At 72.5% G+C, this 56,830-nt stretch carries 52 protein-coding genes (1 of these 52 only partly in view); 30 read left to right on the top strand and 22 right to left on the bottom strand.

Annotation, left to right across the window (positions count from 1 at the left end; all coding sequences use genetic code 11):
• Positions 1–5: 5 nt before the first annotated feature.
• Positions 6–635 (bottom strand): hypothetical protein, encoded by a 630-nt coding sequence (locus ACPA54_RS00500; protein WP_423525604.1) that lies wholly within the window; start codon positions 633–635, stop codon positions 6–8.
• 720 nt (positions 636–1,355) lie between these two features.
• Between ACPA54_RS00500 and ACPA54_RS00495 the strand changes: the two genes are divergently transcribed.
• Positions 1,356–1,742, top strand: a complete 387-nt coding sequence (locus ACPA54_RS00495) for a VOC family protein (protein ID WP_423525602.1) — start codon at positions 1,356–1,358, stop codon at positions 1,740–1,742.
• Positions 1,743–2,005: 263 nt separating this feature from the next.
• Positions 2,006–3,031 (top strand): hypothetical protein, encoded by a 1,026-nt coding sequence (locus tag ACPA54_RS00490; protein ID WP_423525601.1) that lies wholly within the window; start codon positions 2,006–2,008, stop codon positions 3,029–3,031.
• Positions 3,032–3,168: 137 nt separating this feature from the next.
• Here the strand turns inward: ACPA54_RS00490 and ACPA54_RS00485 are convergent, their stop codons facing one another.
• Positions 3,169–4,083, bottom strand: a complete 915-nt coding sequence (locus ACPA54_RS00485; protein ID WP_423525599.1) for a tyrosine-protein phosphatase — start codon at positions 4,081–4,083, stop codon at positions 3,169–3,171.
• 270 nt (positions 4,084–4,353) lie between these two features.
• Between ACPA54_RS00485 and ACPA54_RS00480 the strand changes: the two genes are divergently transcribed.
• A complete protein-coding gene (locus ACPA54_RS00480) occupies positions 4,354–5,106 on the top strand; it encodes a hypothetical protein (RefSeq protein ID WP_423525597.1) in 753 nt (250 codons plus the stop codon).
• Here ACPA54_RS00480 and ACPA54_RS00475 read toward each other — a convergent pair.
• Positions 5,096–5,638 (bottom strand): hypothetical protein, encoded by a 543-nt coding sequence (locus tag ACPA54_RS00475; protein WP_423525595.1) that lies wholly within the window; start codon positions 5,636–5,638, stop codon positions 5,096–5,098. The genes ACPA54_RS00480 and ACPA54_RS00475 overlap by 11 nt on opposite strands.
• A 126-nt stretch (positions 5,639–5,764) precedes the next feature.
• On the opposite strand from ACPA54_RS00475, the gene ACPA54_RS00470 reads away from it, so the two are divergent.
• From ACPA54_RS00470 to ACPA54_RS00435, 8 genes are all read left to right on the top strand, one after another.
• Positions 5,765–6,028, top strand: coding sequence for a hypothetical protein (locus ACPA54_RS00470; protein ID WP_423525593.1), 264 nt, complete (start codon positions 5,765–5,767; stop codon positions 6,026–6,028).
• A gap of 176 nt (positions 6,029–6,204) precedes the next feature.
• Complete coding sequence (locus tag ACPA54_RS00465; RefSeq protein WP_423525591.1) at positions 6,205–9,024, top strand: hypothetical protein; 2,820 nt, start codon at positions 6,205–6,207, stop codon at positions 9,022–9,024.
• 37 nt (positions 9,025–9,061) lie between these two features.
• The gene (locus ACPA54_RS00460) at positions 9,062–10,162 is read left to right on the top strand and encodes a hypothetical protein (RefSeq protein ID WP_423525589.1); all 1,101 of its coding nucleotides are present in this window, start codon (positions 9,062–9,064) and stop codon (positions 10,160–10,162) included.
• A 214-nt stretch (positions 10,163–10,376) separates the two neighbouring features.
• Positions 10,377–10,772: a VOC family protein gene (locus ACPA54_RS00455; RefSeq protein ID WP_423525587.1), complete on the top strand. Its 396-nt coding sequence runs from the start codon at positions 10,377–10,379 to the stop codon at positions 10,770–10,772.
• Between the two features lie 200 nt (positions 10,773–10,972).
• A complete protein-coding gene (locus tag ACPA54_RS00450; RefSeq protein ID WP_423525585.1) occupies positions 10,973–12,043 on the top strand; it encodes an ATP-binding cassette domain-containing protein in 1,071 nt (356 codons plus the stop codon).
• Positions 12,040–12,906: an ABC transporter permease gene (locus ACPA54_RS00445; RefSeq protein ID WP_345676455.1), complete on the top strand. Its 867-nt coding sequence runs from the start codon at positions 12,040–12,042 to the stop codon at positions 12,904–12,906. The genes ACPA54_RS00450 and ACPA54_RS00445 overlap by 4 nt, the downstream gene beginning before the upstream one ends.
• Before the next feature lie 71 nt (positions 12,907–12,977).
• Positions 12,978–14,306, top strand: coding sequence for a metallophosphoesterase (locus tag ACPA54_RS00440; protein ID WP_423525582.1), 1,329 nt, complete (start codon positions 12,978–12,980; stop codon positions 14,304–14,306).
• Positions 14,307–14,831: 525 nt separating this feature from the next.
• Positions 14,832–15,572 carry an HAD family hydrolase gene (locus tag ACPA54_RS00435; protein ID WP_423525580.1) on the top strand — a complete coding sequence of 247 codons (741 nt, stop codon included), beginning with the start codon at positions 14,832–14,834 and terminating at the stop codon, positions 15,570–15,572.
• On the opposite strand, the gene ACPA54_RS00430 is transcribed toward ACPA54_RS00435, so the two are convergent.
• The 5 genes from ACPA54_RS00430 to ACPA54_RS00410 all read right to left on the bottom strand — a co-directional run bounded on the left by ACPA54_RS00430 (position 15,539) and on the right by ACPA54_RS00410 (position 19,504).
• Positions 15,539–16,360 (bottom strand): ATP-grasp domain-containing protein, encoded by an 822-nt coding sequence (locus ACPA54_RS00430; protein ID WP_423525579.1) that lies wholly within the window; start codon positions 16,358–16,360, stop codon positions 15,539–15,541. The genes ACPA54_RS00435 and ACPA54_RS00430 overlap by 34 nt on opposite strands.
• A complete protein-coding gene (locus ACPA54_RS00425) occupies positions 16,357–17,214 on the bottom strand; it encodes an ATP-grasp domain-containing protein (RefSeq protein ID WP_423525577.1) in 858 nt (285 codons plus the stop codon). The genes ACPA54_RS00430 and ACPA54_RS00425 overlap by 4 nt, the downstream gene beginning before the upstream one ends.
• A gap of 226 nt (positions 17,215–17,440) precedes the next feature.
• The gene (locus tag ACPA54_RS00420) at positions 17,441–17,872 is read right to left on the bottom strand and encodes a PPOX class F420-dependent oxidoreductase (RefSeq protein WP_345676460.1); all 432 of its coding nucleotides are present in this window, start codon (positions 17,870–17,872) and stop codon (positions 17,441–17,443) included.
• 139 nt (positions 17,873–18,011) lie between these two features.
• Positions 18,012–18,506 (bottom strand): chaplin, encoded by a 495-nt coding sequence (locus tag ACPA54_RS00415; RefSeq protein ID WP_423525574.1) that lies wholly within the window; start codon positions 18,504–18,506, stop codon positions 18,012–18,014.
• Positions 18,507–18,655: 149 nt separating this feature from the next.
• Positions 18,656–19,504, bottom strand: a complete 849-nt coding sequence (locus ACPA54_RS00410; protein WP_423525572.1) for a helix-turn-helix domain-containing protein — start codon at positions 19,502–19,504, stop codon at positions 18,656–18,658.
• Positions 19,505–19,652: 148 nt separating this feature from the next.
• Between ACPA54_RS00410 and ACPA54_RS00405 the strand changes: the two genes are divergently transcribed.
• Both ACPA54_RS00405 and ACPA54_RS00400 read left to right on the top strand, forming a co-directional pair.
• On the top strand, positions 19,653–20,267 hold the full coding sequence (locus ACPA54_RS00405; RefSeq protein WP_423525570.1) for an NADPH-dependent FMN reductase: 615 nt from the start codon (positions 19,653–19,655) through the stop codon (positions 20,265–20,267).
• Positions 20,268–20,293: 26 nt separating this feature from the next.
• Complete coding sequence (locus tag ACPA54_RS00400) at positions 20,294–20,632, top strand: hypothetical protein (RefSeq protein WP_423525569.1); 339 nt, start codon at positions 20,294–20,296, stop codon at positions 20,630–20,632.
• Here the strand turns inward: ACPA54_RS00400 and ACPA54_RS00395 are convergent.
• The 3 genes from ACPA54_RS00395 to ACPA54_RS00385 form a co-directional block, all read right to left on the bottom strand.
• Positions 20,601–21,050 carry a nuclear transport factor 2 family protein gene (locus tag ACPA54_RS00395; protein WP_423525567.1) on the bottom strand — a complete coding sequence of 150 codons (450 nt, stop codon included), beginning with the start codon at positions 21,048–21,050 and terminating at the stop codon, positions 20,601–20,603. The genes ACPA54_RS00400 and ACPA54_RS00395 overlap by 32 nt on opposite strands.
• A gap of 35 nt (positions 21,051–21,085) precedes the next feature.
• A complete protein-coding gene (locus ACPA54_RS00390; protein WP_423525565.1) occupies positions 21,086–21,586 on the bottom strand; it encodes a hypothetical protein in 501 nt (166 codons plus the stop codon).
• Between the two features lie 92 nt (positions 21,587–21,678).
• Positions 21,679–22,527 carry a hypothetical protein gene (locus ACPA54_RS00385; protein ID WP_423525564.1) on the bottom strand — a complete coding sequence of 283 codons (849 nt, stop codon included), beginning with the start codon at positions 22,525–22,527 and terminating at the stop codon, positions 21,679–21,681.
• Between the two features lie 287 nt (positions 22,528–22,814).
• Here ACPA54_RS00385 and ACPA54_RS00380 point away from each other — a divergent pair, with 287 nt between their 5' ends.
• On the top strand, positions 22,815–23,825 hold the full coding sequence (locus ACPA54_RS00380; RefSeq protein ID WP_423525562.1) for a cytochrome c oxidase assembly protein: 1,011 nt from the start codon (positions 22,815–22,817) through the stop codon (positions 23,823–23,825).
• Between the two features lie 66 nt (positions 23,826–23,891).
• On the opposite strand, the gene ACPA54_RS00375 is transcribed toward ACPA54_RS00380, so the two are convergent.
• Together ACPA54_RS00375 and ACPA54_RS00370 are read right to left on the bottom strand one after the other, a co-directional pair.
• Positions 23,892–24,428, bottom strand: a complete 537-nt coding sequence (locus ACPA54_RS00375; RefSeq protein WP_423525560.1) for a barstar family protein — start codon at positions 24,426–24,428, stop codon at positions 23,892–23,894.
• A gap of 286 nt (positions 24,429–24,714) precedes the next feature.
• On the bottom strand, positions 24,715–26,574 hold the full coding sequence (locus ACPA54_RS00370; protein ID WP_423525558.1) for an ABC transporter ATP-binding protein: 1,860 nt from the start codon (positions 26,572–26,574) through the stop codon (positions 24,715–24,717).
• A gap of 259 nt (positions 26,575–26,833) precedes the next feature.
• On the opposite strand from ACPA54_RS00370, the gene ACPA54_RS00365 reads away from it, so the two are divergent.
• From ACPA54_RS00365 to ACPA54_RS00355, 3 genes are read left to right on the top strand one after another with little or no spacing between them, the layout of a single operon-like run.
• Entirely contained in the window at positions 26,834–27,277 is a 444-nt protein-coding gene (locus ACPA54_RS00365; protein ID WP_423525556.1) for a GntR family transcriptional regulator, read from the top strand.
• Positions 27,274–28,203, top strand: coding sequence for an ABC transporter ATP-binding protein (locus ACPA54_RS00360; protein WP_423525554.1), 930 nt, complete (start codon positions 27,274–27,276; stop codon positions 28,201–28,203). Before ACPA54_RS00365 ends, ACPA54_RS00360 begins: the two co-directional genes overlap by 4 nt.
• Entirely contained in the window at positions 28,200–28,985 is a 786-nt protein-coding gene (locus ACPA54_RS00355) for a hypothetical protein (protein WP_423525552.1), read from the top strand. The genes ACPA54_RS00360 and ACPA54_RS00355 overlap by 4 nt, the downstream gene beginning before the upstream one ends.
• Here ACPA54_RS00355 and ACPA54_RS00350 read toward each other — a convergent pair.
• Entirely contained in the window at positions 28,965–29,366 is a 402-nt protein-coding gene (locus ACPA54_RS00350; protein ID WP_423525551.1) for a hypothetical protein, read from the bottom strand. The genes ACPA54_RS00355 and ACPA54_RS00350 overlap by 21 nt on opposite strands.
• A gap of 392 nt (positions 29,367–29,758) precedes the next feature.
• On the opposite strand from ACPA54_RS00350, the gene ACPA54_RS00345 reads away from it, so the two are divergent.
• Positions 29,759–31,393, top strand: coding sequence for an ABC-F family ATP-binding cassette domain-containing protein (locus ACPA54_RS00345; RefSeq protein ID WP_423525549.1), 1,635 nt, complete (start codon positions 29,759–29,761; stop codon positions 31,391–31,393).
• A 69-nt stretch (positions 31,394–31,462) separates the two neighbouring features.
• On the opposite strand, the gene pspAB is transcribed toward ACPA54_RS00345, so the two are convergent.
• The 3 genes from pspAB to ACPA54_RS00330 form a co-directional block, all read right to left on the bottom strand.
• Positions 31,463–32,068, bottom strand: coding sequence for a PspA-associated protein PspAB (gene pspAB, locus ACPA54_RS00340; protein ID WP_423525547.1), 606 nt, complete (start codon positions 32,066–32,068; stop codon positions 31,463–31,465).
• Between the two features lie 79 nt (positions 32,069–32,147).
• Complete coding sequence (htpX, locus tag ACPA54_RS00335) at positions 32,148–33,053, bottom strand: zinc metalloprotease HtpX (protein ID WP_423525545.1); 906 nt, start codon at positions 33,051–33,053, stop codon at positions 32,148–32,150.
• 124 nt (positions 33,054–33,177) lie between these two features.
• On the bottom strand, positions 33,178–33,909 hold the full coding sequence (locus tag ACPA54_RS00330; RefSeq protein WP_423525543.1) for a DUF4232 domain-containing protein: 732 nt from the start codon (positions 33,907–33,909) through the stop codon (positions 33,178–33,180).
• Between the two features lie 217 nt (positions 33,910–34,126).
• Between ACPA54_RS00330 and ACPA54_RS00325 the strand changes: the two genes are divergently transcribed.
• Positions 34,127–34,579: a hypothetical protein gene (locus tag ACPA54_RS00325; protein WP_423525541.1), complete on the top strand. Its 453-nt coding sequence runs from the start codon at positions 34,127–34,129 to the stop codon at positions 34,577–34,579.
• 191 nt (positions 34,580–34,770) lie between these two features.
• On the opposite strand, the gene ACPA54_RS00320 is transcribed toward ACPA54_RS00325, so the two are convergent.
• Complete coding sequence (locus ACPA54_RS00320) at positions 34,771–38,277, bottom strand: ATP-binding protein (RefSeq protein ID WP_423525539.1); 3,507 nt, start codon at positions 38,275–38,277, stop codon at positions 34,771–34,773.
• A 208-nt stretch (positions 38,278–38,485) separates the two neighbouring features.
• Between ACPA54_RS00320 and ACPA54_RS00315 the strand changes: the two genes are divergently transcribed.
• The 7 genes from ACPA54_RS00315 (at position 38,486) to ACPA54_RS00285 (ending at position 44,183) form a co-directional block, all read left to right on the top strand.
• Positions 38,486–39,187, top strand: a complete 702-nt coding sequence (locus ACPA54_RS00315; RefSeq protein ID WP_423525537.1) for a hemerythrin domain-containing protein — start codon at positions 38,486–38,488, stop codon at positions 39,185–39,187.
• Positions 39,188–39,330: 143 nt separating this feature from the next.
• Positions 39,331–39,990: a leucine efflux protein LeuE gene (gene leuE / locus ACPA54_RS00310; RefSeq protein ID WP_423525535.1), complete on the top strand. Its 660-nt coding sequence runs from the start codon at positions 39,331–39,333 to the stop codon at positions 39,988–39,990.
• A gap of 89 nt (positions 39,991–40,079) precedes the next feature.
• Positions 40,080–40,757 carry a ClpP family protease gene (locus ACPA54_RS00305; RefSeq protein ID WP_423525533.1) on the top strand — a complete coding sequence of 226 codons (678 nt, stop codon included), beginning with the start codon at positions 40,080–40,082 and terminating at the stop codon, positions 40,755–40,757.
• Positions 40,754–41,341: a ClpP family protease gene (locus ACPA54_RS00300; RefSeq protein ID WP_345676482.1), complete on the top strand. Its 588-nt coding sequence runs from the start codon at positions 40,754–40,756 to the stop codon at positions 41,339–41,341. Before ACPA54_RS00305 ends, ACPA54_RS00300 begins: the two co-directional genes overlap by 4 nt.
• Before the next feature lie 422 nt (positions 41,342–41,763).
• Positions 41,764–42,216 (top strand): helix-turn-helix domain-containing protein, encoded by a 453-nt coding sequence (locus ACPA54_RS00295; protein WP_423525531.1) that lies wholly within the window; start codon positions 41,764–41,766, stop codon positions 42,214–42,216.
• Between the two features lie 643 nt (positions 42,217–42,859).
• Complete coding sequence (gene yidD, locus ACPA54_RS00290; RefSeq protein WP_423525529.1) at positions 42,860–43,357, top strand: membrane protein insertion efficiency factor YidD; 498 nt, start codon at positions 42,860–42,862, stop codon at positions 43,355–43,357.
• Between the two features lie 55 nt (positions 43,358–43,412).
• Positions 43,413–44,183, top strand: a complete 771-nt coding sequence (locus ACPA54_RS00285) for an alpha/beta fold hydrolase (protein WP_423525527.1) — start codon at positions 43,413–43,415, stop codon at positions 44,181–44,183.
• Positions 44,184–44,244: 61 nt separating this feature from the next.
• Here the strand turns inward: ACPA54_RS00285 and ACPA54_RS00280 are convergent, their stop codons facing one another.
• Genes ACPA54_RS00280 through ACPA54_RS00270 form a run of 3 tightly spaced genes read right to left on the bottom strand, consistent with a single transcriptional unit; the run spans position 44,245 to position 49,815 of the window.
• Entirely contained in the window at positions 44,245–45,726 is a 1,482-nt protein-coding gene (locus ACPA54_RS00280; protein WP_423525525.1) for an MFS transporter, read from the bottom strand.
• Positions 45,723–47,975 (bottom strand): hydantoinase/oxoprolinase family protein, encoded by a 2,253-nt coding sequence (locus ACPA54_RS00275; protein WP_423525523.1) that lies wholly within the window; start codon positions 47,973–47,975, stop codon positions 45,723–45,725. The genes ACPA54_RS00280 and ACPA54_RS00275 overlap by 4 nt, the downstream gene beginning before the upstream one ends.
• Positions 47,968–49,815, bottom strand: coding sequence for a hydantoinase B/oxoprolinase family protein (locus ACPA54_RS00270; RefSeq protein WP_423525521.1), 1,848 nt, complete (start codon positions 49,813–49,815; stop codon positions 47,968–47,970). The genes ACPA54_RS00275 and ACPA54_RS00270 overlap by 8 nt, the downstream gene beginning before the upstream one ends.
• Positions 49,816–50,079: 264 nt before the next feature.
• Between ACPA54_RS00270 and ACPA54_RS00265 the strand changes: the two genes are divergently transcribed.
• Positions 50,080–51,042 carry a helix-turn-helix domain-containing protein gene (locus ACPA54_RS00265; protein ID WP_423525519.1) on the top strand — a complete coding sequence of 321 codons (963 nt, stop codon included), beginning with the start codon at positions 50,080–50,082 and terminating at the stop codon, positions 51,040–51,042.
• 87 nt (positions 51,043–51,129) lie between these two features.
• On the top strand, positions 51,130–52,563 hold the full coding sequence (locus ACPA54_RS00260; RefSeq protein WP_423525517.1) for an FtsW/RodA/SpoVE family cell cycle protein: 1,434 nt from the start codon (positions 51,130–51,132) through the stop codon (positions 52,561–52,563).
• Here ACPA54_RS00260 and ACPA54_RS00255 read toward each other — a convergent pair.
• Complete coding sequence (locus ACPA54_RS00255; protein WP_423525515.1) at positions 52,487–54,115, bottom strand: alpha/beta hydrolase fold domain-containing protein; 1,629 nt, start codon at positions 54,113–54,115, stop codon at positions 52,487–52,489. The genes ACPA54_RS00260 and ACPA54_RS00255 overlap by 77 nt on opposite strands.
• 117 nt (positions 54,116–54,232) lie before the next feature.
• Here ACPA54_RS00255 and ACPA54_RS00250 point away from each other — a divergent pair, with 117 nt between their 5' ends.
• On the top strand, positions 54,233–55,342 hold the full coding sequence (locus ACPA54_RS00250; protein ID WP_423525514.1) for an LLM class flavin-dependent oxidoreductase: 1,110 nt from the start codon (positions 54,233–54,235) through the stop codon (positions 55,340–55,342).
• Positions 55,343–55,383: 41 nt separating this feature from the next.
• A protein-coding gene (locus tag ACPA54_RS00245; protein ID WP_423525512.1) for an N-acyl-D-amino-acid deacylase family protein crosses the window boundary here: on the top strand, positions 55,384–56,830 show its 5' portion. It continues 230 nt past the right edge of the window; only the first 1,447 of its 1,677 coding nucleotides appear in the window; it begins with the start codon at positions 55,384–55,386; its stop codon lies off the right edge, out of view.

Genomic DNA, 56,830 nt, shown 5'->3' with positions numbered 1-56,830 from the left:
GCCCGTCAGGCCGGGGAAACCGGGACGTCGCCCGGCCCGCCGCTCGGCCCGGCGGCCGCGGTGCGGGATCCGGTGGGACGCGCCGGGGAGGCGGCGGCGGTCGGCGCCGGAGCGGCACAGACCGCACCGGGGGCGTCCACGCGGTGCCCGGAGCCGTTGACGGCCTCGCCGGAGGTGGACGCGGCCGACGAGGGGCCGACGGGTGCGGACGGCGCCTCGCGGTCCGCGGTGTCGTGAGGCAACTGCCGGGTGGAGAGGGCAGGTTGGGCGGACCCGACGCGCCGCGGTCCGTCGAAGGCGGCAACCGGCAGCTCTGCGGCCGTGTCCTGACCGACGCGGGATGCTTCGGGGGTTGCGGCCCCGGGCGGCGTCTCCGGAGCAGGGGCCGGCTCGGTGGAGCGGGCAGCCGCATCGTCGCGGACACCGCCCGATGCGTCCTCCGTCGGACGCAGGCTCGGCAGGTCGCCGACCAGCGCGTCCGTCGAGGGCGGGACCAGCGTGACCGCTTCGAGGCCCAAGTCGTCGAGTGCCGTGGAGACTTCCCGGCCGACTCCGCTCGCCGCGGGGGATCCGACGACCGTCGGCAGTTCTCCGGGGGAAGCGGCGAGAGCGGGGGGAGTGGCGAGCGCAGTCACGCGCTGCGGCACCGACACGGGCCTCGCGGCGGCGGTCGCGCCCGCTCCGACCGCCTTGGCGGGCGTCGGGGACGTGACAGCCGAGACAACCCCGGCGGGCGAGACGGGCGTGTGCGCCGAAGCGGTGGCTGCGTTCGACCGTTCGCTCGCCGTCGGACTCGTCCCGGACACGGCCGGCGCCTTCGCCGGATCCGCTCCGGGCTTGGCCGACGCGGACTTCGCAACCGCATCACCTGCGACAGGCTGCCCCGTCGTGGTCGGCACGCCCGGCACGGCTTCCGCCGCCTGCGCCCGATCCGACAGCACCCAGCCACACAGCACGATCCCCGCGGCGAACATCCCCGCCAGCACCGCCCGCCGCACCGCCGACGTGCTCGCAAGCACCCGGCAGGGCAAAGCAAGGGCGTTACGCAGCAAAGGAGATGGCCTCTTCCGGACGCGACGGTGAGCGGGCGTTCGTGGCGGTGAAGCGAGGATGCCATGGTCGGCAGGGGTGCCCGCAACCCCGACATCCGGATCCCGAAGCCCGGATCGCCCTGCCGCGCCCCCGGGTCAGGGCCCGGAAACCCGCTCACAGCAGCAGGCAACGCGCGTTGCTGGGCCGGTGGAGAAGAGGGTCAGATTGCGCGAGCGCGTAACCCCCGCCGGTCGCACGGCCGCTCGCCGAAGAGCGCCGAAATCTACAATCCCGAGCACGGCCCGCCCCGCGACCATCGAGGCATGCGCACACAACTGCACCCCAAACTCCTGGTCGCGGACGCCGACAAGGCGATCGCCTTCTACACCCAGGCGCTCGGAGCCACGCTCAACCATCGCGCCGCCGAAGACGACGGCATCGTGAACCACGCGGAACTCGTCCTCGAATCAATCGTCTTCGCCCTGGCACAGCAGGTGCCCGAGTGGGGGTGGGTCGACCCCGGAGCACTGGGCGGCTCGCCTGTCCTCCTCATGCTGACCGTGCCCGACCCCGACGCCACCGCGGAACGCATGGTGCGGCACGGGGCCGAACTGGTGATCCCGGTCGAGAACCGCCCCTACGGCATGCGGCAGGGGCGGGTGAAGGACCCCTTCGGCCACCTGTGGGTCATCAGCGGGGAACTCCGCTAGGAGGACCGCCCGACACCCGACACCCGACACCCGACACCCGATCCGCGACACCCGACACCCGACACCCGACCCCCGACACCCGACCCCCGACACCCGATCCCCGACACCCGATCCCCGACACCCGATCCCCGACACCCGACCCCCGACACCCAACCCCCGACACCCGACCCCCAACCCCCGACACCCAACCGCTGACCCCCGACCCCCGACACGCCGCCCGCTCAAGCCGCCGCCGGGCGTCGCCCCCGCCGTACCGTGAACGCATGAGCGCAGGCGCGACACCCGGGCCGACCCGTCGCGGAGTGCTGCTGGGCGTGGCCGGGTTGGTGTGCGCGAGCGGATGCAGCAGCGGTGGCTCGGGGAAGGCGCCCGCGTCCAGTGCGGCCCAGGCCCCCGCATCCGGCGGCGCGCCGAGTGCGACGTCCGCCGCGCCCACCGCAGCCAAGCTCCCCGCCACCACCCCCTGGGTCCCCGGCCCCGGCGAGGTCAGTCCACAGATGAAGGCCCGTGCCGTCGCCGTGGTGGAGGCGCTCGGGGCGTGGCCGCCCGGCGGTGGCGGGCAGGCCGCCGCGCAGGCGCGGGCCGCGGCGTTGGCGGTGTCCGCGGCGGTGGCCGACGAGGCGGGGCCGTTGGTGCCGGAGGCGGACGCGGCCGCGTTGCAGGTGATCTACGCGCAGTACGGCGGCATCCTCGACACCACGGCGAGTGTGCTGATCCCATGCCGCCAGTGGACGCAGGACGCGCAGGGCACGGTGACCGAAGGCGGCACGACCGTCGACGTGCGCCTCGCCGCCGGCGCCGACCGGTCCGCGCCGTGGGCGGTGACCGAGCTGCGTCCGGCGGATCCGGGGCCGCCCGCGGCGTCGCTGTCGGCGGTGGTGACACGGGTGCTCGCCGAGCCGCGGATCGAGTTGCCGTTCGCGGCGGCCGCGGACTTCCGGTCCGGGCAGGTGCACGATTCCGTGGCGGACGCGCTGCTCGCGTTGGCGGGCACCTACGAGATCAACGTGAGTGTCGTGCGCTCCGGGCACCCGATCGACGTGTTCGGGACGACGCGGCCCAGCGACCATCCGCTCGGCCGCGCCGTCGACGTGTGGAGCATCGACGGGCATCCGGTGGTGGACCCGTCGACGCCGCGGGCGCTCGTCGAAGGGTTCATGCGGGCGGCGGCCGCGGCGGGCGCGTACAACGTCGGCGGGCCCTACCAGTTGAGCGGCGGCGGGACGTCGAATCAGTTCTTCACCGATCAGACGCACCACGACCACGTGCACATGGGGTTCCGGACGTGAGCCCACCCCGGCCGCCGCGACTCCGGGTCGTGCGCGGCGGCCGGGCCGGGTGGTCCCGCGGCCGGGGCGGTGCGGGACCGGTGCGGCCCGGCCCGTGACGGGCGGGACCGCGGGGACGCCCCCGAGGGGGCGGCGGCTCAGCCCACGAGGCGTTGCCGCAGCTTCGCGAGGGTCTGCACGTCGAGGCCCAGGCCGTCGAGCAGGTAGCGGCCGAACGAGCCGTACTCGGCGGTGGCTTCGGCGCGGGCCGCGTTGATGTAGGACTGGTCGACGGTCAGCAGCGGGTCGAGCAGTTCCGGGTGCTGCATGAGCCCGCCCGCCAGCAGCTGCTGCTTGAGGGCGTCGTTGCCCGCCTTGAGGTTCTGGTTGCTCAGCAGATAGTCCCCGTCCACCGTCGTCTGCGGTACGCCGACGGCGGTCAGCAGGATCGCGGTCATCCAGCCGGTGCGGTCCTTGCCCGCCGAGCAGTGGTACAGCGACACCGTGCCGTTCGCGATCCCCCGTGCGGTAGCCGCGAATTGCGCCCGGGTCGCGGGATCGGACACGAACGTCCGGTACATGGTGAGCATCATCTGCGCGGCCTTGCCGTCACCGAGCATGGCCTGCTGCTGCACCGGGTCGCGCGAGTTCACGACCGCGTACAGCGTCTGGAGGTAACCGCCGTCCGAGATGGGCAGGTTGGTGTCCGGCACCCCGGCCGGGACCTTGTCCGGCCCGTTCGCGCCGATCTCGGCGGAGGTGCGGAAGTCGACGATGCCGGACAGCCGCAGGCTCTGCATCGTGGTGATGCCGGCCGCCGTCACCTTGTTCAGTGCTTCGGAGCGGTAGACGACGCCGGTGCGGACCGTCGCGCCGTCGTAGGTGCGGTAGCCGCCGATGTCGCGGAAGTTGGCGGTCCCGTCCACCGGTACCAGCCGGGTGGCCGCGGCCGCCTGCACGCCGGCCGGGGTCTTCGGGGTCGCGGGCTGGGCGCCGCCGGCGGCGGTGCCGGTGGCGAGGACGAGCGCGGCAAGTCCGAGCGCGGCGGCGCCGTGGGCTTTGCGGATGCGCAACAGAGGGTCCCTTTCTGTCGTATCCGCTCCAGATGTCTCCATCTCCGGGGGGAGCAGAAGGCGGGTGATCCGGACGCGACCGCGACCATACGTAAGCGCATGGTCGCGGCGCGAGGCTCACCATACGCGTGCGTATGGAACGGAGGAAGGGGCTTGCGGTTCCGGTTCCGCCGCCCCCGGACGCCGGACATGCCGCCCCGCGCGATCGGGGGGACCCTGGAAGCACACGGGTACACGGGGGCGGATTTCGCGCGGAGCGAGGTGGACCGCATGCGCAACTTGGCCGCACTCCTGTCCGACCTGCCGGAGACCCGGGGCGAGCCGCCGTGGCCCGGGCACGAGTACGTGCGGGGCTGGGGCGTCTTCGGGCTGCCGTTCGACTCCGGGCACGTCCTCGCGCTGCGCGTCTTCCCGGACACCTCGTTCGCGCCGTACCGCTCGCTGTGGCACCGCGACCCGGGCGGCCGCTGGTCGATCCATGTCGACGGCCCGCGGGTCGACGCCGCATGCCCCCGCTACTACGGGCCCGCGTGCGACCACGTCGGGCACGCGAAGATCACCCTCGCGTGGGCGGGACCGGCGACGCTGCGGGTGACCGCCGACAACCCGGCCCTCGACTGGACGTTGACCGCGCACTCCACATTCGCCCTCGACGTGCTCAACGCCGTCGGCGGCCGGCTGCCGCCCGCGTCGTGGAAACCGCCCGCACTCGTGCGGATGCGCGAACGCATGGCCCGCGAACTGGGTTTGGGATACGTCGAGTTCTCCGGCCCGATGCCGAGCGGGCACACCGGGACGCTGATGCCGCAGCGCATGTACTTCGTCGACGAGGCCTCGGCCGTCCTCGACGGCGTCGACCTCGGACACCCGGTGCGGGTGTCGCCGAACCCGTACATCGGCGCCGTCCCGCTCCCGGCCCGCGGCGTCCTCGCCATCGGGCAGGCGGCGTGGGAGATCCGCGACCCCGCGGAGTACGAGCGCACCCGGCGCGACACCGCAGCCGCGGTCCCACCTACTCGTTGACCAGGACCGGCACCGACAGCACCGCCGCCGACGGCTTCGCCGCACCCGGCGGCACCGCGACTGCGAAGTCGACGCCTTCGCCCGCGGCCCGCGGCTTGTGCGCGTTGTCGACGTCGCCGTGCGCCGGGCCGGTCTCTTCCTCTTCCTGGTAGCCGAAGGAAGCACTGCCCAGCAGCTTCCCGTCCGCGTCGTAGAACGCCGCGCGGATCTCCAGCGCGAGCGTGTCGCTCACGTCGGCACCGATCTTCAGACGCCCGGTCACGCCGTCCGCGAGCTTCAGCTCGGTGAGTGCGAGTCGGTCCGTGAACGAGCCCTCTTCGATGGGGACTTCACCGGCATGCGCAGGGGGAGCGAGCTGCGCCGAGGGCGGCGCCGCGCTGCGGATGGCGGCGGGGGCGGCCGCCGCCGGCGAGGCCGCGCGGTCGGACGTGCCGCCGCCCGAGGAGGAACACGCGGTCAGCACACTCGCCGCCGCCGTGACGACGGCGAGTGCGGAGTGCAGCAGGACGCGTGCGGAGCGCCGGGGGGCCACGGGATCCGGGCAAGCCCGCCGGTCGGCCCAGCGGTGCCTTCCGGGGCCCCCGACTTTAAAGGTTGCGCAAACACTGAAGTATCATGGCGGACCGGGTTGTCGTCCTCGGAACCTCGGAGGTTGGCCATGGTGAGCGATACCGCGCGGCAAGTCCTCGACGCGTGGTCGGCGGGGTGCCCCGTACCCGCGGAACGCGGCGTCCGGCAGGACTACTGCCCGGTCGAGACCTACGACGACGACGGCGCCCCGTGGCCCGGCGTCGTCACCGGCTGGTCGACCCTCTCCGACGGCGTCGAGCTCTGCCGCCTGCGCCTGGCCCACGCCGGCGCCCCGCGCTGGGTCGTCTACCACCCCGACCGCATCGAGGTCCTGGTCCGCGGCGGAACCTGACGGCCGTCGCTCACCCGCCGACCGAAACGATTCGGCACCCCGCGGTGCCGGCTAGGCCGAACGGGTGGGAAAACCAGCTTTCTGTTTGGTCGTCTCATGGCGGCTCGTACCGTTGGGGCAGCGTCGGATCCCGATGCGGATGGTGGCAACACCCTTGCCCCGACGAGGAGTCAGACATGGACGACCTCTTCCGTTTCCTGCTGCTGCGGCCCGCGAATCTGCCCGCCCCCGCCGAACTCAAAGTGCTCGAAGCGGATTTCCTGTCCGGTGGCGTCGGCCTCCAGCAGGCTCGGGACGCCGGCAGCGACCCCCGCGACGACGCACGGCGCTACCTGGCCTCCGGACTCGCGCTTCGCGGCGTCGACGATCTCGCTTACCCGGCAACGGCGTTGGCCGTGCAGGACGGGCTGGGCGCCGGTCCGGTGACCGCCGCACAACTGGCCGCGATCGTGGCGAAGACGACGTCGGAAACGATTGCCGCGATCGTCGCGTCGTCCGTGTTCCACGACGACCAGCGACGGTTGGCCGACACCCTGGTCGCGCTCAAACTCCTCTCCGGCGTGTCCGGCTACGACGCGCGCGGCCTCGCGGCCGCCGCGCAGGGCTACGACGCGCTCGCCGCGGCGGGCCACGGCGCGGACCCGGTGCGGCTGCGGCCCCTCGTCCTGGCCGACGACGTGACCCCGGTACAGACCGCCCGGCCGGGCGGGTTGTCGGCCTCCGACGGCCCGCCCGCGCGGTCGGCGAGTCCGGGCATCGCGGAGGACCGCCCGGAGGCGGCTCCGGACGACACCGTGCCGCGCCTCGACGCGGCGATCGCGGCCCTGCAAGGCCTGTCGGCGGCGCATTTCGCGGGTGCCGTGCACGTGACGGAGACGGTCCGGGATGCCGGCGGCGGGGATCAGCCGGACGAGCCCCTGGCGTCGGCCCGTACCCACGTCGACCAGCCGTGGCGGTTGTCCGACGACGCGGTCCGCGCGCTGCCCGCGCCCGTCCGCGACACCCTGGCCGGGCTCGGGCTCGACCCCGCGAGCACCGGGCTGCCCGCGCTGCTCGGCGGGCTGGACGACGCGCGGAACCGGGCGTCGACCGCGCGGCTGACCGCGCCGAAGCCGTCGTACGTCGCCGCGATCGGCAACGCCTGGTTCGCCGACGACGACGGCTCCCCCTGGGTCGGCGACCCCGGCCTGCCGATGCCCACCGGCCACGGCACCATCCGACCCGTCGGCATCGGCGATCTGCTGCTCGTCAAACAGCACGTCCTGCGGTACGAGGGCGGGGAGTTGGCACATGTCGAAAACGTACTCAAGTCCGAGCACCTCAGCCGCGAGACCCGCCGCCTCGACCGCACCGAGACCACGGTGCTCACCGAGAGCGAGACGACCAAGGAAGAAGAACGCGACTCGCAGAGCACCGACCGCTTCTCCCTCAAGCGCGAGGCGAACGAAACGCTCAAGCAGGACAGCGAGTTCAAGGCCGGGGTGTCGGTGGACGCCAAGTACGGCCCGTTCGTCGAAGTCAAAGCCAACGCCGACTACGGGACCAAGAGCTCCAGTGAGGAATCCACACGCCAGGCCACCGAGTTCAGCAAGGACGTGGTGACCCGCTCGGTCAGCAAGGTCGTCGAACGCGTCCTGGAACGCCGCACCGTCACCACGCTCACCGAGTTCGAGGAGAAGTACGCCCACGGCTTCGACAACTCGGCCGGCAGCGGCAACATCAGCGGCGTCTACCAGTGGGTCGACAAGGTCCTCCAAGCCCAGGTTTACAACTACGGCAAACGCCTGCTCTTTGACATCACGCTGCCCGAACCGGCCACCGCGTTCATCGTCGCGCAGACCCGCAACAAGGCCGAGTCCTCGACCCTGGTCAAACCCGACCCGTTCACGCTGCGCGCCGACGAACTCGACGAGACGAACTACACCAAGTACGCGCTCCAGTACGACGTCACCGGCATCGAGGCGCCGCCGCCCCCGGTCAAGACCATCAGCAAGGCCATCGACGCGATCGTCGCGCAGGACCCGTACGAGAGTTCCAAATCGCAGGACCTCGCCATCGACGAGGGCTTCCGCGCCAAGTACGTCCTGCTCCAGGGCGACGCACGCTTCTACACCAACGCGTCGTGGCGGCTGATGCTCGGCAGCAACTGGATCGACGCGCTCGGCACCCAGGGCTACGCCGACATGGCCGGCGAGGTCGGCTCCGTCTCGATCGCGTCGCTCGCCTACAAGGTCCGCGGATACGCCGCCACCATCGAGATCTTCTGCGAACGCACCGCGCGCGCCCTCCAGGCCTGGCAGCTCAAGACCCACGACGCCATCACCAGCGGCTACCTCGCGCAACTCCAGAAGTACGAAAGCAAACTCGCCGAAGCCGCGGCTGCCGGCGGGGTCGTCATCTCCGGCCGTAACCCGCTGTGGAACCAGCGACTGGTGACCACCGAACTCCGCAAGCAGTGCCTGACGTTGCTCACCGCGCAGCAGTTCGAGGCGTTCGGCGCGCTGGAAACGTCCGGCGAGGGCTACCCGCAGCCGAACCTGGCGCGCAGCGAAGCGCAGATGCCGTACATCCGCTTCTTCGAGCAGGCCTTCGAATGGGAGCACTTGGGCTACTTCTTCTATCCGTACTTCTGGGGCTGGAAGCCCGGCTGGAAGAACCGCATGCTGCTCGACGACGTCGACCCGCAGTTCGCCGACTTCCTGCGGGCCGGCGCCGGGCGCGTCGTCTTCCCGGTGCGGCCCGGCTTCGAGGCCGCCGTCGTGCACTACCTGGAGACCGGGGAGATCTGGAACGGCGGCCCGCCGCCGGACATCAGCAGCTCGATGTACGTGCCGCTGGTGAAGGAGATCCAGGAAGCGCAGGGCGCGCCCGGCAACGAGGTGGCGCAGGGCGACCCCTGGCTGGTCCGGCTGCCGACCACGTTGGCCAAGCTGCGGCCCGACGACAAGCTGCCGAAGTGGAAGAAGGTCGGCGAAGACTGGCAGCCGGACGAGTGAGGGCGACCGGGTTCGCCGCGCGGCCGGGAGGCTCGCCGTGAAGCAATTCGTGCTCGTCGCCGGGGTGGACTTCGAATTCCAGGGCGTCGACTTCCGGTCGCTGTGCGACAACCGGCGCAAGCGCATCGTCGCCGCGAACACCGCCAAGGTCGAACTCCGGTTCACCACCATGGATTTCCGCTCCGGCGAGGTCGTCCGGACCGATGTCGCCTACCCGAGCGGCGCAAAGGTGGAAACCAGCAAGACCATCGCCAAGTTCGACCCGGTCGGCAAGTCCAGCTACGAGACGGTGACGTTCCCCGACGGCTCCAGGCACACCCGTTTCAAGTCCGGCCAGTTCAAAGTGCTGTCCATCACCGACGTCTACGCGGCCGTCCGGGCGATCGGCAGCGGCCCCGACCCGGGCAGCCTCGCCGAGCTGCACTTCTTCAGCCACGGCTGGATGGGCGGCCCGATCCTGGTGGACAGCGACGACGACCGCACCGCCCTGGTCCCCACCCCGGGGCCGGGCGGGGCGGTGAGCTTCACCCGGCTGATGCTCACCGGGATGACGATGCGCGACCCGGACGACAAGGACCCGCGGGCGCAGTTCGACTTCGTCGCCCCCACGATGGACAAGCCCGCCCTCGCCGAGTTCCGCAAGGCGTTCGCCAAGGACGGCCTCGTCTGGCTGTGGGGCTGCTCGTTCCCGCTCGTCGTCCACCACATCCTCACCGCGATCGAGCGCAGCAGCGCGTACCAGAGCAGCGGCCTCGGCGACGATGTCGAACTGACCCTGACCGGCCTGAACAACGAGGACGTCGACTTCCTCGAACGCTTCCTGAAGGCGCACATCGGCCCGTTCCCCAAGCCGCGGACGACCGTGAAGGTGCCGTTCAAGTGGCTGAAGTTCTGGGCGTGCCAGGCCAACCAGTCGGCCTTCGCCGCCCAGATCGCCGCCGCAACCGGCGTGGAGACCCGCGCGGCCCCGCTGGGCACCTACGCGGACTACGACACGGGCAAGCTGCCCCTGATGCACGTCTTCCCGTCGTTCACGGCCCATTTCACGTTCTACAAGAACTACCTGGGCATGGACTTCGACCCGGAGAGCCGGCACTACGGGATCACCCGCCCGGGGACGACCTGCCCGGTGCCGTGAGCGGAGCGCGGCGAGGGAACGCCGGAGCGGCGTGGGTGGGGCGGGGCAGCGGGGCACGGCTCGTGGGTCTGCTGCCGGGCTCGCCGCTCCCGCGCCGGTCCGCCGAGCAAACCGCGTCACCGCGCGGCCTCCGTGGCCTCCGCGCGGCCTCCGCGTGGCCCTTCGGAGCCCGGCGCACCCGGCCCGCCGTCCGCCCCCGTGGCAGGATCTCCGCATGGCTCATCTCGGACTGGTGGCTCTGGTCGTGCGCGACTACGACGAGGCCATCGCCTTCTACGTCGACGCGCTCGGGTTCGATCTGGTCGAGGACACGCCGCGGGGTGACGGCACCCGCTGGGTCGTCGTCGCGCCGCCCGGCGCGGTCGAGACGCGGCTGCTGCTGGCGCGGGCAGCTGACGACGGCCAAGCCGCGCGCGTCGGCGACCAGACCGGCGGGCGCGTCGGGTGGTTCCTGAACACCGACGCGTTCGAGCGGGACTACGCGCGCATGCGGGCCGCCGGCGTCGTCTTCGAGGAGAAGCCGCGCCGCGAGCCGTACGGCACGGTCGCCGTGTTCCGCGACCTGTACGGCAACCGCTGGGATCTGATCGAGCCGCAGACCGGCGCCTGACCCCGCACCGCCCGGGGAGCCCCGCCGCCGATCCGGCGCGCGGGGCTCGGCCGTGTCCGGGCGCGGACCCGGCGGTGTCGGAGCGGCTCCGTAGCGTGGCGGGAAAAGAATTTCCCCCGCGACCGATGAGAAACGATTCTGCGGAGAGTCCAAAGCCAGAGAGACCCCACCGGAACGCGACCGTGAAAGGCGAAACGACGATGACCACCCATCCCTCCGGCCTGGCGATCGAGACGCAGGGGCTGGTCAAAGTCTTCGGCGCGAACCGCGCCGTCGACGGCATCGACCTGCGCGTCCCGGCCGGCACCGTCTACGGGGTCCTCGGCCCCAACGGCGCCGGCAAGACCACCACCGTGAAGATGCTGGCCACGCTGCTGCGCCCGGACGACGGCGACGCGTACGTGTTCGGCAAGTCCGTCCGGCGCGAACCCGACGCGGTGCGCAGCCGGGTCAGCCTCACCGGCCAGTACGCCTCCGTCGACGAAGACCTCACCGGCACCGAGAACCTCGTGCTGCTCGGCCGCCTCCTCGGCCACCCCAAGCGGGTCGCCCGGACGCGCGCCGCCGAACTGCTGGACGTCTTCGGCCTGACCCCGGCCGCGGACCGGCAGGTCAAGACCTACTCGGGCGGCATGCGGCGGCGCATCGACATCGCCGCGAGCATCCTCAACACGCCCGACCTGCTGTTCCTGGACGAGCCGACCACCGGCCTCGACCCGCGCAGCCGCAACCAGGTGTGGGACATCGTCCGCGCCGTCGTCGCCCAGGGCACCACCGTGCTGCTGACCACCCAGTACCTTGAGGAAGCCGACCGGCTGGCGTCCCGGATCGCGGTCATCGACCACGGCCGGGTGATCGCCGAGGGCACGCCGGGCGAACTCAAGTCGTCGGTCGGCGCCGGGGCGATCCAGGTACGGCTGCACGACGCGGACCGGCGGCCGGAGGCGGCCGGCGTGCTGCGGCGGGTGCTCGGCTCGGACGTCCGGCTGGAGTCCGACCCGGTCGCGCTCACCGCGGCGATTCCCGGGCACGGCACCGACCTCGGCGCGGCGGAGGACGCCGCACGGGCGCTCGCCGAACTGGCCCGGGCCGGGATCGTGGTGGCGGACTTCTCGCTCGGCCAGCCGAGCCTGGACGAGGTGTTCCTGGCGCTCACGGAGACATCGGGGGACGTCGGCGGAGCGCCCGCCGACGTGGACGACCGCGCGGGTGAGGCCGCGGCAGACGACGACCCGCGTATCGGCGACCTCGTGAAGGAGAACCGCGCATGACCACCGCCGTTTCCACTCCCGCGGCCAAGGACGCCGACCTGGACGCTCCGGCGCCGGTGGTGGCCGACGACCTCGCCCGGGTGTTCGCCGCCCGCGAGCGCCCGGCGCGGCCGGGGGCGCTGTCCGCGTCGGTGACGTTCGGCTGGCGCGCGATGCTCAAGATCAAGCACGTGCCCGAGCAGCTGTTCGACGTGACCGCGTTCCCGATCATGATGACGCTGATGTTCACGTACTTGTTCGGCGGTGCGCTGGCCGGATCGACCAGTGAATACCTGCAGTTCGTACTGCCCGGCATCATGGTGCAGAGCATCGTCATGATCACCATGTACACGGGCGTATCGCTCAACAACGACATCGAGCGCGGCGTGTTCGACCGGATCCGCACCCTGCCGGTGTGGCGGCCGGCCGCCCTGGTCGGGATGATCCTCGGCGACCTGCTGCGCTACGTGCTCGCCTCGACGGTCATCATGACCGTCGGCCTGATCCTCGGCTTCCGCCCGGACGGCGGGGTGCTCGGCGTCCTCGCCGGGATCGCTCTGCTGGTCGTCTTCTCGTTCGCGTTCTCGTGGATCTGGACGATGTTCGGCCTGCTGCTGCGCAGCGAGAAGTCGGTCATGGGCGTCAGCATGATGGTGCTGTTCCCGCTGACCTTCCTCAGCAACGTGTTCGTCGAGCCCCACACCATGCCCGGCTGGCTGCAGGCGTTCGTGAAGGTCAACCCGGTCACGCATCTGGTCTCCGCGGTCCGCGACCTGATGGCGGGGGACTGGGGCACGTCGGAGACGGGCTGGGTGCTGCTCTTCTCGGTGGCGTTCGTGGCCGTGTTCGGGACCCTGACCATGCGGCTGTACAACCGCAAGTAGGCCGTGTCCGGTGGGCCGTCGCCGCCCCGTAGGGTGGCCGACGGTCGACCGGACGCAACAGGGGAGTGCACGTGGGTGGCGGCGCGATTGTCGCGGGTCTGGCGGTCCTGGCCGCGCTGGCCGGGGTGCACTGGTACGTGTGGCGGCGGATGGTCGCCGACACGACACGCGGGCCCGGCCCGGTCCGGCGGATCGGCGCCGTCGTGGTGGCGGTGCTGCCGCTGACCAGCCTCGGCGCGGTCGTATCGACGTGGGCGGACGCGCCGTTCGTCCTGCAGCAGGTGCTGGCGTGGCCGGGCTATCTGTGGATGGCCACGCTGCTGTACCTCGTGCTGGCGTTGGTGGTCGGCGAAGCGGTGCGGTGGGTCGCGCTGCGCGGGACACCTGCGCAGCGGGCGGGGGAGGAGCGGGTGAGCGGCCTTGCCGCGCCCGTCCCCGTCGCGGTCCCCGCGGCGGAACCGGCGCCGCAGGACACGGCGGAGGCCCCGGTCCCGGCCTCCGCAGCGCCTCCCGCAGAGCCGACCGCAGCGCCGACCGCAGCGCTGCCGGCGGAGCCCGCGACGCCCGACCCTGCCCTGCCGCGCCGCCTCTTCGTCGCCCGGGCCGTCGCCGCCGGAGCCGCGGTCGCCGCCGCCGGGACCGTCGGCTACGGGGCGTACGGGGTTCTCCGCGGTCCCCAGACCAAGCACCTCACCATTCCGCTCGCGAAACTCCCGCGCTCCGCCCACGGGTTCCGCATTGCCGTGGTCAGCGACATCCACCTCGGCCCGATCCTCGGCAAAGCCCACGCACAGCGCGTCGTCGACGCGGTGAACCGCACCAATCCCGACCTGATCACCATCGTCGGCGACCTGGTGGACGGTTCGGTGGCCAACCTTGGCCCCGCCGCCGAGCCGCTGCGCGAGCTGCGGGCGCGCCACGGCGCGTACTTCGTCACCGGCAACCACGAGTACTTCTCGGGTGCGGCCGCATGGGTGGACCACGTGCGCGAGCTGGGCATCCACCCGCTGGAGAACACCCGTGTCGAGATGCCCGGCTTCGACCTCGCCGGCGTGAACGACTTCGCGGGCGAATCCGAGTACCACGGGCCGGATTTCGCCCGTGCGCTCGGCGACCGGGACCGGTCGCGCACGTCCGTGCTGCTCGCCCACCAGCCCGTGGCGATCCACGACGCGGTGAAGTTCGGCGTGGACCTCCAGCTCTCCGGGCACACGCACGGCGGCCAACTGTGGCCGGGCGACTACATCGCCGAACTGTCCAACCCCACCGTCGCCGGGCTCGAACGCTACGGCGACACCCAGCTGTACGTCACCCGCGGCGCAGGGGCCTGGGGGCCGCCGGTCCGGGTGGGCGCGCCTTCCGACATCACCGTCGTGGAGCTGGCCGCCAAACAGGCCTGAACCCGCCCGGCTCCCACCCTCGTCCGCCCCCTGTCCGCTCCTGTCCGCCCCCTGTCCACCGCTGTCTTCGGGCGCCCCGGCGCACGCCACCCCGTCCCCCGGCGCGCGCCATCATTCCGTTCACTCGTTCGAGTGGCTTGCCGGAGTGCGGGCCGTTGCCGGGGGGACGGGCCGCGAAGCTCGCTGTGGTCGGCCTCGGAGGGCGTCCGCCAGGCGATCGGCGGACGTGCCGCAGGCCTGCCCTGCATCCCGTCAACGCAGGTGATTCCCGGGGGAGTTGGCACCGATTAGTGCCGTTCGTGAAGATCGGCGGGACGGCCTCGCTCCGGCGCCGTCCCGCCCGCCCGAAGGGCTCATCGGCTGCTGGACGATCGGCCTGGCGATCATCGTCGCGGTCGTCTTGTCCTGGTATTCGAGCCGGGTGTGACCCGCTCGATTCGGCCGATCGATCTTCGGCCCGATCTGGCCTTACAGTGTGCGCGGGGTACCGGAGACGGCGCGGCCGTCCGGCTGTGAGGGGGGCTTGTGCACGCCATCCGTGCATTGGCAATCGATTTCAGCGGCACGTTGGCCCGGCCCGGGCCGAACCCGGACGGAGCGTGCGTGGCCGACGCGTTGCGCGACCGCCTGGGGCTCGACGTGCCCGACGATTTCGCCGCCGTGTTCGATTCCGTGCACGCGGAGATCCGGCAGACCGACCGGGACGCGCAGGTGCACACGATGTTCTCGGCCGTGATCGCCCGCGCGGCGCTGCGGTGCGGTGCGGACGTCCCCGACGCGGCCGAGGCCGCTGAGGCGGTGTTCGCTTCGCTGCCGGATGCCGCGGTCGACGCTGATGCGGCGTCCACGGTACGGGCGTTGCACCGGCAGGGCTGGCGCTGCGTGCTGGCCTGCAACACCGAGCGCTCGGCCGCCGCCCGGCTGCGGACGCTCGCGGAGGCGGGCATCGCGGACTGCTTCGCGTCCGCGGTGCTGTCCAGCGAGATCGGCTTCCGCAAGCCGCATCCGGAGTTCTACGCGGTGGTGGCCCGCGCATGCGCAGTGCCCGCCGACCAGATCCTGTTCGTCGGCGACAACCTGTCGAAGGACGTCCTCGGCCCGCGCGCCTACGGGATGCACACCGTGCACGTCACCCGCGACGGCGTCCGCGGGGTCGACGGCCCGCCGGTCGACGACGGCCGCGGCGACGGCTCCGCGTGCGGCGTCCTCGGCCACTTCGCGGAACTCCCCGGCTACTTGGCGGCGACGGTGGTCCTGCCCGGGTGAGCCGGGGTCTCGGGTGAGGCCGTCAGCAGGCGGCCGGTGAGGGCGGCCAACGCGTCCGCGGCATCCGGGAGTCCACTGAGGCCGGGGAAGGCGTTGATGTCGACGACGAGCGGGCCGGACGCGGTGGCGATGATGTCGACGCCGTAGACGTGCAGCCCGAACGCCGCACCGACGGCGCGCACGACGTCCAGCGAGGCGGCCGACGGGTCGGGCACGGGCACGGTGCGCTTCCCGGCCGGGGCGGCCTCGGCCGTGGGCGGCCGACGCAGTCCTGCGAAGATCCGGTCCCCGACCGCCCAGAACTTGTGGTCCCAACCGTCGCCGTCCGCGAACGCCTGGGCGACGACCGGCTCGTCGGGCCAGCCGGTGGCACGGAGTTCCGCGGCCGTGCCGACGGCGGGGAGCGGCTCGTCCTTGCGGCAGTGGCGGCTTTTGAGGATCAGGCGCCCGGGGGCGGCGAGAGCGTCCGGGCCGGCGAAGGCATGGGTGGGCGGGAACGGCACGCCGGCCTCCCGCGCGCGGGCCGCCATGGCCGCGCGGTCGACGCACAGCGCCGTCGCGTCGGCGGAGTTGCACACGACGGCGCCCGCCGCCTCGGCCCGGTGGGCGAGGCGGATCGCCTGGGGCGTCCGCGACTTCAGCAGATAGAGGTCCGCGGAAAGGTCAGGGTCCGGGACGTCCGGGTGCAGCGTCTCGACCCGGTGGCCGCGGGCGCGTACGGCGGCCGCGTAGGCGAGCATCGTCGTGTGGTCGGCCTGCTCGGAGACGATGCGTATCCGCGCGCTCATCCGGCGTCCCGCACGGCGGTCCACGAGCGGCCTTGCCGCGGCACGGAGGGGCACTCGGCGAGCCGGAGTATGGTCCGGGCGACACGGGGCACCGCGTCCGGGACCGCACGGAAGCTCGGGAAGTCGTTGACGTCCACCACGACCCACCCGTCCGGGCCTTCCACCGCGTCCACACCGAACAGGTCGAGGCTGAAGACCTCGCCGATGCGCGCGACGGTCTGCGCGAGTTCGTGCGGCACCGGGACCTCGCGGGCGCGGACCGGCTTCCCGGGATGGATCGGTGACGCGCGCACCGTCGCATGGATCTCGCCGCCGAGGCTGTACACCTTGAAGTCCACGCCCGGGTTCGGGATGTACGACTGCACCAGCAGGAAGCCCTTGCCGCGCAACGCGGCCTGCGCCGCGGCCAGGTCGCCCGGGGTGCGGACCAGGTGCACCCACTTGCCGGCGTGCCCGGCGACCGGCTTGACCACGAGCGGGTAGCGCTCCGCGGGTATCTGCGCGACGGCCTCCGGGGTGGCGGCGAACACCGTGTCCGGGACGGGCAGCGCACAGCGCCGGGCGACCGCGGCGGCGACCGCCTTGTCGCGCACGCTGCGCACCGCGCGGGCATCGTTGATCGTGGTGATGCCGCACGCGGCCGCCGCGTCGAGCAGCGTCAGGCCGGGGCCGTCCGTGACGGTCTTGAGGATCCACGCGTCGTGGCCGCGGCGGCGCAGGTCGTCGAGCGGGACGAGGTTCCGGGCGGGCTCGACGACGTCGACATGGTGGCCCCAGGCGGTGAGCTGCCGGATGAGGTGCCGGGGCAGGCCGTCGTGCCGGTACTTGTCTTCCAGCAGGAAGCACAACCTCACGCCGCCGCCCCCATCCGCGCCGCCAAGCGCTGCCGTTCCGCCGCTGTCCCGCTGTCCCGCTGTCCCGCTGTCCCGCTGTGGATCCGTGCCAATGCCGGAACAAGAATTCCATCCCGGGTCGGCGGCCCGGGACGGGGGGAGGGCGGTCCCGGTTCCGGTCAGGCTCCCGGTCCGCGTTCGGGTACCCGCGCGGCGTGGCCCCGCGAGCGGGCGGCAGGGGGGCGCGTCAGCGGATGTCGGCGCCGTAGACGCGCTCGACCGCCATCGCCATGAGGACGCGGCGGTCGGCGACCATGACCGTGCGGTACTCGTCCCAGTCCGGGTGCTCGCCGGCGGCCAGGCGGTAGTAGCGGACGAGTTCCTCGACCTCGGGGCTCCGCGGGCCGGTGCCGGGGCCGGTCAGCGTCACGGTGCCTTCGGCGGTCGCCCAGGTCAGGCCGTCCTTGCCGGTGACCTCCAGCGCGGCCCGTGGATCACGCCGCAGGTTCGCCGTCTTCGCGCGGCCCTCGGTCATCGACACGTACAGGGTCTCGGTGGCCCGGTCGTAGAACGGCATCACCGGCGACAACTGCGGCCGCCCGTCGGCTTTGATCGTGGCGAGCACGCCCAGGCGGCTCTCGGCCAGCAGGTCCCGCGGATCGAACGATGTCTCGGTCATACCGGGGGCAAGTCGAGCACGGCCGCGCGATATTCCCGAACGCGCGGTATTCCCGACGGCACGCTGCGACCGACGGCACACTGCGACCGGTGGCACGGTGCGTCCGGTGGCACGGTGCGTCCGGCGGAAAGCGGCAGCGTCAGTGGCTGCGACGCATGCGGCGGTAGAGCAGGCCGCCGCCGAGGAGGAGCGCGGCGCCGCCCCCGGCCACCGGGAGCATCGACGAACTGCCGGTCTCCGCCAGGTGCGGGCCCTTGGCCGGGGCCTCCGTGGCGGGCGGCGTCGCCGGGTGGCTCGCCGCCGGCGACACGCTGGTCGGCGGCGCCGTCGGAGGCTGCGTGGTCGGCGGAGGCGTCCGCGGCTTCGGCGTGTGCGTGGGGGCCTCCGCGGGCGCGCCGTTGGCGCAGCTGTTGCCGAACGCCGGGTTCAGCACGCCCACCACACTGACGCTGTTGCCGCAAATGTTCACCGGTGCGTTGATCGGCACCGACACCGCATTGCCCGAACCCACCCCGGACGAGTTCGACGCGGCACCGTCGGCGCCGCTGTCCGCGAAGGCCACCCCGCCGGCCGCGCCGAACGCGCCGGTCGCCGCAAGCGCGACCAGCAGCCCCTTCTTCGCAAGCTGTTGCATGGAGTTCTACGCCCGTCCCTTCGTGTGCGTGCGGGACGTGGTTCCCGCGTAAGCACTAACGCCGCAGGACGGGTTAAGTCACTCGAATCCGCAGTTTCACCGAGGAGTTGGGGCATAAAAGATGTTCGTCACACTGCGTGCCGGGCGCTTCACACCGCATGCAAGGCCCCCGGGCGCCGTCCGGCCAAGCGGTCGAGCGCTGCCGCCGACGCGTCGTCGGCGGGCAAGTACACGGTGAGTTGCTGGTCGTCGTCCGCCGGCAGGTCGAGCGTCTCATAGGAGAGACGCAACTCGGCCGCTTCCGGATGCACGAGTCGCACGATTCCGTTCGCCCGCGGCAATCCCGGCACGCGGGCGACGCGTTCCGCGAACTCCGCGCCACACAGCAGCGTCAACTCGTCCATCAGCGCCGCCACCTGCGGATCGGCCTGGCCGGGGCCCTGCTTCAACGCGGCCACCTGCTCGTCGGCGACCCTCTCCCAGTCCGGATACGCTTCGCGCGCCCGCGGATCGGTGAACACGAACCGGGTGAGATTCGGGCGGCCGCCCTCCAGCAGCCCGATCGGCTCGGCGATCCGCGCGAACACGTCGGTGTGCGCGAGGACCTCGCCGAGCCGGTTCACCAGCACCGCCGGCGCGGGTTCCAGCCGGTCGAGCAGCGCCCGCACGGTCGGCCGCACGACCCGGTTCGGCCGCGGCCCGCCCTGGCAGGTGAACCCGGGCTCGGCGCCCTTGGCGAGCCGGTGCAGGTGCACCCGCTCGCCGGTGGTCAGCCGCAGCGCGTCCGCCAGCGAAGACAGCACCTGCGCCGACGGGTGCCGGTCGCGGCCCTGCTCCAGACGCGTCACGTACTCGACGCTGACCCCGGCCAGCGTGGCCAGTTCGGCGCGGCGCAGCCCGGGCGTCCGGCGGCGCGCCCCGGCGGGCAGCCCGACTTCGGCCGGCGTGACCGCTTCGCGGCGCAGGCGCAGGAACAGTCCCAGTTCGTTCTCGCTCACGGACCGAACGTAACACCGGGTCCGGCGCTCATCGTGGCCCCGGTACTACCACCCTTCGCGCGGTCTCCCTCGGCCTTCCGGAGCCCGGCAATCTGGTGATCGCCGCCAGGGGGCGGCAGCCACCGGAATTCTCGTAGGGAGTACACCCATGTCTCGTGAAACTCAGCCGAAGCTCAAGCTCGCCGTCGTCACCGGAAGCGTCCGGGAGGGCCGGTTCGGCCCGGTCGTCGCCTCGTGGTTCCGCGAACAAGCACTGCGGCACAACGAGTTCGAGATCGACACGATCGACCTCGCGGACTACGACATCCCGCTCGAACTGCCGTCCGTACCGCCGGCGCTGCAGCCGGACATGACGCGCCCCGACGGTATGGCGGAGCTGACCCGGCGCCTGGCGGACGCGGACGCGTACGTCATCGTGACGCCTGACTACAACCGCAGCTTCCCCGCCGCGCTCAAGGCCGCGATCGACTGGCACTACACCGAATGGCAGGCCAAGCCGATCGCGTTCGTCGGCTACAGCGGTGCCAGCGGCGGCCTGCTGGCCATCGAGCAACTCCGCCAGGTCTTCAACGAACTGCACGCGCACACTGTCCGCGAGTACGTGTCGTTCCCGCGCTACTACCTGCTCTTCGGCCAGGACGGCGCCCTGCTGGAGCCCGCGGAGCACGAGGCTTCGGCGAAGGCCATGCTCGACCAGCTGCTGTGGTGGGGGACCGTCCTCCGCGACGGCCGGAACGCCCTCCCGTTCGGTGCGGCGCGGTAGGCGCGGTGCGGACGTAGGGTCGGGCCATGAGCGATGCCGTGGCGTTGACCGCGATCTTCGGGGGAATTGCCGCATTCCTGCTGGGGTGTGCGGTATTGGCGCGGCATGTCCGCCGCCGCGGGCCACAAGGCAGCGCGGCCCGGGCGGCGCTGGCCTCGTGGGAGGAGGCCTACCGGATCACGTCGCGCGAGGCGTACGTGGAAGTCCAGGAGCAGTCGCGGCGCAAGCTGCCGATGCTGTCGCCGGACCGGCATTGGCAGCCGCTCGCCCTGGCCGGGGAGGCCCGGCGGACGGCCGCCGGCCGTCCGCGGGCGCGGCGCGGGCGGTGGGGGATCAGGCTTCGTCGAACCAGGCGAACGCGCTGATCCGCCAGCCGTCCGGGGTGCGGACGTACTGGATCGTCTTGGTGCCGCCGCCCTCGTAGGGCGCGCCGTCGAGCAGGCCCGACTTGCGGTACTCCAGGAACCGCGTGGCCAGATCGCCGACGACCTCGGTGCGCGCCGTCGTCTCCCGTTCGGAGAACTCCACCAGCCGTCCTTCGGACAGCAGCTTCTCGCGCGGCCCGACGAACTCGTCGACGCTCAGCACCGTGAATTCCGGGCGCGTGACGACGACCACGCCCTTCGGCAGCATCAGGCGGCGCACCCGGGCGACGTCGGCGGGCTTGCCGCCGCGGTTGTCGAACGCGCCGAAGAAGTCGGCGGTGAGGGCGTCGAGTGCGGCGATGTCCGGGGCGGTGTCCGGGATCGTGCTCGGGGTGGCGTCCGGGTGGGAGTTCGGCATGCCGGCGACTCTAAGCCGTGTCCGGCCGCCTCGGCTCAGCCCGGGAGGAGGATCCCCGCCGTGGTCGCTTCGATCGTCCGGCTGATGGTCTTGTTGTAGGCGCCGCCCACGAGGCGTCGGCCCTGGTGCCGGAGGTAACGCCCGTAATGGGCATCGACCAGGACCGATTCGCCGATGGCGGCGAACCGGCGCGGGGGCATGCGTTCGGCGACGATGTGCCGCATCGCGTCGTCGGTGGCGGGCACGACGAGGAAGGCCGGTGCCAGGACTCCGGTTTGGAGGCCCAGGGGGAGCCCGGGTTTGTGCTTGGACGCATAGTGCAGCACGGCATGGGTGTACGCGGCGGTGTCCGCGTACTGCGGATGCGTCGCGTGTCCGATGGCGGTGAAGACGTGCATGGACGTCAGCGTCGGCCAGTGCATGACCCGCTTGTGGCCCACGTAGGTGGGCGTCGGGCCTATCTGCACCTGCTGGACGGTGAACCCGGTCTCGTGCAGCCGGGCGGCCAGGTGGCCGACGGTCTCCTCGGGCGTCACGGCAACTCCTCGGCGTCGACGACGTGGCGGCGCCTCATGGTGTCAGCCCGGCGGAGCGCCGGCCTACCCAGCCTCGTGCCGGGCCCGACCGGCTACCAGAGTTCGTCGATGTACGCGTCGGTGCCCACAATCGTCGGGATGAACGGTGCCGCGAGCGCGACCGTCGCCAGCCCGGACGCGGTCAGTGCCTCGGCGAAGGCGGTGTAGCGGTCCCAGCAGTCCAGCGGATCGCTCTCGACGAAGTGCAGGTGCAGGCTGCGACGTTCGTCGGCGGCCTGCGGACCCGGGACGAAGTCCGGCTTCGTCTCGTCGAGTTGCACGGTGTCCCAGGACGAGACCGAGGCGATCGGCGAGCCGGCCAGCCAGCCGGGCAGGTAGTCCTCGAACCACGCCTCCAGCTGCTCCGGGTCGACACCGGGTGCGCGCTCGACCCACAGCGCGACCATGCCCGCGTAGCGGCGGTCGAGGGCGAGTTCGACCGGCACCGGGTCGGGGTCGCGGTAGGCGCGCCAGATGTGGCGGTAGGCGCCGGTGTTGTAGTGCGTGCGGGGCCCGAAGCCGCGGTCGGCGGCGTACAGGGCGTGGACCTGCGGGGTCGCCCAGTCGAGCCAGTTGTCGTACTCGCCGTCGAGGATGTAGTAGACGCAGCCGTACGAGGCCTGGTCGCGGGTGAAGCCGAGCGCGGGCTTGTCGGGCAGCCGTGCGTCCTTGTGCCGACGGGTGGCGACCCAGCGGCTGCCGGCGACGGTGGACGCGCCGATCATGCAGCCCGCGTAGTAGTGGTCCCGCTCGTACCAGCGGTTGTACGCGAACTCGTGCCCGCGGTGCGGATCGGTCAGCACCCACAGCAGGGCGCCGACCCGGATCGGTTCGTCGGCTTGGCGGTACAGACGTCCGGGTTCGAAGGCGAGCGGAGCGGCATAGCGGTCTTCGGCGGGCACAGGGCCTCCTCGGTCCGGTGGCGGCGGTGTTCGGCGACGCTAGCTTGACGGGCCGTCGGGTTCAAGGTCGATCATTCGGATATTCGAATCTTCGGGACGGGATTTGGAACGGCCAGTGAGACTGTGGCGTGGTCGCGGGAGAGGGGCGGCGCGCTTGTGACCCACGCCGCACCCGCGGCCGGGCAACGCCATCGGATGGTCAAGAGTTGCTGTCGTTCTGCCCCGGACTTCGTCGGAGGGGTGCAATCCGGCCAGGAGGAGGGGAAACCCGGGCGTACCGTCGGCGCGTGTCCGCGTACGACGTGCCCCCTTTCACCCCGGTCCGAGTCCTCACCGAGTGGACGTTCGACCCTCTGACCGCCGTGCTGGTGATCGGCCTCGGCGCGGCTTACCTGACCGGCGTGCGGAAACTGCGCGCCCGCGGGGAAGCCTGGCCGCGGACCCGCACGGTGCACTTCGTCGGACTGGGACTGGGCACGTGGGCGCTGACCACGATGTCGTGCCTCGGGGTGTACCAGGACGTGCTGTTCTGGGCGCGGGCGGTGCAGAACATGCTGCTGCTCATGGTCGTGCCGCTGTTCCTGGCGGAAGGCGCGCCGCTGACCCTGCTGCGCGCTTTCCTGCCCCGACCGGCGGTGGCGCGGCTCGGCCGCATCCGCCGCGGCAAGGCGGCGGCGGCCCTGACGTTCCCGCTGCTGCCGTCGGCGGTGTTCGTGCTGACCCCGTTCGTGCTCTACCTGACGGGCTGGTACCCGGCGACGCTGCACGGCGGCATTGCCCCGCACCTGACCCGGCTCCTGCTGGTGGCGATCGGGAGCGTGTACTTCTGGACACGCGTCCAGGTCGACCCGGTGCCGCGCCGGTATCCCCACCTGGTGTCGATGTGGCTGACCTTCGCCGAGGTGATCTTCGACGGTGCACTCGGTCTGTACGTGATGCTCGGCCACCAGGAGATCGCCTGGGGCCACTACCAAGCGGTCCGCCCTTGGGGCCCGTCGCCGCACCAGGACCAGGTCTGGGGCGGCGGCGCGCTGTGGTTCACCGGCGACCTGGCGGGGCTGCCGTTCCTGGCCATCCTGCTGGTCCGCATGATCCGCGAAGACGAACGCCGCGCCCACCGCATCGACCGCGAACTCGACGCCCAAGCCGCGGCCCGGAAAGCGGAATCCGCCGTGGCCCGCGCGGAAGCGGGCTTGGCCCCCTCGGACCCGGCGGACGAGGGCCCGGAGATGATGCGGCCGTGGTGGGAGACGGACCCGCGCTTCGCGGGTCGCTACGGGCCGGTTTCGGAGCGGTGAGGGGGAGCCGACGAGGTCGTGAGCGCGCCGGGACGCCGCCGCCGCGCCGGGGCTGTCGGCGTGCCGTTACCGCGCGTCGTCCCCGGTCTCTTGCCCTCGACGGTCCTCCGCGCCCCAGCCAGGTCGGTAGCGGGCCGCGTCCCGCTCCAAGCGTGCGGTGAGTTCGGGCGACGGGTCCAACAGCACGGTGTTGAACGCGACGTGTCCGCCGTCCCAGGCGGGATCGCGACCGAAAGCCTGCCCCCGCACGCGGCCTACATGCCGCAGGATCCGCAGCATCGTGTCCAGATCGACGGGCTCGTCGGCGAGCAGGGCGTCCGGGTGCGCGATGACGACCAGGTACTTGTCGGCGGGCAACCAGGTCAGGTCGCGGAGGCAATCCGTGAACGCGTTCCAGTTCCAGCCGAAGTAGACGGGGAAGCGGAAGCCGGTGTTGAACCGCTCGAACACGGAGTGCGTTGTGGTCATCCGCCGCGCGTCGAACCGTGCGACGAAACACGGTGCGCCGGAGGGCGGAAGCGCCTCGGCGAGCGTGGTTGCGGTGCCGTCGGCCACGTGTAGGTACGGGGGATCAGGGCTCCACAAGGCGGCATAGTCGGTCACGGGCAACTCCTACCACCTCTGGACGCAGCGATGCGCGACGCGACTTGGGGCCGCGACCCGCGACCGTTACCCGGGCGCGGCGATGTTCGACCCATCACCGCGCCGCCGCCCGGTTCCCGTGTCCCACACCGGCCGCTTCGCCCATCCCGGTCGGCGGGCCGGCGCGCCGACTTTCGGCTCCCGCCGCGCACGCGCCCGGCCGTCGACGCCCTCGCGGCGTGCGCTCCCGCCGCGTCGGCCGAGCCCCACCGCGCCGCCGCCGTCATACTCCCGCCCTCGTCGGCCCCTACCGCCGCATCCCTGGCAGGTCCACCTCCCCCTCGACCGCCTTCTCCACGTCCGTCTCCCTCTCCTCGTCCAGGAAGCCGCCCGACTGGTGGTGCCACAGCTTGGCGTAGGTGCCGTCGTGGGCGAGGAGTTCCGTGTGGCTGCCCTGCTCGACGATGGTGCCCTGGTCGAGGACGACCAGGCGGTCCATATTGGCGACCGTGCTGAGGCGGTGGGCGATGACGAAGGCGGTGCGGTCCTGCATCAGGTGCCACAGGGCGTCCTGGACGAGGGTTTCGCTCTCCGAGTCGAGGGCGCTGGTCGCCTCGTCGAGCAGGAGGATCGGGGCGTCGCGGAGGATCGCCCGGGCCAGGGCCACGCGTTGGCGTTGGCCGCCGGAGAGCTTGACGCCGCGTTCGCCGACCAGGGTGTCGAAGCCCTCCGGCAGGGTGTCGGCGAACTCCGTGACGTGGGCCGCCTCGGCGGCCTGCCGGATCTCCTTCTCGGTGGCGTCGGGCCGGGCGAAGGCGATGTTCTCGCGCAGCGTCCGGTGGAACATCGCCGGGTCCTGCGGGACGTAGGCGAACAGGCTCCGCAGGTCCGCCTGCCGCAGTGCGGTGATGTCCTGGCCGCCGATCAGGATCCGGCCCTGGTCCACGTCCATGAACCGGAGCAGCAGGCGGGTCAGCGTGCTCTTCCCGCCGCCGGAGCGCCCGACCAGGCCCAGCTTCGTGCCGCTCGGCACGTCGAGGTCCAGGCCGCGGAACAGCGGCGGCGCGCCCGCGTAGCCGAATGTCACATCGCAGAACCGCACGTCCGCGCCGGTGTTGCGCAGCGGTTCCGGGGCCGGCGGGTCCACGACCGTGGGTGATTCGAGGAGGAGTTCGGTGAACTGCGCGGCCTCGGTCAGCGAGCTTTCCAGCCGCCGGTAGACCTGGTTGAAGTCGAACATGATGCGCGTCGCGTTGCCGAAGTACGTGAACGCCACGATGGTCCCCTGCACGCCGAGCCCCCCGGCCCACACGACCGCGACCAGCAGCCCGAGCGAGTTGGTGAGCACGGACATCGGCGCGATGATCGTGTCGATCCGCAGGTTGCTGTAGTCCCACGACCGCAGCGCGAGCCGGCGGCTGTCCGAGACCCGCGAGCGGTGCTCGGCGGCTTCCTTCTCCTGAGCGCCGAATGCCCGGACGGTGTCCATGTTGGACAGGCTGTCCGCGACGTGTCCGGACACCCGGGCATACGCCGCCTCGCGCGCGTCGACCAGCTTCTGCCGGCGCCGGATCAGCGGCGCGACGACGAAGCCGGTCAGGGCGATCATCCCGACGAGGACGACCACCAGGATCGGGTTGTAGATCCCCAGCACCACGGACGCGAAGATCAGCGGCACGATGTTCGCGACCACGGAGAACGACAGGGTGTCGATGAACTCCTCGTACCGCGAAGCGAAGCCGAGCACCCGCTTGGTGAGCGAGCCCGCGTAGTTGCCGTGGAAGAACGCCGCGTCCTTGGCCAGCAGCGCGTCCATGCCGACGAGGTTCAACTGCTCGATGCCGCGCGCGTCCGCGCGGTTGAGGCAGTGCACGCCGACCCGCCAGATGCCCTCGGCGAGCAGGCACACGGCGAAGTAGGCCAGCACGTAACCGAGTACGGCGGTGGAGCCGGCGGCGATGTGGCCGATGGCGGCGGCGACGAGCAGTGGGCCGACGTAGAACAGCAGGACGTTGCCCAGCGCGGGCAGCAGCAGCGCGGGGAACGAGTAGCGGCGGCTGCGGAGTATCTCGCGGCCGTAGAACTGTAAGGCGAGCTTCACGGACGTCTTGTGGCGTGCCGGGTTCGACGACTCGGAGCCGGCTTCCCCGGGTGCGGGCGCGGGCATGGATCCCCCCCTTGTGCGGTGGGTTGGTTGGCGGTGGATCCATGCTGCCGCAGCGGTTGGACGGGGCGCGATTGATTAATGCCCGAGATTGAGCCAAGTGGGTGGTGGTCGGGAGAAGTTCACTGGTGGGGACAGTCGTTGAGAGTCAAAGCGCCCCCATGAATGGCTGAAGCCTGCCGACACTTCCCCACTTCACTACTCTTCTAGTACTTTGGGGAACCGAGGGAATCCATCGCCGATCCACCGGGAGGTGCGACGCGTGTTCCGCCTGGACGCCGGGTCCGGAGTTCCGATCTACCGGCAGCTCATGCAGCAAGTCCGGCAGGAAGTCCTGCTGGGCAGACTTTCCCCGGGTGACCGGCTGCCGACGGTCAAGGAGATCGTCGACGCGCTCGCGGTCAACCCCAACACCGTGGCCAAGGCGTACCGCGAGCTGGAGCACGAAGGCGTGGTCTACAGCCGCCAGGGCAAAGGCACCTTCGTCGCCGACACGTCCGCGACGCTGCCGCTCGACGCGCCGCCCGCGCTGCTCGCCGGGCTGACCCGCTGGGTGCGCAAAGCCCGCGCGGAGGGCCTGACGTCCGACCAAATGCGGGCGCTGCTGGCCGAAGCCCTCGACGAGCCGGATGCGGAAGCGGATCCGGAGCCGGGCAACGCCCGCCGCGCCGCCCGATCGCCGCGCCGCATCGGAGGTGTCGCATGAACGATCGGCCTCCGGAAGCAGACTGGGCTCTGGAAAGCGACGCCCTCGGCTACCGCTACCGCCGCGGCGCCTGGGCGCTCCGCGACTGCGCCCTCCGCATCCCGCGCGGGGCCATCACCGCACTCGTCGGCCCCAACGGCGCGGGCAAAACCACCCTGCTCCACCTGTTCGCCGCCCTCGCCCGCCCGACCGAGGGCAGCGTGCGGATCACCGGGGCGAACCCCGAACTCCGCCTCGAAAGACTCGGATTCGTGCCGCAGGACGCTCCTCTGTGGTCCGGGTTCCGGGTCGCGGACGCGCTGGAAGCCGGGCGGCGCATGAACCCCCGCTGGGACGCCGGATTAGCCGCGGCCCGCATCGCCGACCTGGCGATCCCGCCGCGCGCCCGCATCGGCACGCTGTCCGGCGGCCAACGCGCCCAAGTCGCGCTCACGCTCGTCCTCGCCAAGCGGCCGGACGTGCTGCTCCTCGACGAACCCCTGGCCAACCTCGACCCGTTGGCCCGCCGCGCGTTCCTCGGCTCGGTCTTCGACGCCTGCGCGGACACCGGCGCCACCGTGGTCTTCTCCTCCCACGTCATCGCCGAACTCGAACGCATCTGCGACCACTTGGTCGTCCTGTCGGGCGGACGCGTCCGCCTCGCGGGCGACATCGACGACCTACGCGCCGAACACCGCATCGTCTCCGGCCCCGCCGGCCGCCCCGACCTGCCGGGCACGGTCAGCCGTACCGACACCGCCGGGCGCCGCACCGCACTCGTGCGCGGCACCACCGGACTCCGCCCCGGCCCCGGCCTCGACGACGCCGAACCCACCTTCGACGAACTCGTCATGGGATACCTGACCGCATCCCGCCCCGGCAGCGGCCACCCCGCCCACCCCGACGACGGCACGCCCTGCGACGACACGGCGGAGGTGTCCGCATGAACTGGCTGATCTGGCGGCAGCACCGGGCCCAGCTCGGGTGGACGCTCGCCCTGTTCGCCGCCGCCTGCGCCGCGATGCTGTGGACCGGACAGGCCGCACACCACGACCTGGGTGCGCTGCGTGCGCTGTGCACTGGCGGCGGCGGCGACCGCGAATGGATGTGTTCGGACGGCGGCACCAAGCACTTCGTCGACACCTACGACTACGCGATTCCAGCCTTCGAAATCGGCGTCCCCGCGCTCGCCGTCGTGGCCGGAGCGCTCCTCGGAGCACCTTTGGTGGCCAGGGAGTTCGAGCAGCGCACGCACCTGGTCGCGTGGACCCAGTCGGTCCCGCGCCGCCGCTGGTACGCGACCAAAGTCCTCGCCCTCGCCGCCCCGTTGGCGGTCGTCGGCGGAAGCGCCGGGACGGTGGCCTACCGCATCCGCCGGCCGCTCCAGGACGGCGGGCTGTTCACGTCGCGCTGGATCTGGTTCCCGGTGATCGGACCGGCCCCGGCGGCGGCCGCGCTGCTGGCTTTCGCCCTCGCGGTCGCCGCCGGGGCCTGGCTCAAGCGCACCCTGGCCGCCGTCGGCGTGGCGCTGGCCGGGTCGCTCGCCGTGATCCTGGCCTGCGGCCAGTGGCTCGCGTCGTTCCGGTCCGGGCCCGCCGACGGCGGCCCGTTCTGGCTGTGCGAGGCCGCCTACACGGGAATCCTGGTCGCCGTCGCGGCCCTGGCACTGGTCGCGGGCTGGTACGGGACCCGGGCCCGCGGCGCAGCCCTACGTCTTGGTCGGTCCTGACGGCCCCGATTCCGGCGGAGGAGGCGGTGCGTCGCCCGGCGGAGGTTGATCGGCCGCCTCGTCGCGCTGGCGAGGCGGGGCGGTCCGCGCCTCCGCCGCGTCGCGGCGTTGGCTCGCCCGCCATTCGGTGGACGACCCGATCTGCGCGTAGTGGGTGTGCCGACGCCGGAGCGCGGCTCCCGCGCCCATCAGGCCGAGCGCCAGCATGAAGATCAGGGCCAGCGCGAGCCCGGATATGAAGATCGCGACCCCGTTCAGCGTCGCAATGTGGTTGCCGAACATCGACACCGAGTACTCGGGCGTGCCGGACCAGTTCTCCGTGATGAGCAGCGCAGTGAACGCACTGGTTGCCATCAGCAGCAGGAGTCCCAGCAGCAACATCGGAAGACCTCCTCGGAGCGGAAGTTCCCCCGTTGTGCGCCTGCCCGGTTCCGCCGCCGCCTAACACGCGAGCGTCTTCGGTCGACCCGCGACCGACCCGAGCCCGACCCGCCACCGACCCGAGCCCGACCCGGGACCGCCGCGACACGACCGGCCGTCGACCGGGAATCCGGATGACCCGATGCCCGCATGCCGTTAAGATCGCCGGAACACCAGCGTGAGGAGACCGACCGTGGCGGGTGACGACGACATCTCCGGGTGAGACCCGGAGCTGACGGCCGTCGGCGGATGCCCAGGGGCATCGCCGTGGCCATCTCGTCGTTCCTTTTTCCGCCCGGTTTCCGGGGCCGTAGGCCGATGCCCGCCCCGCCGCACACCCAAGGTTCTTTGCGATGTCCGACGCTTCCGTCATCTGCTCGGCCCTGTCGTTCTCGTGGCCCGACGACACCCCCGTCTTCACCGACCTGACCTGCGCCATCGGCGGCGGCCGCACCGGCCTGGTCGCCCCCAACGGCGCCGGCAAGAGTACGCTGCTCCGGCTGATCGCCGGGGAACTGCGGCCCACCGCCGGATCCGTGCAGGTCGCCGGCACCCTCGGCTACCTCCCGCAGGACCTCCCGCTCACCGCCGGCCGCACCGTCGCCGAAGTCCTCGGCGTCGACGCGGTCATCCGCGCGATCGACGCCGTCGAATCCGGCGACGTGGCGGACGAGCACTTCGCGGCCATCGGCGACGACTGGGACATCGAGGACCGCACCCGCGCCGAACTCGACCGCCTCGGCCTCGGCCACCTCGCCCTCGACCGCGTCCTCGGCACACTCAGCGGCGGCCAGATCGTGTCCCTCGGCCTCGCCGCCCAACTCCTCAAGCGCCCCGACGTGCTGCTCCTCGACGAGCCCACCAACAACCTCGACACGGACGCCCGGCACAAGCTGTACGACGTCCTCTCCGCGTGGAACGGCTGCCTCGTCGTGGTCAGCCACGACCGCGCCCTCCTCGACCGCATGGACCGCATCGCCGAACTCGACCGCGGTGAACTCCGCCTCTACGGAGGCAACTTCACCGCATACGAAGAAGCCGTGCAGATCGCCCAGGAAGCCGCGGAGAAGAACGTCCGCAACGCCGAACAGGAACTCAAGCGCGAGAAACGCGAAATGCAGCAGGCCCGCGAACGCGCCGAACGCCGCGCGAGCAACGCCGCCCGCAACCTCAAGAACGCCGGCCTGCCGCGCATCTTCGCCGGAAACATGAAGCGCGGCGCCCAGGAAGCCGCAGGCCGTGCCGGGCAGATGCACGGCAGCCGGGTCGGCGAAGCCCAGGCCCGCCTCGACGAAGCCGGCCGCGCCCTCCGCGACGACCAGCGGATCACCCTCGACCTGCCGGACACCGAGGTCCCGGCCGGCCGCACCGTCTTCCTCGGCGAAGGCCTCCAGGTCCGGCACCACGGCCGACCGCTGTTCGCGGGCAACGGCGCCGACCTGGCGATCCGCGGCCCGGAACGCATCGCCTTGACCGGGCCCAACGGCGTCGGCAAAACCACCCTGCTGCGCCTGGTGCACGGCGACCTCGCGGCCGACGACGGCACGGTCAAGCGCGCCGACGGCCGGATCGCGTACCTGTCCCAGCGCCTCGACCTGCTCGACGCCGACCGCACCGTGGCCGAGAACTTCGCCGCGTTCGCGCCCGACCGGACCGACGCGGACCGGATGAACCTGCTCGCCCGATTCCTCTTCCGCGGCGCCCGCGCCCACCTCCCGGTCGGCGTGCTGTCCGGCGGCGAGCGGCTGCGCGCCACCCTGGCCTGCGTGCTCTGCGCCGAACCGGCACCGCAGCTCCTGCTGCTCGACGAGCCCACCAACAACCTCGACCTGGTCAGCGTCGGCCAGCTGGAAGGCGCCCTCGCGTCCTACCGCGGCGCGTTCGTCGTGGTCAGCCACGACGAACGCTTCCTCACCGCCATCGGCGTCGACCGCTGGCTGCGGCTGGCCGACGGCGAGATCCGTGAAGTGGCCGCGCCGGAGGTGTGAGCCGGGTGGCGCGCGCCCCAGTCCGGACACGGCCCAGACACGGCCCGGACACCCCCCGGCCCGGGGGGCCTACATCCCGGGCGCGCGCCACACCGGGAACCACCGGGACAGGTCCGTCTCGATCCGCAGATCGTCGGCCAGCGCCGCCTTCACCTGCAATTCCAAGGCGTTGTCCCGCTTGTCGCCGGGCAGCGGCGCGAACGGATAGAAAGTGCCGCGCTTGTAGAGGTACACCAGCGCCAGCGCCCGGTCGCGCGCGTCCCGGAACGCGATCAGGGAGCACAGCAGCTGCGGGCCGAACCCGGTCTCCTCGAGTCCGGCGTTCACCGCGTGCAGGTCGTTGACCAGGGCGGCGACGTCGTCGGGCGGGCGGCGTAGGACCAGCCAGGAGTAGCCGTAGCCGTCCCGGCGGAGGTCGACCGGGGGAGCCTCCGGGGCGTCGTCGCCGAGGCTGTCCGGATGCGGCAGGCGCGCGTCCAGCAGGGCGCGGACGTCGTCCACCACGTTTTGGAACGCCTCGCCCTCGGTGCTGGAGAAGCACACCGCGGCATCGCCGGTCGGCACGAACCCGGCCGCCGCCTCCAACGTGATCGCCGCCGACGGCAGCCCGAACAGCCGGTCCAGATCCGGCTTGACCTGTTTGGTCCGCCCCAACACCGTGTCCCAGAAAGCCACCGGCCACCTCGCGAGTTCCGTCGCCTGCATTGCCTGCACTGCCTGCATTGCCCCTGCATCGCCAGCATCGTTTTGCGTGTCAGACGCCCTTGCCCAGCCGCTCCGAGATGTCCGCGAGCGCGGCAAGTCGCTTCTCCAGGCTCGGGTGCGTGGACAGCAGGTTCGACAGCGTGGTCCCGGCGCTGAGCGCGGGCGTGAAGAAGAACGCGTTGAATGCCTGCGCGGTCCGCAGATCCTCCGTCGGGATCCGCGCCATCTCGCCGCTGACCTTGGTCAACGCGGACGCCAGCGCGGACGGCTTCGCGGTCAGCATCGCCGCCGCCCGGTCCGCGGCCAGCTCGCGGTAGCGGGACAGTGCCCGGATGAGCAGGAAACTGATCGCGTACACGGCCGCCGAGACACCCATCACCATGGCGAACAGCACGGCGGTGTTCTGGTCGCGCCGTCCGCGCCCGCCGAACAACTGCGAGTAGAACGCGAACCGGACCATCAGCCCGGCGATCACGCCCAGGAACGACGCGATGGTGATCACCGCGACGTCCCGGTGCGCGACATGCGACAGCTCGTGTGCGAGGACGCCTTCCATCTCCTCGGTGTCGAGCCGCCGCTGCAGGCCCCGGGTCACGCACACCACCGCGTGATTGGCGTTCCGCCCGGTCGCAAACGCGTTCGGCAGATCCATGTTCGACACCGCGACTTCCGGTTTCGGCATGTCGGCCGCGGCGCACAGCCGGTCGACCACCCCGTGCAGCTCCGGTTCCTCTTCCGGGGACACGATCCGGCCGTGCATGGCGTACATCGCGATGCGGTCGGAGAACCAGAACTGCGCGACCAGCAGCGCGGCCACCACCAGGACGATCAGCACGACGGATCGGAGCAGCACGATCAGTGCCGCGATGAACCCGACATAGAGCAGGCCCAGCAGAAACATCGTGAGCAGCATGCGACCGGTCAGCCCCCGGTCCGGCGCGAACCGACTGCGCATCGCCATCACCTCGGGATCGGATGTCCTGATCCCATGGTGCGCGCCCGGAGGGCAAAACGGGCCTCCCGGGCGCGCGGGATTTCGGCACGCTGTGCGCCGATGCCGTCACCCCGGGTGGCCGGGGTCAGGACTGCTCGGGCATGCTCGCCTTCGCGGCCGATGCGGCGGCGTCCGTGATGCTGTCGCGGTACATGCCGAGCTTGGGATCGGCGATACGCGTCCCTGCGGGCAGCGGGAAGTTGAGCGTGTCGGCGGCAGGCATGTTCCCCGGGTCGGCGAGGACGTCGACCTCGTCGATGCCGGTCGCCGTGCCGGTGGCGGCGTTGCCCGGGTTGAGGTCGAGCACCGCGTAGGCGCTCTTGCCGACGCGCAGCGCGTGCAGCGGACCGCCCATGCCGTCCGGCACCTTCGGCTTGACGATCTTGCCGTTGCCGGCGTCCTTCTTGCTGTCGAGTTCGACGTACGGGATCAGCGACAGGCCGCACGCCTTCGTGCTGGTGTTCCGCACCCGGATCACCCGCTGGGTGGGCGCCTCGGGTCGCGGCTCGAAGGTGATGGAGAGCTGTTCCTTGGTGCACGGGTGGTCGAGGGCGTACGCGTCCGAGTCGGCCGCGCCGCCGCCGGGCACCGCACCGCCCGCCGGCTTCGAGGCCGCGCCGGGGGACGCGGATGCGCCGCCGCCCGGCTGTCCGGACCCGTCGGACGCGGAGGGCGCCGCCGGGGCCGCGGCGGGCACGGACGCCGACGGCGAACCGGCGGTGGACTTCCCCGAATCATCGGAATTGCAGGCGGTCAGCGCGAACAGCGCACTTGCCGCGAGACATGCCGAAAGCGGCACGGAGCGGTGGAACGACATGCGGGATCACCTTCGTGGGGGGACGTTGCGGTGACGATCACCGATCAGGACAACCGGAACGCCCGTTCGGTTCCGCCCGGCGGACCGGCGCCGCCTCCGCCGTGGTCCGGCCCGAGGCCCGCGCGAAAAACCTGATGCGCATCCCTCACCTTCGTGCTGCGGTCCTCCCTAGACTCCCGGGGGTCCATTCGGAATCTTGCGGAAGGGAAGAAAGGTTTTGACTGCGTTGCGTACGCATCGGCACGGAGGCCAGGGGCACCAGGGGCGGGTCCGCTGGGCGGCCCTTCTGACGAGTGTGGTCTTCGGGTTCGCGGTGCTCGGCACCGGGGCCGCTGCCGCGGCTCCCGCCGAGAGCACGGCGGTTGCCGCATCGGCTGTGTCGCCGGGGGGTGCCGCACCGGCATCGGCTGCACAGGCCGCGGGAGCGTCCGACCAGCTCAAGGCCGGGGGCGCCAAGTCGAACGTGTCGAACTCCGACACGGTCAAGTCGGAGACCAAGTCCGACAAGGACAAGGCGGGCAAGAGCAAATCGGACAAGAGCAAGAAGAAGAAAAAGAAGAAGAAGTCCTGGTTCAAGAAGCTGGGGATCTTCGCGGTCCTGCTGGTCATCGTGCTGATCGTGGTGGTCGTGGGGGTGATCTGGCTGATCGTCAGGGCGGTCAGGAACTGAAGCAGTTCCGACGGGAACGATCGGGTCGGCCCGTAGACAGGTGGGCCGACCGGCCAAGCGGCCGGCCGGGGAAAGCGGATATCCCGTTTCCCCGGCCGGCCGTTTGTGCGTCACGGCTTGACGGGGAGAGGGCGTGACGGAGTGATGGAGTGATGGAGTGATGGTTCGACGGGGTGACCGTCGTGACCGCCTCAGACGACCGGCGCGCTGCCGAGCGAGGTCTCCCAGCGCGCCGCAATCTCCGCGGCGTTCGCGCGGTGTTCGGCGGCGGTGTCGGTACGGCCGAGGAGATCGGCGAGGTCCGCGAGGGTGGCCGCGACCGGGCGCATCGCCAGCGTGAAGCCGGAGGACGGGGGAGGGGCGTCGCGGTACGGCAGGAGGATGTCGTACAGCTCCGCGGCGCCGTCGGTGTGCCCGATCGCGGACATCGCGGTCGCCCGGTAGGTGGCGAACATCCGGAACAGGAAGTCCGTTTGGATCGGCCCGGCGGTGCGGAGCAGTGCGCGGGCCTCGTCGGTGTGACCGGCGGCGGCCAGGCAGGCGGTCAGCAGGTCGTTGACGAACGGGCCGTACTGGGAATGGAGTTCGCGGGCGCGCGGCAGGACCTCCGCGAGCCGGCCTTGGCCCGCGGCGATCGCCGCGAGGGCGAGGTCCAGGAACCCTTCGGCGTGCGGGGAGCCTTGCCGGGCCATGCCCGCCGACGCTTCCCGGTAGAGCGCTTCGGCTTCGTCGAGCCGTCCGGCGATGTGCGCGAGGGTGGCCTGCGCACAGTCGGCCACCGCGGTCGGCCCCGGCATGCGGTGTGCCCGGGCCAGGTCGGCGCACGCGTCGACCAGCCGCCGGGCTTCCGGCACGTCGCCGAGGACGGCGACGGCGGACGCTTGTTCGAACAGGCCGTACCACAGGTGCACCGGCAGGTCGTGGTCGGTGGCGAGCGTGACGAGGTCCGCGGAGAGCCGGAGTTGCTCGTCGGCTTCGCGGTCGACGTCGTGCTCGCGCAGAATCGCGGCCAGGGCCTGGGCGTGCAGCGAGGCGTCGGCCAAGTCGGCGGCGAGCGCCAGTGCTTCGCGGGCGGCGGCGCGCACCGTGGGGTCGCGGAGGTCGGAGAGTTCGGCGGCGTACGCGAGGAGGAGTCGGCAGCGGACCTCGGGTCCGGGGGCCGCCGCGGAGTCGTCGAGCAGGCGGCGCAGTTGGGTGAGGACGGGGGTGTCGACCATGCCGTAGGGGCGGGTCTGCCACGGCGTGGGCTCGGACCACGCCGTGAAGGCCGCGATGAGCAGGTCGTCGCGTCCGGCGGTGAGCGCGTGGTCGATCGCGGCGTGGCGGGTGGCGCGGGCGTCCATGATGGCGCCCGCGCGGAGCTGGGCTTGGAGTAGGCGGCCGAGGAGATCGGAGCGCTCGTCGGGAGTGCCGCCGGTCCCGGGCTGCCGGTCGAACGCGGCCAAGGCGTGCGCGAGTTGGGAAGCCGCGACGTCGTACGCGTAGCGGCTTTCGGCGAGTGCGGCGGCGCGCAGGCAGTAGTCCAGCGCGCGGGCCGCGGTCGCGGGCGCGACGGAACGCGCGAAGTGGTGGGCGAGCGCGGTGACGTCGGAAGAGCCGAGCGCTTCGAGGCTCGCCGCGATGCGGGCGTGCATACGGGTCGCCCGCAGGCGGCTCACGTCGGCGAGCAGCGTGTCGCGGACCAGCGCGTGGACGAACCGGACGCGCCCGGACGTGGGTTCGGTGAGCAGCCCGGCGATGATCCCGGCTTCGAGGGCGGCGAACACGGCGTCTTCGTCGACGTCGGCGGCATGCGCGACCACGTCGACGTCGGACTCCCGGCCGACCGCCGCCGCGAGCCGCAGGACCGCGACGGCCTGATCCGGTAGCCGGGCGAGGCGGCGGCGGAGCACGTCCCGGACCCCGTCGGGAACATCGGACAGAGCGACGAGCGCGCCTTCGCCGACCAGCAGTTGCGCGCTCTCGCGGACGTAGAACGGGTTGCCGCCGGTGCGTTCGGCCAATGCGGCGACGGTCGCCGCGTCGACCGGCGGGGCTCCGGCGGCCCGCGCGATCTCGGCGACGGTGCCCGCCACGGCCTCGGCCGGGAGCCCGGGGAGCGCGACGCGGACCGGGGACGTGCGGGCGAGCGCGGCGAGGGCGTCCGCGAGGCGGGCGTCGGCCTCGTCGGGGCGGTACGCGGCCACGACGAAGATCCGGGTGCCGGACGGCAGTTCGGTGAGGGTGGTGAGGAGCGCGAGGGTTTCCGCGTCGGCCCAGTGCAGGTCGTCGAGGAAGAGTGCCACCGGGTGTCGGTCCGCGGCGGCGGTGAGCCAGGCGAGGACGGCGCGGTGGAGGTGGAAGCGGCCGGCGGGTGCGTCGCCGTGGGGGATACCGGCCGAGGGGGCGGGGTGGGCTGCGGTGTTGACCTCGGCTGGGGCTTCCGCCGGAGCGTCGGCGGCGGCCTCGCCGAGTAGGGGCGCGAGGATCGGGGCCAGCTGGGCGGGCGGAGGGGATACGGCGGCGATCGTCCGGAGCGCCTCGACCCACGGCCATGCCGGGGGAGCGCCTTCGGCGTCGGTGGTTCGGCCGACGGCCACGAGCCAGTCGGGGTTCGCTTCGTCCGCGGCCAGGTGCGCGCCGAGTCGGCGGAGCACGGCGGACTTGCCGAGGCCGGCTTCCCCGGTGAGGAGAGCGAAGCCGGGGCCCGCGGCGAGGGCGCGGTCGGCAGCCGCGGCGAAGTTCCGGAGTTCGGTGTCGCGGCCCAGGAAGACGGCCGGGGGAGAGGCCTGGGGTGTCCGGTCGGGAGGGGCGGCTTGTGGCTCGGTGCTGGTGCGGACTGGGTCGGGCAGGGCGGGGCCGGCGGCCGGGCCGGGGCTGTCGGATCGGGGAGTGATGTTCCGTGGCGGTCGAGAGTGCTCCGGACCCGCGGCACTCCCCGCCGACGTGGCCGAGCGCAGCACCCCCGCGTCCTGCGTCAGCACCGCCTCCTCCAGCGCCGCCAACGCGGGCCCCGGGTCCAATCCGACCTCGTCCGCGAGCACCGCACGGGCGCGGCGCAGCGTCGCCAGGGAGTCCGCCTGGCGGCCGGCCGCCCACAGCGCCAGTGCGTGCAGCCGCCAGCCTTCCTCCCGCAACGGCTCGTCCCGGGTGAGGATCTCCGCATCGGCGACGGACAGCGCGGCGTTGCCCCCGCGCAGCTGCGCGGCCACCCGCAACTCGCGGGCCACGACCCGCAGCTCGGCGAGCCGCAGGACTTCGGCCGCAGCCCACGGGTCGTCGGCGAACTCCGCGTACGCCGGTCCCTGCCACAGCTCCAGCGCCTCGGTGAGCTGCCGCTGTGCCGCGTGCGGGTCGGTTTCGTGTGCGGCGCGGGCTTCGTCGAGCAGACGTTCGAAGCGCCACGCGTCGACGGCGCCGTCGGGGAGCTGGAGGGCGTACCCGGGCGGCGAGCTGACCAGCAGCTTGGCCGGGGTGCGCGGGGCGCGTCCGGGTTCGAGCAGACGGCGCAGATTGGACACGTACGCCTGAAGCGACGTCACCGCCTGCGCGGGCGCGGCCTCTTGCCACAGATCGTCGACGAGCCGGTCGACCGACACGACCTGCCCGCGCGCCGCGACGAGCCGCGCGAGCACGGCACGCTGACGGCGGCCGCCGAGCGGCACGGCTTCCCCGCCCCGCTCCGCGGCGCAGGACCCGAGCACGCGTATGCAGATCATCGTGCGGTCATGCTACGCAGCGGGAGCGGCGCGGCCGGTGCCGGCTGCGTTCCGTGGACGTGTGCGCCGTCGACTCGCCCGCGCTCCGGACCTACCGGCGTTCCCCACGGGTGTTGTGGCCCGGTCCCGGGGCGTGTGCGAGCGTCCAAGTCCGCCCTCCAAGCGGCTTCCAAGTCCCTTCCATGCGCCCCCGGCCACGCTTCATGCCATGGAAAACACCAACGCCGCCAAGGCGCAGCAGACCACCATCGCCAACGACACCATCGGCACCATCGACACCCACGGGATGACCGTCATCCACCGGGGCCTCCGCCGCGAATCGCGTCTCCTCGCCCAACTGATCTCCGAGGTCGCCCCCGGCGACACCGCCCGTGCCGCGGTCCTGGCCGCCCACCTGCGCGACTATCTGATGGGCCTGCACAACCACCACCACGGCGAAGACGAGCACCTGTGGCCCGCGCTGCTGTCCCGCGTCGACCTGGAGACCGACCTCGTGCTGCGCATGGAGGCCCAGCACGAACGGATCGCCGAGTCGATGACCCGCGCCGAGGCCGCACTGCCGGCATGGGAGTCGGGCGCCGGCGAAGACGCCCGCGACGCCCTCGTGGCCGCGCTGGTCGACCACCGCGCCGTCCTCGTCGCCCACCTGGACGACGAAGAGACCGAACTCCTGCCCCTCGCCGCCCGCCTGGTCACCCAGCGCGAGTGGGACGCCATGGGCGAGCACTTCCAGAACGCCACGCCCAAGCCCAAGCTGCTCCTGTTCCTCGGCATCACCCTTGAGGAGGCCACCCCGGAAGAGCGCGCGGCCATGCTCGGCGGCCTGCCGTGGTTCGCCCGGGGCCTCTGGTACGCGATCGGGCGGCCGCAGTACACGCGGCACATGCGCGCGGTTCGCGGTGCGGCCTGAGCCTGGCGGAGGCCGGTGGGCGGTCGGCTGCATCGCCGGCCTTGTCCGCCCGCGGACCAACCGCACCCCCTCCCTGGAGTACGGCTCCGGGCCGCGGCTGCCCGCTCTTCCGCGTGTCCGGCGCGCGTGCGACACTCCGGCCCATGCTCGGTGTCGTCGACCTGCCCACCTACCTCGTGGGCCTTGTGCTGATCATCCTGCTCCCGGGGCCGAACTCGCTGTATGTGCTGTCGGTGGCTGCCCGCCGCGGCGTGCGGTCCGGCTACACCGCCGCCGCGGGCGTGTGGTGCGGCGACACGGTGCTGATGACGCTGTCCGCGGCGGGTGCGGCGTCGCTGCTCAAGGCCAACGACGTGCTGTTCTCCATCGTCAAGTACGCGGGTGCGGGCTACCTGAGCTGGCTGGCTTTCGGCATGCTGCGGGCGGCGTGGGGAATGTGGCGGACGCGGCGGGAGCGGCTGGAGGAGGCGGCGTCGGCGTCTCCGGAAGCGGTGGACGCGGCGGAGCGGCCCTTCCGGCGGGCGCTCGTGATCAGCCTGGTCAACCCCAAGGCGATCCTGTTCTTCGTCGCGTTCTTCGTGCAGTTCGTCGACCCCGGGTACGCGTATCCGGCGTTCTCGTTCGTCGTGCTGGGGGCGTTCGCGCAGCTGGCCAGTGCGCTGTACCTCAGCCTGCTGATCTTCAGCGGCACGAAGCTCGCCGCGGCCTTCCGGCGCCGCCGGCAGATGTCGGCGTGTGCGACGTCGGCGGTCGGGGCGCTGTTCCTGGGCTTCGCGGTGAAGCTGTCGCTGGCCGGCGCCTGACACCCGCCGACGGTCGCGCTGCTGTGAGCGGATCTGCCGAGGGCAGATCTGCTTGAGCCGCGTTTCCGCCGCGGCGCAGGGTGGAGGGCATGAGCGACGACTCGAAAGCCCCGCTGTTCCACCCGCAAGCGCGGCGCGAACTGTACGCGCAGCGCGTCCTCGTCCTCGACGGCCCGCTCGACGACGACAACGGCACGCTGCTGGCGACCCAGCTGATCACGCTGGCGGCCGAGGACCCGAGCGCCGACATCGCGCTGTGGATCCACTCCCCGGGCGGTTCGGTCCCGGCGATGCTGGCGATCCGCGACACGATGCGGCTGGTGCCGTGCGACGTGTCCACGCTGGTGCTGGGGATCGCGTACAGCGCCGGTCAGTTCCTGCTGTCCTCCGGAACCCCCGGCAAGCGCCGGGCCATGCCGCACGCCCGGGTGCTCATGCACCAGGGCTCGGCGGGCATCGCCGGGACCGCCGTCGACATCGAACTCCAGGCCAACGACCTGCGGCACACCCGCGACACCGTCCTCCGCCTGATCGCCGAAGACACCGGCCAGCCCATCGACCGCGTCTTCGAAGACTCACTGCACGACCGGTGGTACACCGCCCGGGAAGCCCTCGAGTACGGCTTCGTCGACGGCATCGTCGAGTCGTTCGCGGAGATCGCCCCGCGCGGCTCGCGACGCATCGGACCGGACGCGGGATTCCAGGCAGTTCAGCCGAACGAGGGCACTCAGACAAACGAGGCCACCCAGACAGGAGCGGCGCGATGAGCACGTACACGATCCCGAACGTCATCACCCGCAACTCGCGCGGCGAACGCATCATGGACGTCTACTCGCACCTGCTCGCTGAGCGCGTCATCTACCTCGGCACGGGCATCGACGCGGGCGTCGCCAACGCGCTGGTCGCACAACTGCTGTTCCTGGAAGCCGACAACCACGAGCAGGACATCCAGTTCTACATCAACTGCGAGGGCGGCGACCCGAGCGCGATGCTGGCTGTGTACGACACGATGCGCTACGTCCGCTCCGAGATCGCCACCACCTGCGTCGGCCAAGCCGTCGCCGTCGGAGCGGTCCTCCTCGCCGCCGGCGCCCCCGGCAAGCGCGCCATCCTGCCGCACGCCCGGGTGGTCCTCCACCAGCCGGCCGCCCAGGGCCGCGGCGCGATCCCGGACCTGATCCTCCAGGCCGACGAGGTCGTCCGGGTGCGGTCCGACATCGAGAACATCCTGTCCCGACACACCGGCCAGACCACGGCGGACCTCCGCGCGGACACGGACCACGACCGGGTGTTCACGGCGGCGGGGGCGAAGGACTACGGGTTGGTGGATGTGGTGATCGAGGAGAGGTGAGGGGATGGCCGCGGGGGGGTGACGGGTTGTCCACAGGGCGGCGCGGGAGCGGTGGCAGGATGACGGTTTCGAAGCGGACGCCCGTGTTCTTCGCGTCCTCCTGGATGCCGTGGCAGCGAAGCTCGAAGAAGGCGAACGGCCCTACGCAGCCGCGCCGGCACTCGCCGGCCGCCCGGAACTCGCCTCGGAGGAGGTGGCAAGACTCGGGACGCTTCGCGGGGCCTCCGCCCGCCTTCGCCGCGGGCCGGCCTTGCGGCGCGACACCCGCACCGAGTCGCCCACTGATCACACTCGTACGGCACCGGTCTCGTGAACGAATCCACCTGCGTGCACGCCGACGTCCGTGTCGCAAGTCGGCTGCGGGGATTCTGCTGCAGGCGGATAAGCGGTGGTGGGGGGCGCAACGCGGCCTAGCATGAGGCATGGCCGACTTCGCCGCAGACATCGCCACCGCGCCCGAGACGGTTGCCGCCGAGCAGGCTGTGCCGGACAAGGCCGTCCCGCGCGCGCCCGTTGCCGACCCCCGCCCGGCCGCCGCGCCGAGATTCCCCACCCGTGTCATCCGCCCTGCCGCGCCCGCGCGGGAGCCGCTGTGGCGGCACGCGCTCGGCGAGCAGTTCCGTGCGCTGCGCCACCAGCGCGGCGAGACGCTCGCGGAGACCGCGGCGCGTGCCGGGGTGTCGCCGCAGTACCTCTCCGAGGTGGAACGCGGCATCAAGGAGCCGTCGAGCGAAATGATCGCCGCGGTCGGCGGTGCCCTCGGCGTCGGCCTCGTCGACCTCACCCTCGCCGTGGCCGACCGCGTCCGCCGGACTTACCCGACGGCTCAGGCAAGCGCCGCGGTGGGCCGGACGGCGTTCGCGCTGGCGGTCTGACGCCCGCACGCGGCACCCGACGGGCCGACACCCGGCAACCAAGCCGAGCGGCCGCGGTTCGTGACGCACCGCGTCCGAGCCGCGGCCCCGGCATGCCGGCGCCGGGAAGCCGGGGCACCGGCTTCGTCCAACGGACCCATGACCCGCCGACCGCCGGGGGCTTCGACGAGGCCCGTCCCGACACCATCGGCCGACTGCCCGCGGTGCTCCACGACACCGCGCCGGACGCCTTCGCCCACGCCACGGCCACCGGCTACCTGTGGACTGCCCCGGCCCTCGCCGCCGGCGGCCTCGCTCTCCTTCTCAAGCCGTCCGGCCGAACCGGGACACCATCGGAGACCCCGACCCCGCCACCCGGGAGAACGTCCTCGCCGTCTGAGCGACCCGGCGCCGGGGCCCACGGACGCCTTCGACTTCCAAGGCTCCGCGCCGCACGTCGACCGCGCCGCACCCGCCCGCGCATGACACCACCGGCCCGGCTCACCGCCCGCCGCTGCTTCACCGCGGCGAACCGATTCCCCGGATCTCGCGTGTACCTCCACGGGGCCGTTCCGGGGTGGCGCGGCCGGGGGTTTGACTGGCACGTGGCCTCGTGCGCGGCAGCTGATGTGCGGTGCGAACGGGCCTGGGTGAGGGGGCAAGGATGGCGTTTCCGAGCGGGAATCCGTTCGCCGAAGGGGCCGAGGCCGCCGAGGAGGCGGGTGGCGAGGTTCCCGGCCAGGGGCTGCGGGATATTGCGGAAGGCGCGGACGATGCGCTTGATATCGCCGACTCGGTGGACTCGTCGGGCGCCTGCGACAGCTGCAACGGCGGTTGCGACGGCTGTGGTGACGGGTGTGACGGCGGCAGTTGCGACTGTCTCACCGCGATGACGTGGCGGCTCGCCGTGATCGCCGTGGTGTGTCTGCTGGCGCCCGGCCGCCGCGGGGTGCGCGACCGGTTGCTGCGGGCGGTGCACCGGTACCGCGCCGAGGTCAGTCCGAAGCGGGCGCCGTGCTGCCGCTACACGCCGACCTGTTCGACGTACGCCGTCGCGGCGCTGGAACGTCACGGCGCCGCCAAGGGCACCTACCTGACGGCCCGTCGCTTGCGCGGTTGCCGCCCGGGCGGGAAGCGCGGCCACGACCCGGTGCCCGAGTAGCCGCGTCCCTTCAGCTCGCACCGCCTTCCGGCTACAGTCCCCGCCGGAGGTGCCCATGATCGACACGGCCCCGCGTACGTTCGTCCTGGTCCACGGGGGCGGCCACGGAGGCTGGTGCTGGCAGCGCCTGGCCCGGGAGCTGCGGGCGCGCGGGCACGACGTGTGGACGCCCACGCTGACCGGCTTCGGCGAGCGCCGGCACCTCGGCGGACCGGACACGCCGTTCGCCACGTTCGTCACCGACATCGCGCACGTCCTCGACCACGAGGACCTGCACGACATCGTGCTCGTCGGGCACAGCATGGGCGGTGTCGTCGTCCCGCGCGTCGCCGAGGTCGCGCGCGAGCGCATCGGGCGCGTCGTGTGGCTGGCCGCCGTGGTGGCGAACGACGGCGAGACGCTGCTCGACGCCGTCCCGCAGACTCCGGAGGTCGCCCGCGCGGTCACCATCGAGCCGGACGGCACAGCCCGCACCGACCACCGGCTCATGGCCGAAGTCCTCATGCCGGAAGGCACCGACGAGGACCGCGCGTGGGTCACCGCACGCCACTGCGCCTACCCGCCCGCCGCGCTGGTCGAGCCGGGACGCCTGTCCGCGTTCCGCGCGCTGGACATCCCCGCTTCCTACATCGCCGCGACCGCCGACGCCGCGATCCCCCTCGCCTTGGCCCGCACCTTCGCCGCGCGCCTCCCCGACGCCCGCTATGCCGAAGTCGATGCCGGACACGACCTGATGATCACCCGGCCGCGCGCCACCGCGGACGCGCTGGAAACGGTATGCGCCGAAGCCGAAGCCGAAGCGAACGCCGACACCGACACCGCCTGAGCATCCGAGCCGTCGGTGGCGGAGCCGCACATCACGGCCCCGCCACCGGCCCGCCCGCCCGCTAGGACCCCACCCCGGCGCGCGACGCGGAATCCGCCCCGCGGACCCCCGGCGCCGACGCCACATGCTGCGCCGGTCCCCGCATGAACATCGCCACCACCAAGGCCACGGCCGCGCAGGCCGCCGCCGACAAGAACGCCCACATGAACGCGCCGTCGGTGTACACCGCCTGGTGTGTCCGCGGGTCCGCCCGCAGGACGTCGTGGGCGAGGATCGCGCCGGTCACCGGCACCGCGACACCGCTGCCGAGGCTGCGGGCCACGCCCAGGACGCTGGTGCTGACCGCGGTCTGCTCCGGCGGCACCGCGTCGACCACGAGCTGCGCGGTCGACAGCGGCGACAGTGCGAAGCCGATGCCGTAGATGGCGCTCCACAGGCAGATCTGCCACGTGTGCGACGGGAACAGCGCCAGCAGCGTCATGCTCACCGCGAAGGACGCCATCGCCAGCCGCAGCGTGGCCCGCGGCCCGTACCGGCGCACCAGCAGGCCGCCGACCAGGCCGAGGACGATGGCGACCAGCGCGTACGGCAGCTGATAGGTCGCCACCTCCCACGCCGTCAGCCCGAACCCGTAGGTGATGCCGGGCTGCCGCGGCGTCTCCAGCATCAACGCGCTCAAGTACGCGTACGCCGACAGCACGAAACTGCCCAGCACCGTCACGACCAGCGTCGGCCCGAGCGCCCGCCCGAACATCACCCGCACGTCGAACAGCGGGTCCTCGATCCGCAGCGCCCGCACCCCGAACAGCGCCAGCAGCACCGCGCCGCCCAGGTAGCACACCACCGCGCGGCCGGACGTCCAGCCCCACACGGTGCCCTGGCTCACCACCAACAGCAGCAACCCGACGCCGCCGCCGACCAGCACCGCGCCGATCAGGTCGAGCCGTCTCCGCACCCGCACCGCGGATTCGGGGACCGCCCACAGGAACAGCGGGGCGACGGCGCCGACATAGATCAGCCCGAACCAGAACACGCTGCGGAACCCGAAGTGGTCGATGAGCGTCCCGCCGACGAACGGGCCGATCACCGCCGACAGCCCGAGCCCCGCGGACAGCACGCCCAGGCCGATCGGCACGTTCCGGGCCGGCAGCAGGTCGCGGACCAGGCCGTACGCGATCCCGGTCACCGCGAGGAACGTCCCCTGCAGCGCCCGGCCGACCAGCAGCCACGTCAGCGAGTCGGCCAGCGCGCAGATCAGCGACCCGGCGGCGAACACCGCGACGAGCACGGTCAGGACGCGCTTCTTGCCGAACATGTCGGCGAGTTTCCCGATGAGCGACTCGGTCGCCACGCCGACCAGGCTCACGATGGTCAGCGCCCACGCCACGTCGGTGGTGTGGAACACCGGGATCATGAACCGGACCGCCGGATACACCATGGTCAGTTCGAGCGCGGCGACCATCGACAGCAGCATGATCGGCGCCAGCACAAGGCCGACGCGGAACGGCGACAGCGCCGGTCCGGCAGGGGTCGCGGTGGTCATGGTCTGGCCTCGCTTTCGGACGTGCCCGCGGCCTGCGCGGCGGAGACGGGGGACACCGCGCCCGGAGCACGGCGGAGCAGCAGATGGCCGGCCGCGGCGTGCACGGTCCAGCCCGGCGGGACGACGACGGTGGATTCGGCGCCGCGGATCACCGCGGGGCCGGACACGTTGGGGGAGCCGAGTCCGGCGATCCGGTCCCACGTCCACACGGCGGTGGCCGTCCAGCCGCCCGCGGCCGTGAAGAACGCGGGCCGCACGACGGCGGATTCGGCGCCCGCGGTCGGCCGGGGCAGGTCGGCGTCCGCAGCTTCGAACGCGGCTTCGGAACCGGCTCGGGACTCGGCCTCCGACCCGGACCCGGATCCGGACGCGGCCCCGGAGCCCGCCTCGACGGCAGGGCCCGTCGCCGAGGTGACCCGGATCCGGAAGGTGACCAGCTCGACCGGCGCGTGCGGGGCGACCCCGTACGCCGCTTCGTGCGCGGCGCGGAAGTGCGCGGCGAGCGTCTCCGCGTCCGGCACCGCGGCGCCGTCCGGCAGCGGGACGGCGAGCTGGTGCGACTGGCCGAGGTAGCGCATGTCCAGCGATGCCCGTTCGGTGCCCGCCCCGGCCGGGAGGCCGAGTTCGGTGCGGCACGCCGCGGCCAGGCCGGCCAGCACTCCGGCGGCGCGGGCGGCGGTGTCGGGCGTGTCGAGGCGCATCGGCAGCGTGCGGACACGTTCGACGCCGGGTGTCGCGGCGGCGAGTCCGTGTGCGGCCATCACGCCCGCGCCACGCGGCACGAGGATTTCGGTGATGCCGAACATCGCGGCCAGGTCCGCGGCGTGCATCGCCCCCGCGCCGCCGAACGCGACGATTGGGAACTCCCGCGGATCCAGGCCGCGTTGCACGGTCACCAGGCGGATCGCGGTGGCCATGTGGGCGATGGCGACGGCGCGTATTGCCTGCGCCGCCTCGGCGGTCGGCAGTCCGAGTGGATCGCCGACGGCTTCCCGGACGGCCTTCTCGGCGGCCGCCAGGTCGAGCCGGACGCCGCCCGCGAGTTCCTCGCCGCCGAACAGCCCCAGCACGGCGTTCGCGTCGGTGACCGTTGCCGCGGTGCCGCCCGCGCCGTAGCACGCGGGCCCGGGATGCGCGCCCGCGGACCGCGGGCCGACGCGCAGCGCGCCGCCCTCGTCGACCCACGCGATGCTGCCGCCGCCCGCGCCGACCTCGGACAGGTCCACGACCGGGCCCTTGACCGGCAGGCCGGTTCCGGCGCGGGACGTGCCGAAGCTGCCCTTGCCGCCGACCTGGAAGTCGTAGGTGATGCCCGGCCGCCCGTCCCGGACGATGCCTGCCTTCGCGGTCGTGCCGCCCATGTCGAACGAGATCGCCCGGCCCCCGGCGTGCCGCCGGGCGACCCGGGCCGCGGCGGCGATGCCGGCCGCGCCGCCCGACTCGACGGTGCGCACGGGGGTCGCGGCGGCCGCGGACGCGGCCATCACGTCGCCCGCCGAGTCCATCACCCGGATCCCGCAGCGCACGCCCAGGTCGGCGAGTGCGTCGGCGAGGCGGTCGAGGTAGCCGGTCATCACGGGGCCGACGTAGGCGCTGAGCAGCGTCGTCATCGCCCGCTCGTACTCGCGTACTTCCGGCCACACCCGGGACGACAGCGCGAGGTAGGCGTCCGGCAGCGCGCGGCCGAGTGCCGTGGCCAGCCGCTCTTCGTGGTCCGGCCGCGCCCAGGAGTGCAGCAGGCACACCGCGACCGCGTCCGGGCGCAGCGCGGCGACCCGGGCGGCGGCGGCTTCGGCCGCGGCGGGGGTGAGCGGTCGCCGGATCCCGCCGTCGGCGGTGGCGCGCTCCGGGACCTCGACGACCCAGCCCGGCGGGATCGGGGCGGCCGGCGGACGGAAGTCCAGGTCGTAGCGGTCTTCTTCGACCCGGGCCTCGCGGCCGAGCCGGAACAGGTCGCCGAACCCCTCCGTGGTGACGAACGCGACGCGCACACCTCGCTGTTCGAGGATCACGTTGGTCGCCAGCGTCGTCCCGTGCACGACGGCCGTGACGTCGGACGGCGCGATACGGGCCCGGCTCAGCGCCTCGGCGATGCCCCGGCACACGCCGACCGCGGGGTCGTCGGGGGTGGTCAGCACTTTGGACGTGACGGTCGGCGCGCCGGGCACGGACAGCACCGTGTCGGTGAACGTGCCGCCGACGTCCACGCCGATCACGGCGCCGCCGGTGGCGGGGGTGGATTCAGGCATGGGGAGTTCCGTTCGTGCCGAAGGTCGTGCCGGAGCCGGAGCCGGAGCCGGTGGCGGAGGCAGTGGCAGTGGCAGTGGCAGTGGGAGTACGCGCGGCACGCAGCTGCCGCGTGGCCTCCGCGTCGACGCTGCCCGCCGGGTCGAGGACGACGCCGTAGTGGGCGTAAGCCGCGCTCGGTGTCACGCGGCCGCGCAGCACGTCGGCGGCCACCGCGTCGGGATCGCGGGTATAGGGGTCGCCCAGTCCGCCGCCTCCCGAGGTGCCGACGACGAACACGTCGCCGGGGTGCAGCGCGATATCCGTCTGCTTGGGCGCGAGCGCGACGGTGGTGGCGTCCGCGCGCCGCAGTTCGTGGCGGCCGGGCCCGCCCGCTCCGCCGCCGTCGCGGCCCGCGGGCGGCGCGGACATGCGGTCGCCGCGGACCGTGAGCCGGGCCGGGGCGGTCACTTCCACGGCGAGCTCGGTGCCGAGGCCGCCGCGGGTGCGGCCGGGGCCGCCCGAGTCGGCGCGCAGCCGCGCATGCCGGAACAGCAGGGGGTGCCCGGCCTCGAGGGGTTCGAGCTGCGGGACGACGGAACGGCCGCCGAGGAAGTAGGCGCCGGTGGCGTCCGGCCCGTCGGAAGCGGTGCGTGCGCCGATGCCGCCGAACTCGTACAGCAGGCTGACCCACGGGTTGCCGCCGTCCGCGCTCGCGAGGGCGTAGACGTGCACCAGGCCGCTCGCCGCGACCGCGCGCTGCGGGTGCGCGTGGGAGAGCGCGGACAGGATGGCCTCGATCACCGCCGCGACGGTCACCACGCGTCCGCCGCAGGCCGCGGGCGGCGCCGGGTCGACGAGGGTGCCCGGCGCGAGGCGGATGTCGAGGGGACGCAGGCATCCCTCGTTCATCGGGATGTCCCCGGCGAGGAAGCAGCGCACCGCGAACAGCACGCCGGACAGCGTCTGCGAGCGGGAGGAGTTGATGGCGCCGCGGGCCTGCGCGGTGGTGGCCGTGAGATCGACCGTCAGGGTGTCGCCGCGGACTTCGACGGTGGCCGCGACGGTGTGCTCGCGGCCGGACTCCACGCCGTCGGTCTCGATCGTGTACGAGCCGTGCCAGACGCCGTCCGGCAGCGCGGCGATGCCCAGCCGGGTCCGCAGCGCGGCGTAGTCGCGCCAGCCGTCGGCGACGTCGGCGACGGTGTCCGCGCCGTGCCGCTCCATGAGTTCCTCGACGCGGGCGCCGAGGGTGCGGGTGCCCGCGACCAGGGCGTGGATGTCGCCCGCGACCTTGTCGGGGGTGCGGCTGTTGCGGGTGACGATGCGCCACACCGCGTCGACCGGTTCACCGGCCCGATAGAGCGCGACCGGCGGCAGCAGCAGGCCTTCGTGGAACGTGTCGGTGGCGGTCGCGGCAAGGCCGCCGGCCACGGCGCCGCCGACGTCCGCGACGTGGATCAGGGTGCCGGCGAAGAACACCGGCAAGGCCGAGCCGGGCGCGAACACCGGGCGCACGACGATCAGGTCGTTGGCGTGGATGCCGCCCCGGTAGGGGTCGTTGGTGACGTACACGTCGCCCGGCCGCATGTCCGCCGCCGGGATGTCCCGCAGGATCTCCGGCACCGTGCAGTGCAGGCTCGCCGAGTGCATGAGGCTCGTCGCCGACGACTGGGCGACGAGCGCACCGTCCGCGGACAGCAGCGCCGCGCACGCGTCGGCGCCCTCCTGGATGAACGTCGAGTGCGACGAACGCACGACCACGATGCTCGCCTCTTCGGCGGCCGCCGCCAGCGCGGAGCGGACCAGCTCCGTGGTGACGACGTCCGGGGCGGGACGGGCGGTGGGTGGCGGATCGAACACGGAGCGTCTCCCTCGGGGAAAAGCCGTCGGAAGGGCCTTCGGCGGCCCGGACAGCGGAAGGCGTCTCGCGCCATTGCGAAACTGGAATGATCTATTGCAATATTGGTTCGACGATAAGTGTGTGGCGTCACACGCACAAGAGGCGGCCGCTGCCGGCTGCCGACGCTTTGGCACGATGGGCCGACACGGGCCGCCTCCGACGGGACCGAGGGGACGCACGAGACCCGTGGGGTCGGCGGTGTCGGCGGGAAAGGACACGGGGTCATGAGCGAGACCGGCAAGACCGCGCCGCGAGCGGCCGACAAGACGCGCGAGTCCGGGCGGACCTCGCCGCCCACCGAGCGCACCGTCCGCATCCTCAACGCGCTTGCCGCCGCCGCGCCCGACGCCCTGGGCGTCTCCGAGATCGGCCGCCGCGTCGGACTCGCGCCGTCCACCTGCCTGGGCATCGTCAACGAACTCACCCGGGCCGGCTACCTGGTCCGCGAGCCGGGACCGCGCTACGGCCTCGGCCCCGCCGTCGCCCTCGTCGGCCGCGCCGCCGAACGCAGCCGCCCCGCCCTCGGCGCCGCCCGCGCCGCCATCGAACGCCTCGCCGCCGACCTCGGCCTGGTGTGCTCCGCGGCCGCGGTCGTCGGCGGCGACATCACCGTGCTCGCCCTGGCCGGGAACGGCGCGGGCAGCACGCCGCTGGTCGAGGTGGGAGCCCGCTACCCTTTCGCCGCCCCCGTCGGCGTCATGTTCGCCGCATGGGACACCGACGACGCGGTCGCCTCATGGCTCGACCGCGCTCCGCTGCCGCTGGGCGCCGACCGCATCGCCCGCATCCACGACGTCGTCGCCACCTGCCGCACCCAAGGCTGGCTCGCCGAACGCCTTACCGACGTCGAACAGAACCTGCACCGCTTCCTGCCCGAACTCGGCACGCACAGCGAAGGCGAACGCGGCCGCCGCGCCCTCGCCGAAGCCGCCGCGGTCTTCTCCCGCCGGGACTACCTCCCGGGCGACCTCGACGACGGCGCGGGTGCCGTCCACCCGGTCAGCACCGTCACCGCCCCGACGTTCACCGTCGAAGGCCGCCCCGACCTGCTGCTGTCCGCTTATGTCATGCGCGCTGATGCCACCGCCGCCGACATCCGCGCCATCGCCGCCCGCCTCCGCGGCGAGTGCGGCGCGATCACCGCCCTGCTCGGCGGACGCGACCCCTGGCACCCGGATATGCCTTAATCTTCTCGCAGTTGCGATCGGCGGTCTCCGTCGTTCTTGGGTGCGGTACTCCTCGGTACTTCTCGCATCTTCGGGGGCACGACACAGATGGCACGAACGCGCCACCGGGCGCGCGACATCGAACTCCGCATGCTGGTCTTCGCCGTGGCACTCTGCCTGTTCGGCTACGCCCTGGTGGGCTACGCGGTCGACGACCGCCTCCCCGGCGGCTTCTTCACCGTCGGCGGCGGCCTCGCCGTCCTGGCCGGCGTCGCGCACCTGGCGGTACGGAAGTTCGCCCCGTACGCCGACCCGCTCATCCTGCCCGTCACCACCGTGCTCAGCGGCCTCGGCCTGGTGCTCATCCACCGCCTCGACCTGTCCTACAAGGACACCTACAACTCGCCCCCGGCCGCGGGCGGGCAGGTGATGTGGACGGTCATCGGCGTCACCGCCTTCACGATCCTCCTCGCCGTGCTGCGCGACTACCGCCTCCTGCAGCGGTACGTCTACATCACCGCGCTCGTCGCGCTGGTGCTGCTGATGGCCCCGGCGTTCTTCCCCGGCGACACCTACGGCGCGAAGCGGTGGATCCGCGCGGGCGCATTGTCCTTCCAGCCCGGCGAGTTCGTGAAGATCATCATCACGGTGTTCTTCGCCGCCTACCTCACCATGCAGCGCGACGCACTCGCGTTGACCGGGCGCCGCATCTGGGGCATCCACCTGCCGCGCGGACGGCAACTCGGGCCGATCGTCACCGTGTGGGTGTTCAGCCTGCTCGTGCTGGTCTTCGAACGCGACCTCGGCACGTCGCTGATCTTCTTCGGCGTGTTCGTGGCCGTCCTCTACATCGCCACCGAACGCACGAGCTGGGTCCTCTTCGGCCTGCTCATGGCCGCCCTCGGCGCGGCAGTCGTCGGCAGCTACGAACCCCACGTGCACGGCCGCGTGGTGGCCTGGCTGCACCCGTTCGACTACTACCTGCCGCCCGGCCAACGCCCCGCCGGCCTGGTCTCCGACCAGGCGGCGCAGGCGCTGTTCAGCTTCGGCTCCGGCGGCATCCTCGGCACCGGCCTCGGCCGCGGGCATTCCGAACTCATCGCGTTCGCCGGGCGCAGCGACTTCATCATCACCGCCGTCGGCGAGGAACTCGGGCTCGCCGGGATGATGGCCGTACTGCTCCTCTACCTGCTGCTCGCGCAGCGTGGTCTGCGGACCGCGCTGGAGGCGGGCGACGCGTTCGGGAAGCTCCTCGCCGCGGGTCTCGCGTGCGCGCTGGTGTTCCAGGTGTTCGTGGTGGTCGGCGGCGTGACCGGGCTGATGCCGCTCACCGGCAAGGCGCTGCCGTTCCTCGCCCAGGGCGGGTCGTCGGTGGTGGCGAACTGGCTGGTGATGGCGCTGCTGGTACGGATCAGCGACGGCGCCCGCCGGCCCCAGCCCAAACCCGGGCCGGCGGGCGAGATCGTCAGGTCCCCAACGCCGTCCGCACCGCTTGGTACGCCGCTTCCCGGGCCTGCCGAGCGGCCTCCAGCGGCATGTTGAGGAAGCCGTGGAACATGCCCGGGTACACGCGCACATCGGTCGGGATCCCGGCGTCGGCGAGGCGCTGCCCGTAGGCGACGCATTCGTCGACGAGGGCATCGCATTCGCCGACCAGCAGGTGCACGGGCGGCAGTCCGCGCAGGTCCGGGGTCCGCAGCGGTGAGGCCAGCGGGTCGAACGCGTCGGCGGGGGTGCGCAGGTAGGACGTGTGGAACCAGTCCGCGGTCTCCTTGCGCATGTAGTAGCCGCCGTTGCCGTACGCCGCCTTCGATGCGGTCTCCGCGGCGAGATCCGTGCCGGGGAAGATCAGCAGCTGGTAGGCGATCTCCGGCCCGCCCCGGTCGCGGGCCTGGATGGCGGTGACCGCGGCGAGGTTGCCGCCCGCGCTGTCCCCGGCGACCGCCAGACGGGCGGTGTCCAGGCCGAGGCCGCGGCCGTGCGCGGCGACCCACGCGGTGGCCGCGTAGGTGTCGTCGACGGCGGCGGGGAAAGGGTGTTCGGGGGCGAGCCGGTAGTCGACGGAGACCACGGCGGCGCCGGTTCCGGCGGCGAGGCTTGCGCAGCTGTGGTCGTACAAGTCCAGGTCGCCGAGGCAGAAGCCGCCGCCGTGGAAGTAGACGATCACCGGGTGCGGTCCCTCGGTGTTTGGGCGGTAGAGCCGCGCGGGCAGGTCCCCGGCGGGCCCGGGTATGCGCAAGTCCTCGGCGCTCGCCGGAAGTTCGGCGGGCTTGCGGGCGCGCGCCGCGGCGGAGAGCCGGGCGCGGCCTTCCTCGTGCGGGATCGTGCCGAAAGCGGGGAACGAGGCTTCCAGCGCGGCGACGAGCGCGACGGCTTCCGGGGCCAGGGGACGGGGGAGGGGCGCGTCCGACAGCGACGCGCCGGCGGACTGCGGCGTGGCCGGCTCGGCTGCGGCGGGCTCGGACAGAGCGGGTTCAGGCAGGGCGGGCTCGGGCAGGGCGGGCTTGGGCGTGGGGCTCTCCTCCGGTGCCAGTTCCGACAGTGTCGCGCGCAGTTCCTCGAACGCCGCCAATTCTCCTGTGTAGTGCTGCTCCGCCCAGACCAGGATCGCCGACGCGTAGGCGTTCTCGCGTCCTGACGGGGCCGCCGCGCGCGAGCTGCGGATCTCGTCGACGAGCGCGCGGGTCGCGGCCTGGTGGGAGTCGATCAACTGGGCGACCCGGTCCGGGCCCGCCAGGTGACCGAGCCAGATCCGCAGGATCACCGGGTGCTTGAGCACGCCCGCCTCGACGTCGGCCTCGCGCAGCCATGCCGTCACCGCGTCGCGGCCGGCGTCGGTCAGCGTGTAGAGCCGCTTGTTGCGCAGGTCGTCGTTGGCGACGGGGGCGACCCGGTGCCGGACGTAGCCGCACGACTCCAGGCGGCGCAGTTCCGCGTACACCTGGCTGAGCGCCGGGCTCAGGTGGAAGAAGCGCAGGCTGTGGTCGGCCCACTTCTTCAGGTCGTACCCGCTCATTTCCCGGCCGCTCGACAGCAGGCCGAGAAGTGCCCAGCCGGTCACGGGAATTGATACGGCGTCACGTGAGGTGCCCATGGCTGCGGAACCTAGCAGAAGCCCTTGACATATTCATCCATGTCGTAATCCTGAGGAGGGTACTACTGATCGAAGTACTCGGCGGCGTAGCGCATCGCGCCGGAATCGGAGTCAGGCATGCTGTTCTCCATGGGCTTCGAAGCCCAGCTCGCCCACCCCACCCCCGAACGCGAACGCCAACTGATCCTCGACTGCGTCGACCAGGCGGTCTTCGCCGAAGAGATGGGCTTCGACCGGATCTGGGCACCCGAACACCATTCGCTCAAGTGGTACGCGCACATGAGCGCACCCGAGGTGTTCCTGACCTACGTGGCGGCCCGCACGTCCCGTATCCGGGTCGGGCACGGCGTCGTGCTCATGCCGTTCAAGTACAACCACCCGGTGCGGGTCGCCGAACGCGCCGCGATGCTCGACCTGCTGTCCGGCGGCCGCCTCGATCTGGGCGCGGGCCGCGGCGCGACCCGGCAGGAAATGACGCTGTGCGACGTCGACCCGGAGCGCACGTACCTCGAAGTCGAGGAATCGCTGCGGATGATCGCGCAGATGTGGCGCACCGACGCGTTCTCCTGGGACGGCGAACTCTCCATCGCCCCGCACCCGATCCTGCCGCGCCCGGTGCAACTCCCGCACCCGCCGCTGTTCATGGCGTGCAGCAAGGTCGACACCGTCCGGCTCGCCGCCGAATACGGCGTCGGCGCGCTGGTGCTCGGCTTCGACGGCATCGACGAAATCCGCGAGTACCACGACGCCTACCGCGAAGCCTGCGCCTCCCGCACCGGCGAACGCTTCGTGTCCGACCGGGTCAACGACCACTTCAGCGCCCTGCTCCCGACGATCGTGCTGGACGACGCCGAGGAGGCGTTCCGGATCGGCGCCCGCGGCCAGCGGTTCTTCGCCGAATCCCTCGCGCACTGGTACGGCGGCGGCCCGCCCCCGGCGCAGGACACCGAAGACGTCGACAACGTCGCCGAGATCGCCGCGGCCCGCGACCGGGTCGTCGCCAAGCTGCACGAGGCGAACGTCCCGGTCACCCCGAAGGCGCTGTCCACGTTCAACATCGACCACGCGTACGGCAGCGCCGACCACGCCGCGGGCTTCGTCGAACGGCTGCGCGACGTCGGCGTCGACGAGGTCATGCTGATGATCCAGATGGGCACCGTGCCGCAGGACGTGTGCATGGAGACCATCCGCCAGTGGGGCACCAAGATCATCCCGCGTTTCCGCTGAGCCGCCGCCCGCACCGGCAGATCCACCGGAGGAGGCACCCCATGCACGATCTGGTCATCCGCGGCGGCACCGTCGCCGACGGCACCGGCAACGCCGTCCGCACCGGGGACATCGCGGTCGACGGCGACCGCATCACGGCCGTCGGCGGCCGGGTGGACGCCGGACGCCGCGAACTCGACGCCGACGGACTCCTGGTCACGCCCGGCTTCGTCGACATCCACACGCACTACGACGCCCAGGCCACCTGGGACGCCCTGCTCACCTCGTCGTGCTGGCACGGCGTCACCACCGTCGTCACCGGGAACTGCGGCGTCGGCTTCGCACCCGTCCGCCCGGACCGGCGCGACTGGTTCGTCGAAGTCATGGAGTCCGTCGAAGACATCCCGGCCCCGGCACTGCGGGCCGCGCTGGCTTGGGACTGGGAGACTTTCCCGGAGTTCCTCGACGCGCTCGACCGGCTGCCGCACGCGCTCGACATCGCCGCACTGCTGCCGCACGCCGCACTGCGGGTATACGTGATGGGCGCCCGTGGCGCCGATCCCCATGCCGCTCCCCGCGCCGACGAACTCGGCGCAATGACGCAGCTGGTGCGGGAGGCCGCGGAGGCGGGCGCGGTCGGATTCGCGACGTCCCGGACCGAGCACCACCGCACGGGGGACGGCGGCCTGCTGCCGTGCCACGCCCTCCGCACCGACGAACTGGCCGCGGTCGCCGCCGGGTTGGTCCAAGCGGGCGGCGGCGTGCTGGAAGTCGGCAGCGACTTCCCGGACGGCGACCTGGAGGCCGAGTTCGCCGGCTACCGGCGCATCGCCGCCGAATCCGGGCTGCACATGACCATGCCGGTCGCGGAGAGCCCGAGCCGCCCGGGGGAGGGGCGGCGGCTGCTCGACCTCATCGAACAGGCCGCCGCCGACGGGGTCCCGGTCAGCGCGCAGGTGACCAGCAGGCCGATCGGCGCCGTGTTCGGCATGGACAGCCGACTGCACCCGTTTGCCGCGACGGCGGCGTGGCGCCGGGCCGGATCGGATCCGGCGGTGCTGCGGCGCGGCGACGTGCGGGCTGCGGTGCTCGGCGAAGCACGCGCCGCCGGGGCGGATCCGCGGCTCGGGTCGGTGTTCCGGATCGCCCACGCGGCGTCCGGATTCCCGGTGCCCGCGGACGCGTTGGGGGCCGAGGCGGCGGCCGCGGGTGCCGACCCGCTCGCGTTCCTGTACGACGCGCTGGTGGCAGGCGACGGAACCGCGCTGTTCTACCGGCCCGCGGTCAACTACGACGGCGGCGACGACCGATGGGTCGAGCGCATGCTGCGGTCGCCCCACGCCGTCCCCGGGCTCGGCGACGGCGGCGCGCACTGCTCGATGATCTCGGACATGTCCTCGCCGACGACGCTGCTGACCTACTGGGGACGCGACCGGCCCTCGGGCGCGCTGCTGCCGGTCCCGTGGCTGGTCAAACGCCAGACCGCGGATGCCGCCGACCTCGTCGGCC

The sequence above is a fragment of the Uniformispora flossi genome (genome assembly GCF_049534875.1).
GTDB lineage: Bacteria > Actinomycetota > Actinomycetes > Streptomycetales > Streptomycetaceae > Yinghuangia > Yinghuangia aomiensis.
The sequence above is the reverse complement of the archived record's forward strand: the minus strand, read 5'-3'. Positions and strand labels throughout refer to the sequence as shown.

Excerpts from the sequence above, each read along its gene's own strand:
- ACPA54_RS00495 (WP_423525602.1), top strand. The coding sequence starts at position 1,356 with ATGCGCACACAACTGCACCCCAAACTCCTGGTCGCGGACGCCGACAAG.
- ACPA54_RS00490 (WP_423525601.1), top strand. The coding sequence starts at position 2,006 with ATGAGCGCAGGCGCGACACCCGGGCCGACCCGTCGCGGAGTGCTGCTG.
- ACPA54_RS00480 (WP_423525597.1), top strand. The coding sequence starts at position 4,354 with ATGCGCAACTTGGCCGCACTCCTGTCCGACCTGCCGGAGACCCGGGGC.
- ACPA54_RS00470 (WP_423525593.1), top strand. The coding sequence starts at position 5,765 with ATGGTGAGCGATACCGCGCGGCAAGTCCTCGACGCGTGGTCGGCGGGG.
- ACPA54_RS00465 (WP_423525591.1), top strand. The coding sequence starts at position 6,205 with ATGGACGACCTCTTCCGTTTCCTGCTGCTGCGGCCCGCGAATCTGCCC.
- ACPA54_RS00455 (WP_423525587.1), top strand. The coding sequence starts at position 10,377 with ATGGCTCATCTCGGACTGGTGGCTCTGGTCGTGCGCGACTACGACGAG.
- ACPA54_RS00450 (WP_423525585.1), top strand. The coding sequence starts at position 10,973 with ATGACCACCCATCCCTCCGGCCTGGCGATCGAGACGCAGGGGCTGGTC.
- ACPA54_RS00445 (WP_345676455.1), top strand. The coding sequence starts at position 12,040 with ATGACCACCGCCGTTTCCACTCCCGCGGCCAAGGACGCCGACCTGGAC.
- ACPA54_RS00430 (WP_423525579.1), bottom strand. The coding sequence starts at position 16,360 with ATGAGCGCGCGGATACGCATCGTCTCCGAGCAGGCCGACCACACGACG.
- ACPA54_RS00420 (WP_345676460.1), bottom strand. The coding sequence starts at position 17,872 with ATGACCGAGACATCGTTCGATCCGCGGGACCTGCTGGCCGAGAGCCGC.
- ACPA54_RS00415 (WP_423525574.1), bottom strand. The coding sequence starts at position 18,506 with ATGCAACAGCTTGCGAAGAAGGGGCTGCTGGTCGCGCTTGCGGCGACC.
- ACPA54_RS00405 (WP_423525570.1), top strand. The coding sequence starts at position 19,653 with ATGTCTCGTGAAACTCAGCCGAAGCTCAAGCTCGCCGTCGTCACCGGA.
- ACPA54_RS00400 (WP_423525569.1), top strand. The coding sequence starts at position 20,294 with ATGAGCGATGCCGTGGCGTTGACCGCGATCTTCGGGGGAATTGCCGCA.
- ACPA54_RS00395 (WP_423525567.1), bottom strand. The coding sequence starts at position 21,050 with ATGCCGAACTCCCACCCGGACGCCACCCCGAGCACGATCCCGGACACC.
- ACPA54_RS00370 (WP_423525558.1), bottom strand. The coding sequence starts at position 26,574 with ATGCCCGCGCCCGCACCCGGGGAAGCCGGCTCCGAGTCGTCGAACCCG.
- ACPA54_RS00360 (WP_423525554.1), top strand. The coding sequence starts at position 27,274 with ATGAACGATCGGCCTCCGGAAGCAGACTGGGCTCTGGAAAGCGACGCC.
- ACPA54_RS00355 (WP_423525552.1), top strand. The coding sequence starts at position 28,200 with ATGAACTGGCTGATCTGGCGGCAGCACCGGGCCCAGCTCGGGTGGACG.
- ACPA54_RS00350 (WP_423525551.1), bottom strand. The coding sequence starts at position 29,366 with ATGTTGCTGCTGGGACTCCTGCTGCTGATGGCAACCAGTGCGTTCACT.
- ACPA54_RS00345 (WP_423525549.1), top strand. The coding sequence starts at position 29,759 with ATGTCCGACGCTTCCGTCATCTGCTCGGCCCTGTCGTTCTCGTGGCCC.
- htpX (WP_423525545.1), bottom strand. The coding sequence starts at position 33,053 with ATGCGCAGTCGGTTCGCGCCGGACCGGGGGCTGACCGGTCGCATGCTG.
- ACPA54_RS00330 (WP_423525543.1), bottom strand. The coding sequence starts at position 33,909 with ATGTCGTTCCACCGCTCCGTGCCGCTTTCGGCATGTCTCGCGGCAAGT.
- ACPA54_RS00320 (WP_423525539.1), bottom strand. The coding sequence starts at position 38,277 with ATGATCTGCATACGCGTGCTCGGGTCCTGCGCCGCGGAGCGGGGCGGG.
- ACPA54_RS00315 (WP_423525537.1), top strand. The coding sequence starts at position 38,486 with ATGGAAAACACCAACGCCGCCAAGGCGCAGCAGACCACCATCGCCAAC.
- leuE (WP_423525535.1), top strand. The coding sequence starts at position 39,331 with ATGCTCGGTGTCGTCGACCTGCCCACCTACCTCGTGGGCCTTGTGCTG.
- ACPA54_RS00305 (WP_423525533.1), top strand. The coding sequence starts at position 40,080 with ATGAGCGACGACTCGAAAGCCCCGCTGTTCCACCCGCAAGCGCGGCGC.
- ACPA54_RS00300 (WP_345676482.1), top strand. The coding sequence starts at position 40,754 with ATGAGCACGTACACGATCCCGAACGTCATCACCCGCAACTCGCGCGGC.
- ACPA54_RS00295 (WP_423525531.1), top strand. The coding sequence starts at position 41,764 with ATGGCCGACTTCGCCGCAGACATCGCCACCGCGCCCGAGACGGTTGCC.
- yidD (WP_423525529.1), top strand. The coding sequence starts at position 42,860 with ATGGCGTTTCCGAGCGGGAATCCGTTCGCCGAAGGGGCCGAGGCCGCC.
- ACPA54_RS00285 (WP_423525527.1), top strand. The coding sequence starts at position 43,413 with ATGATCGACACGGCCCCGCGTACGTTCGTCCTGGTCCACGGGGGCGGC.
- ACPA54_RS00280 (WP_423525525.1), bottom strand. The coding sequence starts at position 45,726 with ATGACCACCGCGACCCCTGCCGGACCGGCGCTGTCGCCGTTCCGCGTC.
- ACPA54_RS00275 (WP_423525523.1), bottom strand. The coding sequence starts at position 47,975 with ATGCCTGAATCCACCCCCGCCACCGGCGGCGCCGTGATCGGCGTGGAC.
- ACPA54_RS00265 (WP_423525519.1), top strand. The coding sequence starts at position 50,080 with ATGAGCGAGACCGGCAAGACCGCGCCGCGAGCGGCCGACAAGACGCGC.
- ACPA54_RS00260 (WP_423525517.1), top strand. The coding sequence starts at position 51,130 with ATGGCACGAACGCGCCACCGGGCGCGCGACATCGAACTCCGCATGCTG.
- ACPA54_RS00255 (WP_423525515.1), bottom strand. The coding sequence starts at position 54,115 with ATGGGCACCTCACGTGACGCCGTATCAATTCCCGTGACCGGCTGGGCA.
- ACPA54_RS00250 (WP_423525514.1), top strand. The coding sequence starts at position 54,233 with ATGCTGTTCTCCATGGGCTTCGAAGCCCAGCTCGCCCACCCCACCCCC.